Source organism: Lysobacter terrae (assembly GCF_054782215.1).
Map to the genome: position 1 here is coordinate 227848 of NZ_BAAGSX010000003.1, position 57671 is coordinate 285518.

Sequence of the window (57671 nt, forward strand, 5' to 3'; positions counted from 1 at the left end):
TCACGAAACGGAGCAGGTTCTGCACGAGCATGGTGCTGGTTTCAGCATAGTCCGCGATCTGCGTGCGGACGTCGTCGCCCTCGCGGCGGCTGCGCGCCAGGGCGAAGAAGAAGACCGCGACGAAGGCCAGCAGCAGCACCGCGCCTTCCACGCGCGACAAGGTGCCGTCCGCGCCGAACCCAAGCACGGCCAGCGTGCCCAGCACGAGCACCAGCAGCAGCGGGCTCAACGCACGCCAGCGCACCACGATGGGCGCCGCAACGGCGGCCGCACCCAAGGTCAGGCCGATATTGGCGACGTTGCTGCCGACGGCGTTGCCGAGAGCGAGCTCGTCCTGCCCGTGCAGGATGGCGACCAGGTTCACCACCAGCTCCGGCAACGACGTCGCGAAGGCCACCAGCACCAGGCCAGTGGTGAATGCCGACAGTCCCAGGCGCTGCGCCAGGCCCGCGGCGCCTTTCACCAGCGAATCACCTCCCAGCGCGAGCAGCACCAGGCCCAGCAGGAACAAGCCGATGGCGGTCAGCATTGCGGCACCCCTCCGAAGATTGCGGCGATCTTACCTTCTGCCCGAGCCGCACTATCAAGCGCAGCCTTCGACGTAGTCCACCTGCGGCGCCGTGCCCACGCGCCATCTCGTGACCTGGCCCGATCCGTCGGTTTCGAACACCAGCACGCCGTTGCCGCCCGCAGGATCCTTCACGCGCAGGTATTTGCCGGTTTCGTCGTACTTGTGCGGGAGCTCTTGCACGTTCGGATAGCGCTTGCGGATCTCGGCGATCGTCATGCCGACCTGGCCGCCACCGGGCGCCGCAATCGCCGGCGCATGCACGTCGATACGCACGAAGCGGTCGCCTTCCATCATGAAGGCCACCGGTCCACCTTCCGGCACGGGTTGCAGGTAGTAGCAGCCGCCGGGTTCGTCGGCTGCGCCACTCATGTCCTTGCCCCAGGCCATCCGCACTTCTTCTTGCGTAGCGCCGAACTTCGCCGGGCCGAAGCCGGCGAAGCCGATCGTGCCGGGTGCAGGCATGGGCCCGGTGGCTTGCGCGGGCGCGGGTGACGCAACCGGCGCGCTGGGTGACGGCGCGGCATCGCTCCCGGCCGAAGCCGTTGCCGGCGCCGGCGTAGCGGGCGCCGCAGCCGATGGCGTGTCGTTGCGAGCTTCGTCGCGATGTTCGGTCTGGCCGGTGCACGCGGCCACGCTCAGGGCCAGCAACACGGTGGGAAGGTGCATGCGCATCGTGAGGACTCCTGTGAGGTCGGCGAAGTCTGCCGCAGTGCGGTGCCGCCACGGTAACCGCCGCCCTGTCATAGCAGCTTCACGGTGGGTCCCTAGGCTGCGGCGTCCAGGGGGAATCACCATGGCGCTCAGCAAGACCGAACGCGCGCGTGCCGCGCTGCAGGCCCAGGCCGCGGCCGGCCTCAGCCTGGCCCAGCGTCGCGTGCTGATCCTGTGCGATGGGCGGCGCAACCGCGACGATCTCGTCGCCCTGCTCGGCGCGGACGCGCTGTCGATGGTCGATCGCCTGCTCGCGGATGGTTATCTGTCTTTGGACGGCGGCAGCAAAACACCGGCGCGTCTGGTGACTTCCGCCGGGCAGCCCGTGCCGGCGCCTGCACCTTCCGTCGCCCCTGCTGCAGCACCTGCGCCCCCTGTTGCACCGCAAGCGCCACCACGCGCGGCGTCGCGGCGTTCGCTGGCGGCCAGCAAGATGTACATGATCGACATGCTGCAACTGCAGCGCGATCCCGAATCGGTTTCGCTGCGCGCGGAAATCCAGACCAGCCCCAGCGAGGACGAGCTGATCTACCGGATGATGAAAGGCCTGCGCCATCTGCAGGCTGTCGCCGCGGCGAGCTATGCGCGCCGGGTCGGCGACCGCTTGGCGGAGATCCTGCCCGAGCCGCACCTGCCGCGCCTGGACCAGGCGCACGCCGCTTGGCTCGAATCCACGTCCGCCGTGGCGTAAACCGCCACGGCGCGAACCGTCACTTCGCGACGAAGTTCTTCTTCAGTCCCGCCCAGCACGCCTGGTAATCGCGCTGGCGGTGTGCCGCTTCGATCGCCTGCCGCGTCGGCCGGATCACCGCACGCGCCTCGAACATGAAGGCCATGGTCTCGGTGATGACGTCGGGCTTGGACAGATCGGCCGCGCTCGCCTTTTCGAACGTCGCCGCATCCGGCCCATGGCCGGTCATGGAGTTGTGCAGCGAGCAGCCACCGGGCGCGAAGCCTTCGGCCTTGGCGTCGTACACACCGTGGATCAGGCCCATGAATTCGCTGGCGATGTTGCGGTGGAACCACGGCGGACGGAACGTGTCCTGCGCCACCAGCCAGCGCGGCGGGAAGATCACGAAGTCCATGTTGCTGGTGCCGGCGGTATCGCTCGGCGAATGCAGCACGAGGAAGATCGACGGATCGGGATGGTCGTAGCTGATCGAACCGATCGTGTTGAAGCGGCGCAGGTCGTACTTGTACGGCGCGTAGTTGCCGTGCCAGCCGACGATATCCAGTGGCGAATGGCCGATCGGCGCGCGCCACAGATGGCCCTGGAATTTGGCGATCAACTCGAAGTCGCCCTCGACGTCTTCGTACGCCGCGTTGGGCGTGAGGAAGTCGCGCGGGTTGGCCAGCCCGTTGGAACCGATCGGCCCCAGGTCGGGCAACTGCAGCATCGCACCGAAGTTCTCGCAGACGTAGCCGCGCGCCTCGCCGTCCGGCAGCTCGACGCAGAAGCGCACGCCGCGCGGAATCACGGCGATTTCGTGCGGCTCGACTTCGAGCACGCCCAGTTCGGTGGCGATGTGCAGGCGACCCAGCTGCGGCACGATCAGCAACTCGCCGTCGGCGTCGTAGAAGAAGCGGCCCTGCATCGACTTGTTGGCCGCATACAGATGCACGCCGATGCCGTGCTGCCCGGCCGGCGAACCGTTGCCGGCCATGGTGAACAGACCGTCGACGAAATCCACCGGCGCCCGCGGCAGCGGCAACGGGCTCCAGCGCAGCTGATCCGGCGTCACCGGCTCGCTGCCGAAATCGTTGTGGAAGTGCGAATGCAGGTACGGCGCAAAGCTGCCATGCATCGCTGCGGGACGGATGCGATACAGCCAGCTGCGGCGATTGTGCGAACGCGGCGCGGTGAAGGCCGTGCCGCTCACCTGCTCCGCATACAGGCCGTGGGCGACGCGCTGCGGCGAGTTGCGCCCTTCCGGCAGCGTCCCGGCGACCGCCTCGGTCGCGAATTCGTTGCCGAAACCGGATTGGTAGCCGTTCGATTTCATAGGTTTACAGCACGCCGCGGCGCATCTGGTCGCGCTCGATGCTCTCGAACAGCGCCTGGAAGTTACCCTCGCCGAAGCCTTCGTTGCCCTTGCGCTGGATGATCTCGAAGAAGATCGGGCCGATCGCGTTCTGGGTGAAGATCTGCAGCAGCTTGCGCTGCTTGGTCTCCGGGTCGGCGTCGATCAGGATCTTGTTCTTCGCCAGGCGCGGCACGTCTTCGCCATGGTTGGGCACGCGCTGATCGATCACGTCGAAGTAGGTGTCCGGCGTGTCGAGGAATTCCACGCCCTGCGCGCGCATCGCTTCCACCGTCTCGTAGATGTTGTCGGTGAAGCAGGCGATGTGCTGGATGCCCTCGCCCTTGTAGGCGTCCAGGTATTCGTTGATCTGCGACTTGGGATCGCTGGACTCGTTGAGCGGGATGCGGACGATGCCGTCCGGCGCGGTCATCGCCTTCGACACCAGGCCGGTCTTGGCGCCCTTGATGTCGAAGTAGCGGATCTCGCGGAAGTTGAACAGGCGCTCGTAGTAGTCCGACCACTTCTGCATGTTGCCGAAGAAGAGGTTGTGGGTGAGGTGGTCGATGAAGGTCAGACCGAAGCCGGCCGGATTCTGGTCGGCGCCCTGCACCGGCAGGTAGTCCTCGTACATCGAGCCCTTATCGCCGTACTTGTCGACCAGGTACAGCATGCAATCGCCGATGCCCTTCACCACCGGCGCGTCGACGGCCTTGGTGTCGGCCAGATCGGCAATGGCTTCGCCGCCGTTATTGACGACGGTGTCGAAGACCACATCCACCGGCTTCTGGAAGCGGATCGCGAAGCCGCACGCGCTCGGACCGTGCTTGCGCGCGAACTGCGCGGCGAAGCTCTTGGGGTCTTCGTTCACCAGGAAGTTCACGCCGCCCTGGCGATACACCGTGATCGGGCGCGTCTTGTGATGCAGTACCGCGGTGAAGCCCATCTTGCGGAAGTAGTCGTGCAGCAGCTCGCCCTGGCCTTCGGGCGCGGCGAATTCGACGAACTCGAAGCCGTTGATGCCGAGGGGATTCTCGAAGGTGGTGACTTGCATTCCGAGGTTAGGCTGGGCGTTCATGGCATTGTTCTCAGGTAGCGGCACGGCCATGCCCCTGGCGGGGCAAGAGGCTATAGTTTCACATGAAACCATAAGCAGGTATAGCAGTAAATGAACTCGCGCGCTGAATCACACGCTGAACTGGATCTCGAGCATTTTCTTCCTTACCGGCTTTCGGTGCTGTCGAACCGGATCAGCGGCGCCATTGCCCGGGTCTACTCGGACCGATTCGGCCTGGCGGTGACCGAGTGGCGGATCATGGCCGTCCTGGGCCGTTACCCCGGCCTCTCGGCGAACCAGGTTGCGCAACGCACGGCCATGGACAAGGTCGCCGTGAGCCGTGGGGTCGCCCGCCTGCTGGAAGCCGGGCGCATCGAACGCGAGACCCACGACGATGACCGCCGGCGCTCGGTCCTGCGCCTGTCCGAGCCGGGCTACGCGATCTACGACCAGGTGGCCCCGCTGGCCCTGGCCTTCGAACGACGGCTTTTAGGCGACCTCAACGAGTCGGAACGGGCCGTGCTGTTCCGCCTGCTCGACCGGCTGGACGAACTGGAAATCCGCGCCGAGTCGACCGAGGACGTCCGCTGATGGCCGTCGGCGGTTCCCGGCCCGGCGCTCCTCTCAATCCGGTGGTGCAACAGTTGTTCGCCCTGGCGCAAGGCGCCATGCAGCAGGGCGACCTCGCAAGCGCGGAGCAGTTGTGCGCCAGCGTGCTGGCCAACGAGCCGGCTCACGCCGGTGCGCTCCACTTCATGACCCTGCGTGCGCTGGGCGGCAATGATCCCAAACGCGCACTCGACCTCACCGCGCGCGCCTTGGAACACGCGTCGACGCCCACACTGCATTACCTGCACGGCCTCGCACTCGAAGCCATGGCCGACCCGGGCGCCGCGCGCAACGCATTTGCGCGCGCCGTCGAACTGGATCCGGAATGGCTTCCGGCCTTGCTCTGGCAGGCGGCACAGGAAGAGGCTTTGGGCATGCACGCCGCCAGCGTCGCTACTTCGCTGCGCGCGTTGCGCGTCGCCGAGCGCGGCGGAATGCTGGCAGCGCCGGAGAGTCTGCCCGCGGAGATCCGCAACCGTCTCTCCCGCGCCTTCGCCCTTACCGACGCACAACGGGATTCGCAGGTCGAAGCCGCGCTCGCGCCCATTCGCGAACGTCATGGCAGTCAGGCGATCGCACGCATCGAACACGCGCTGGAAACCAGCGCGGGACGCCGTCCGTTCGACTGGCCGCATCCCCTGCAACGTCCGACGTTCCTGCTGATACCGGATCTCGCGCCACGCCCGTGGTTCGAGCGCGAGGAGTTCCCGTTCCTTGCCGACATCGAGCGCCACACGGACGCGATCCGCGAAGAACTGCTGGGCGTGATGGCGGATGAAGCACGGCTGTCGCCGTATATCGACATGTCGTCCGACGCACCGACCGCGGCCGTGTGGAAGGACCTCAATCGTTCGGCGCGTTGGAGTTCCTTCCACCTGTATCGCCACGGCGAACAGATCGAAGAGCATGCCCGGCGCTGCCCGCGCACGATGGAGGCGCTGGCTTCGATCCCGCTGATGCAGATCCCCGAGCATTCGCCCGAGGCGCTGTTCTCGATCCTCAAGGCAGGCACGCATATTCCGCCCCACACGGGCGTCATCAACGGCCGCCTGACCGTGCACCTGCCGCTGGTCGTCCCGCCTGCCTGCGGCGCGTTGCGCGCAGGTGAGGAAGCACGCGGCTGGGAAGAAGGGCGCTGCCTGGTGTTCGACGATTCCTTCGTGCACGAAGCCTGGAACGACTCGCCGCAGGATCGGGCCGTGCTGATCTTCGACGTTTGGGATCCGCGCCTGAGCGCGGCCGAACGCGAGGCGCTTTCCGCCTCCATCGCGGCGCTCGGGCAATTCAATCGCACTTACGGCGACGCCGACCCTACCCGGGAGACCTAGTAGGCGCACCAAGAAAAACGGCGGCCAATGGCCGCCGTTTTCGTATCCGATGTTGCGTGGATCGCTGGCTTACTTCACACCGTGCATCAGGCGGTTGACCAACGGCGCCACCAGGAACAGCAGGACGCCGGCGATGAGCAGTATCCAGAAGCCCTTGGTGTAGGCGATCAGCGCGCTGCCGGTGGTCATGCCGCCTTCGCCGCTGGCTTCGCCGGCGAAGATGCCGGCCAGGTTGTTGCCGATCGCGATCGACAGGAACCACGCACCCATCGCGAAACCACCCAGCTTCGGCGGCGCCAGCTTGGTGGTCATCGACAAGCCGATCGGCGACAGGCACAGCTCGCCCACCGACTGGATCACGTAGACCATGAAGAGCGTCCAGAACGGGATCTTGCCCGTGTCCGGCGCGATCAGGTGGGTGAGCGCGTACATCAGCAGCAGGAACGCGAGGCCGTTGAAGATCAGGCCCAGGCTGAACTTGCGCGGGATGGTCGGATTCGCATGGCGCATCTTGATCCAGATCCACGCGATGATCGGTGCCAGCACGATGATGGCCACCGAGTTCACCGACTGGAACCAGGACACCGGGAACTTGTCTTCGCCCGCGAGCATGTTGAACAGGCCATGCATGCCGATGTCGCGGTCGATGATCTTCTCGGCGAGGAAGTTGAAGGAACTGCCCGCCTGCTCGAAGTAGCACCAGAAGAACACGTTGAACGCGAGGATGATCAACATCGCGATCACCTTGTCGCGCGCCACGGTGCCTTCGCGAACGCCCTCGGCGAACAGCATGATCGCCGGGCCGATCAGCAGCGCGACCAGGATGACCTGCAGGATCTTGGCATTGATCGTCAGCAGGAAGTAGAACGACGGGATGCCGATGGCCACACCGAGCGCGAGCACGATCAGCACGTTGCGCAGGCCGGTCTGGTGATCGCTCGGAATGCCGATGCCCTGCAGCTGACGGCGCCCGAACCAGAACCACACCAGGCTCAGGATCATGCCCACGCCGGAAGCGATGAACACCACCTTGTAGGCCGGCATGTCGTTGATGCCGAACACCTTCTTCGCCAGGTACTGGGTGATCAACGGGGCCAGCAGTGCGCCCAGGTTGATGCCCATGTAGAAGATGGTGAAGCCCGAGTCGCGGCGTTCGTCGCCCTGGCGGTAGAGCTTGCCGACAAGGGTAGAGATGATCGGCTTGAACAGGCCGTTGCCCACGATGATCGTGGCCAGCCCGAGCTTGAACAGCGTCTGGCTCGGCAGCGCGAGCATGAACAGTCCGGTCGCCATGATCATGGCGCCCAGCAGGATCGAACGCTGGTGGCCGATCAGCTTGTCGGCCACGTAGCCGCCGAAGATCGCGCCCGCATACACCAGGGCGAGGTAGGCGCCATAGAGTTCGCTGGCCGGTTTCTCACCCGTGCCCTGGCCGTTATAGAACTGCGCCACCACGTAGAGCACCATCGCCCAGCGGATGCCGTAGAACGCGAAGCGCTCCCAGAACTCGGCCATGAAGAGCATCCACAGTGGCTTGGGATGTCCCATCACCTGCTTGAATTCCGGGATTGGAGCGCCCGGTGTTGTCGTGCTTGCGGCACCGCTCATGCGGTTTCCCCTGTCGTTTGATTCAGAAAAAAGCCCGGGCTAGCGCACGGGACGGGCGAGGATTACCGACGGCAGCGGCGGCCGTCAAACTCAAAATTGCTGTTGCGCCGCAGCAAAACGCCGTTTTTGGCGGTCGAGGCCGGCGCCGGGAGATACCGCCAAATTCGGTTTGGCGGCCGACGCGGGCTCAGGCGGGCGGCGGCGGGGCGCCGTAGCCGCTCCCAGGGCCGATCGAGGTACGGACTTCGAACAGCTCGGGGAAAAAGGTCAGCTCCAGCGCCTGCTTGAGGAAGCCGACGCCCGAAGAGCCGCCCGTACCGCGCTTGAAGCCGATGATGCGCAGCACCGTGCGCATGTGGCGGAAGCGCCACAGCTGGAACTGCGTCTCCACGTCGACCAGGTCTTCGCACAGCGCGTACTCGCGCCAATACGTGTCGGTGTCCTCGTAGATGCGCTCGAACACCGGCACCAGCGCCGGATCGGACATGTGCGGCTTCGACCAGTCGCGCTCGCGCTGCGTCGCCGGGACGGCATGGCCCCAGCGCGCCAGGTAGATCAGGAATTCGTCGTACAGGCTCGGCGCATCCAGCACTTCCTGCAGCGTGGCCTGCCCGGCTTCGTCGTGCGCGAACACCTTGAGCATCTGCGCGTTCTTGTTGCCCAGCAGGAATTCGATGGTGCGGTACTGCAACGACTGGAAGCCGGAGGACGGACCCAGCACGTCGCGGAACTCCATGTATTCCGACGGCGTCAGCGTCTCCAGCACCGACCACATATTGGTCAGCTGGTCGAGCACGCGCTTGCAGCGCGCCAGCACCTTGCGGCACTGCCAGACCTGGTCTGCGCGCAGATAGGCGGTGGCCGCGCGCAGCTCGTGGATCATCAGCTTCATCCACAGCTCGGAGACCTGGTGCTGGATGATGAAAAGCTGCTCGTCGTGGTGCGCCGGGCTGGACAGCGGGTGCTGGGACGACAGCAGCCGGTCCAGCTGCAGGTAGCCGCCGTAGGTGATCCGGCCGGCCAGGTCGGTGTGGATGCCGGTTTCCAGGTCGCGCTGGTTCTTGTCGACGGTCATGGATAGAGCCTTTACGGGGTGCAAAGGGTACCGCATCGCCCTCGCTGGCCGCCCCATGTGTGCACCGCGTCATACGTCTGCAACCCATCCGTGGATAATCGCCCCGCGCCATTGCGTCTGCATCGGCGAGCACGCGCCAACCCCTTGGGCCGGGAAGGCGTACTTCACCCAGGGGGAATTCGTTAATGAAATCACATGCACGCGGCATCGCCGCGCGGGCTGTGGGGCTGTGTGTGCTGAGCCTTGCGGGCGTCGCGCACGCGGACTGCATCAGCCTCGGCAGCGGTCCGGCCTATGCGCAGGACTTCAACACGCTGGCGGCCAGCGGCACTTCCACCGCCCTGCCCTCCGGCTGGGCCCTGCGCGAAACCGGCACCAACGGCAACGGCGTCTACACCGCCGGCACCGGCAGCAGCAACGCCGGCGACAGCTACAGCTTCGGCGCTTCCGCGGCCGCGGAACGCGCGCTCGGCGGCGTCCGCAGCGGCAGCCTGGTGGCTTCGATGGGCGCCTGCTTCAGCAACAACACCGGCGCCGCGATCAGCGCGCTGGATATCGCTTACACCGGTGAAGAGTGGCGCCTGGGCACGCTCGCCCGCGGCAGCGACCGCCTCGACTTCCAATACAGCCTCAACGCGACCAGCCTCGCCAACGGCACCTGGATCGACTTCGACGCGCTCGACTTCGCCACGCCCAATCTGAGCGGCGCCAGCGTCGGCGCGCGCGACGGCAACGACGCGGCGTTCCGCACGGCGCTGTCGGCGACGCTCGACACCGTGTCGATTCCGGCCGGCGCCACGATCTGGATCCGCTGGAACGATGTGGACGTCTCGGGCGCGGACGACGGCCTGGCCATCGATGATTTCACCCTGGCGGTGCATGGCCAGGCCGGCGGCGCGCCGGTGCTCGACGTGGGCGATACCAGCGCCGACGAAGGCGATGCCGGCACGACACCGCTGTTCTTCAGCTTCAGCCTGAGCAAGCCCGCGGGCGCGGCCGGCGTGGTCGTCGCCTACACGACGCACGACGGCAGCGCGACGGCCGGCAGCGACTACGTCGCCACCACCGCCACCGCGACCATTCCGGCCGGCGAAACCTCAATGATCGTCTCGGTCGATGCGCTGGGCGATACCGCGCAGGAAGGCGACGAAACCCTGACGCTCGACATCGTCAGCGTCACCGGCGCCGACATCGGCGACGGCCAGGGCCTGGGCACGATCCGCAACGACGATTTCGTCGTCACGGCGATCCACGACATCCAGGGCAACGGTGCGACCTCGCCTCTCGCCGGCCAGTTCGTCACCCTCACCGGCGTCGTCACCGGCCGCAAGGGCAACGGCTTCTTCGTGCAGGCCAGCGATGCCGAAGCGGACACCGATCCGCAGACCTCGGAAGGCGTCTTCGTCTTCACCGGCGGCACGCCGTCGTCGGCCGCCACGGTCGGCAATCGCGTGCGCGTGCGCGGCACCGTGTTCGAATTCGTGCCGCCCTCCGACCCGGCCCAGCGTCCGCTGACCGAAATCGGCGGCAGCCCGACGGTCGCGCTGCTCTCCGCCGGCCAGGCCCTGCCCGCGCCGGTCGTGATCACCGCCGAGATGACCACGCCGAACGGCGGCTTCGACCAGCTCGAAGCGTTCGAAAGCATGCGCGTCACCGCGGCCAGCCTGACCACGATCGCGCCGACCGAAGGCAACGCCACGCCGTACAACGCGACCGGCAGCGTCAACGGCATCACCCAGGCCGTCGTCACCGGCGTGGCGCGTCCGTTCCGCGAAGCGGGCATGGACGTGCGCGATGCGATTCCGGGCGGCGCGGGTGCGCAGCCGATCCCGCGCTGGGACGGCAACCCGGAAATCCTCACCATCGACAGCGACACGCTCGGCGGTGCGGCTTATCAGCTCAACCTGCCCTCGGGCAGCGTGATCGAAGGCCTGACCGGTCCGCTCGACTACGGCTTCCGCCGCTACACGCTGCATCGCGATCCGGCCGTGGCGATCAACGTGATCCCGGGCCCGGGTCCGCGCGCCGCGCGCATGCCGGCCGGCAACGAGTTCACCATCGCCGGGTACAACCTCGAGCGCTTCTTCGACAACATCAACGACGCCAACGTCGACGACAGCGTGGCCACTGCGGCGGCCTACCAGAAGCGTCTGCAGAAGGCCTCGCTGGGCATCCGCGATTATCTGCACTCGCCCGACGTGCTGGTCGCGATCGAAATCGAGAAACTGGACGTGTTGCAGGCACTGGCCGAGCGCATCAACGCCGATGCCGTCGCCACCGGCGAAGCCGATCCGCAGTACGTCGCCTACCTGGTGGAAGGCAACGACGTCGGCGGCATCGACACCGGCATGCTGGTGAAGACCGCTACGGTCGGCGCCGGCGTCCCGCGCGTGGAAGTGGTTGCGCTGAACCAGATCGGCAAGGACACGACCTGGGAACAGCCCGACGGCACCCCGGGCATCCTCAACGATCGTCCGCCGCTCGCGCTCGACGCGGTGGTGCATTACGCCGATGGCCGCGCGTTCCCGATCACGGTGATCGGCGTGCATCAGCGTTCGCTGATCAGCTCGGACGAAGACAGCGCCAGTGGCGACCGCGTGCGCAAGAAGCGCCAGCGCCAGGCGGAGTTCCTCGCCGACTACATCCAGCAGCGCCAGCTCGCTTCACCGCAGACGCGCATCGTCACCCTGGGCGACTTCAACGCGTTCGCCTTCAACGACGGCCTGGCCGACACCATGGGCGTCGTCAGCGGCACGCCGACGCCGGACGCGCAGACCGTGGTGCCGGGCGACGGCGCCGACCTGGTCGATCCGGACCTGGTGAACCTGGGCGAACTCGCACCGCCCTCGGAGCGCTACTCGTTCGTCTTCGACGGCAACGCGCAGACGCTCGACCATGTGCTGGTGAACGAGGAACTGATCGTCACCACGCGCACGGCCGCGATCGATCACGCGCGCATCAATGCGGACTTCACCGAAACCAACCGCAGCGACGCGACCACGCCGACGCGCACCGCCGACCATGATCCGGTGGTCGCGTACTTCGATCCGCGTGCGATCGCCGACCTCGCCATCACGGCCTCGGCGGACAACGCCGCGGTGCCGGTCGAAGGCACGATCGCGTTCTCCTCGACCGTGCACAACAACGGTCCGGAAGCGGCGGAATCGGTGGGTGTGGGCTTCGCCCTCGACGCGGTGCTGCCGACGATGGCCGTGACCGCACCGGCGGGCTGGAGCTGCGATACCGCGCAGGTCGACGCCGGCCGCACTTCGGTCGCGTGCCACGCCTCGACGCTGGCCAAGGACGCCGACGCGGCGTTCGCGATCACCGCGACCGCCACGCCGGAAACCGCGCACGCGACTATCGCGCTGGCTGCGGCGGTGGACGCGCTCTCGCTCGACCCGCAGGCGGACAACGACCAGGCCTCGGCCTCGCTCGATGTCGTCGCGCGCGTCGACCTGTCCGTCGCCATCGCCGGTCCGGAGAAGAAGCTGCACACCGGCGACCTCGCACCGATCGCCATCGACCTGCGCAACGCCGGTCCGTACACCGCGATGCACGCCACCTTGACCCTGCACGGCGACGCGCCGGCCGCCAATGTGGCGATCGCCGCGCCGGCCGGCTGGAGCTGCACGGTGTCGCCGGTCGACAGCGACAACTTCGAGGCGGTGTGCGCCGCGGCCGCGCTGCTCGCGGTCGATGCGAAGCCGCACTTCGACGTTCAGGTAAAGGTGCCGTGGCGCTCCAACGCCACGCAGTTCCTCACGCTGACCGCGACCGCGGGTTCGGATTCGATCGAAACCGCGCCAGCCGACGACAGCGGGACCTACCGGAACCGCATCGTCGGTATCGGCGGCCGCTGACGCAGGCGCTGCGAAAAGGCAAGTGCAGAAAGCGCGGCTCCGGCCGCGCTTTCTGTTTATGGCGCCGTACATCCGGCCCCGTCTTGCCGCATTGCGCAACGGGCTGTTTACACGCGCCGGGTATCATCCGACGGCTAAACATCGTGAGCCGGCCAAGGACCAGCGAATGACGATCGCCGCCACCTATCAGATCGAATACCTGCAATACCTCGGAGCCGACGGCAAGCTCGTCGCCGAGCTGCCGCCCGCCTTCCGCGACCCCAAGGCCCTGCTGCCACTGTTCAAGCAGATGCTGTTCGTGCGCGTGTTCGACACCAAGGCGATCGCCCTGCAACGCACCGGCAAGCTCGGCACTTATGCCTCCAGCCTGGGCCACGAAGCGACCCACGTCGGCATCGGCGCCTCGCTGCGGCCGGAAGACGTGTTCGCGCCGAGCTATCGCGAATACGGCGCGCAGTTCATGCGCGGGGTAATGCCGCGCGAAGTCCTGCTGTATTGGGGCGGCGACGAACGCGGCAACGACTTCTCCGGGCCCAAGCACGACTATCCGTGGTGCGTGCCGATTTCGACGCAGTGCCTGATGGCCGCGGGCGCGGCGCTGTCGTTCAAGCTGCGCAAGCAGGACCGCATCGCGGTGGCCTGCTGCGGCGACGGCGGCTCCTCGAAGACCGACTTCTACGCCGCGCTGAACTCCGCCGGCGCCTACACCGCACCGCTGGTGCTGTGCGTGGTGAACAACGGCTGGGCGATCTCGGTGCCGCGTTCGGCGCAGACCGGCGCGGCGACGCTGGCACAGAAGGGCCTGGCCGGCGGGCTGTACTGCCTGCAGGTCGACGGCAACGATCTGTTCGCGGTGATGGAAGGCATGCGCCGCGCCACCGAGCGCGCGCGCAACGGCGAAGGCGGCAGCGTGATCGAATTCCTCACCTACCGCCTGCACGACCACACTACCGCCGACGACGCACGCCGCTACCGCGCCGACGAGGAAGTGAAGGCCGCCTGGACACGCGATCCGCTGCCGCGCCTGCGCACCTTCCTCATCGCCCAGGGCGTGTGGAGCGAGGACGAAGAAAAAGCCTGGGCCGACGAATGCGGCAAGCGCGTCGACGAGGAGATCAACGCCTACCTCAACACGCCGGTGCAACCGGTCGAGGCGATGTTCGATTACCTCTACGCCGATCCGCCGCCGGACCTGCTGGAACAACGCGCGGCGGCGCTTGCGCTGGAGGGCCGCGCGTGAACAAGGCCGACACCATGCCCAAGATCGATACCGCTGCCGCCACGTCCACGCCCATCACGCTGATCGAAGCGATCACCCAGGCTTTGGCCTACGAGATGCGCAACGACGACGCGGTAGTCGTGCTCGGCGAAGACGTCGGCGTCAACGGCGGCGTGTTCCGCGCCACCGCCGGCCTGCAGCAGACCTTCGGCCCCGAGCGCGTGCTCGATACGCCGCTGGACGAAACCACCATCGCCGGCCTCACCGTCGGCATGGCCTCGCAAGGGATGAAGCCGGTCGCCGAATCGCAGTTCGACGGTTTCATGTACCCCATGGTCGACTTCATCGTCTGCCACGCCGCACGCATGCGCTACCGCACGCGCGGCCGCCTGCACTGCCCGATGGTGCTGCGCGTGCCGTGGGGTGGCGGCATCCGCGCACCGGAACATCACAGCGAGGCCAACGAAGCGATCTTCACCAACGTGCCCGGCCTGCGCGTGGTCATGCCGTCCTCGCCCGCGCGCGCCTACGGCTTGCTGCTGGCGGCGATCCGCGATCCCGATCCGGTGATCTTCTTCGAGCCCAAGCGCATCTACCGCCAGTACAAGGAACTCGTGCCCGACGACGGCGAGGCGCTGCCGCTGGACGTGTGCTACGTGCTGCGCGACGGTACCGACGTGACCCTGGTGACCTGGGGCGCGCAGGTGAAGGAGACGCTCGAGGCCGCCGAGAAGCTCGCCGCCGAAGGCATCAGCGCCGAAGTCATCGACGTGGCCACGCTGCGTCCGCTCGACTTCGCGACGATCGCCGAATCGGTGAGCCGCACCGGCCGCTGCGTGATCGTGCACGAAGCGCCCAAGACCGCGGGCTTCGGTGCGGAAATCGCCGCGCGCCTGGCGGAGGAATCGATGTACGACCTGCTCGCGCCGGTCGAACGCGTCACCGGCTACGACACGCATATCCCGCTGTTCCGGCTGGAGATGAAGTACCTGCCGAGCGTGGATCGGATCGTGACGGCCGCCAAGCGCACGCTGGCTGCAGGCTGAGCATGACGCCCTCGGCGATCAACTTCGCGGAAAAGCTCGGCCGTTTCGCCGAGCATTGGTCGCCGCGGGTGGTCGCCGAGATGAACGACTACCAATTCAAACTGGTCAAGATCCAGGGCGAATTCGTCTGGCATTCGCACGCGGATACCGACGAGACCTTCATCGTGATCGCCGGCACCTTGCGCATGGGTTTCCGCGAGCGCGAAGTGGTGTTGCAGCAGGGCGAGATGATCGTCGCCCCGCGCGGCGTCGAGCACTGCCCCCGCGCCGATGGCGAATGCCATGTACTGCTCGTGGAACCGCGCGGCGTGGTCAACACCGGCGAGGCCGGCGGCGAGCTCACCGCCAGGAACGACGTATGGGTGTGAACGCATGACTCCCACGCGCGCCCGCGTCTTCCGCGACTACCGCACGCAATACACGCGGCCGATCCATTTCGCCTGCGGCGACATCGTAAGCCTGGGCGAACACGACACGCAGTGGCCGGCCTTCGCCTGGACCACGACGGCCGACGGCAACGCCGGCTGGGCCCCGCACGCGTGGCTAAAACCGCTGGGCGATGGCCGCGCCGAAGCCTTGCGCGATTATTCTGCCGAGGAGCTCGAGGCGGACGCCGGCGACGAGCTCACGCTGCACGACGAACTCGGCGGCTGGTGGTGGGCCGAGAACATGGATGGTCGCTGCGGCTGGGTGCCGGACGAACATCTGCAATCGATCGAAACCGAACGAGAGACATCCGCATGAGCGACACGAAGACCTTCCTGCTTCCCGATCTCGGCGAAGGCCTGCCCGACGCGACCATCGTCGAGTGGTACGTGAAGGTGGGCGACACCATCCGCCTGGACGACAACCTGGTCTCGATGGAAACCGCCAAGGCGGTGGTCGATGTGCCCTCGCCCGTGTCGGGCAAGGTGCTCAAGCTCGCCGGCGGTGCGGGCGACGTGATCGTCACCGGCAAGATGCTGGCGGAATTCGAAATCGACCCGAGCCTGCCGCAGCGCGCGGAAGGCCAGGACACGGGTCATCACCACGGTGGGCACGAACCCGCCGCGCCGGCGAAAGCGCGGGAACCGGAGACCAAAACCGAAGCCGTGCGCGAAGACAGCGGCACCGTGGTTGGCGCGATGCAGAGTTCCGATGCCGTGCGCGCGGAAGCCGCGGTCGCCGTGGGCGGCGTCAAGGCGATGCCCGCGGTACGTGCGCAGGCGCGCAAGCTCGGCGTCGACATCGCGCGCGTGCGCGCCACCGGCGCGGATGGCGTGGTGACGATGGACGACGTGAAGCGCGCGGCCGCGGACGGTTCGGCGAAGATCGGCGCCGCGGCTCCGGCCGCCCGCGCCGCAGCGCCCGCCCCTGCCGCTGCGCCTGCGGCGCCGGCGGCGCGAAGCACGCTCTCGCAAGCGGGTAAGCCCATGCGTACGCAGCCCCCGGGTGCAGCCGCCACCGGCCAGCCCGAACAGCTCAAGGGCGTGCGTCGCAACATGGCGCGGGTGATGGCCGACGCGCACAGCAAGGTCGTGCCGACCACGCTGGTGGACGATGCCGACCTGCACGCCTGGATCGGCAAGCAGGACATCACGGCGCGCCTGGTGCGCGCGATCGTGACCGCGTGCAAGACGGTGCCGGCGCTCAACGCCTGGTTCGACGGCGAGAACCTCACTCGCACGCTGCATCCGCACGTCGATATCGGCATCGCCGTCGATACCGACGACGGATTGTTCGTGCCCGCGCTGCGCAACGCCGACATGCTCGACGGCGGCGGCGTGCGCACGGCGATCCAGCGGCTGCGCGCGCAGGTCGAAGACCGCAGCATCCCGCCGGCAGAGCTGAGCGGCTACACCATCTCGCTGTCCAACTTCGGCATGTTCGCGGGCCGCTACGCAACGCCGGTGGTGGTGCCGCCATGCGTGACGATCATCGGCGCCGGCAAGCTGTCGTACGATGTCGTCGCCGTGATCGGCGGTATCGAAGTGCATCGCCGCATGCCGATTTCGCTGACCTTCGACCACCGCGCCTGCACCGGCGGCGAAGCGGCGCGCTTCCTCAAGGCGCTGCTGGACGATATGTCGTTGCCGAACTGAGGTGCCTCATGGCCCACCGTAGCCGACTCGCCGGTTTCATCATCGACTGCAACACCGGCGACCTCGACGCCGCCGCCGACTTTTGGAGCCAGGCGCTCGGGGTAAGCATCGCCGACCGCGACGCGGGCGACGAAACCGCGCAATACCAGCAGTTCGGCGACACGCCCGGCGATCTGCACATCGAAGTGCAGAAAGTGGATCATCCCTCGCGCGTGCACCTGGACATCGAGGCCGACGACATCGACGCCGAAGCAGCCCGACTCGAACAGCTGGGCGCGAAGAAGATCGCCTTCATCAAGCGCTGGTGGGTGATGGAAGCGCCGACCGGCCACCGCTTCTGCGTGGTGCGGATGAAGCATCCGGAACAGGGCGCGCCGCCGAAGGAATGGGCCTAGGGCGAGTCGATGCTCGTGAATAGCGGCGTGTCGTCGATGACGACACGGTCGCGGCCACCGGCCTTGGCGCGATAGAGCGCCTGGTCGGCACGATCGAAGGTCTGATCGGGCCGATCGCGCATCGGGTCGCCCGCCGCGATGCCGATCGATACCGTGATCGCGAACGGCAACGGCGCCCGCGACACCTGCTCGCGGATGCGGTAGGCCACTTCCGCGGCGCCGTCCAAGGCCGTGCCGGGCAGATACACCAGAATTTCCTCGCCGCCGAAACGGACCGCCATGTCGCTCTTGCGTATGGACGCGGTCACGGCATCCGCGATCGCGCGCAGGGCGTGGTCGCCCGCGAGGTGGCCATGCATGTCGTTGACCAGCTTGAAGTGGTCGATGTCGAGCAGCAGCAGGCAGTAGGCGACGCGTTCCGACGGATCGCGCTTGAGCGTCTCCTGCAGCATTTCCTCCATCGCCGCACGATTGAGCAGGCCGGTCAGCGGATCGCGGGTGGCGGTCCGCAGGAGCTCCTCATGGCGGCGCTGCAGTTCGGCGCGCGCCTGCTCGGCGGATTGCGCCGCAGCTTCGCGCGCACTCAGCAACTGCCCCTGTTCGAGCATGAACCGGCGCAGTTCGAACAAGTGCTGGGTCTGCCGCGCGAGCAACTCCAGCCCTTCCACTTGTGCAGCGGTGAGCTGGTGCGGTTCGACGTCGGCGACGCTCAGCGTGCCCAGCGGATAGCCATCGGGACTTAAAAGCGGCACGCCGGCATAGAAGCGCGGCGGCTTCCCGCTCAGGCGGCGACGCTTGGCGGCGGGAATCGGATCGATGTCGAGGTCGGCGATGACCAGGGTGCGATGCGGCTGATCGATGGCGTGATTGCACAGCGACAGTTCGCGCGGCACCTGCGACTGGTCGACGCCGATCTGCGCCTTGAACCACACCCGATCGCGGTCGATCAGGGAAATGGATGCCGCGGTCACGCCGCACAGCATCACCGCCAGGCGCACGATGTCGTCGAACGCCTGCTCGGGGCCGCTGTCGAGGATGGCATACGCGTCCAGCGCCGCCTGCCGTGCGGCCTCCCTGTCGTCTGCCTGCACCGGTGCATTGAGAACCATGGCGCATCACGATTGCGCTGCGGACGGGATGCGTCAAGTCGTCCCCCGCCCTGCCCCGCGATTTCGACCCGCGGCTTTCACCGGCGATTTATGCAACGCCCCTCCCCGAACGGGGGTGAGCGACCTAGGCCTCTTCCAGCAATTGCGCGAGCGCTTCGACGACCTCGGTCAGTTCGGTCGCCTCGTGCAGGTGTCCGAACAGCGCCTCGCCCAGGAACAGCGAACCGGCCTCGGCGTGGCGCAGCGCCGAGCCGCCCTCCTGCTTGAGGCGCGCGATCAGCTGCCCTGCGTCCTTCGGCGAAGCGAAGCCGACGCTCTGCACGAGCACGCGTTCGCCGTCGACGAACTTGAAATAGAAGCGACCGTCGGCTTCGCGGTATTGCTTGAACGTCGGCAGTGCGGCCTTTTCCTTCTTCGCGGCGCTTGGCGCGGATGCGCCGCTGGAGAGATCGCGCAGGCCCACCGCTTCGCGCAGGCGCGCCAGCAACGGGGTTGCGTGGCGTGCGCGCAGGCGCGCGGCGCCTTCGCGCAGGGTCGCCTCGATATCGGCGGGCTTCGCCATCAGCGTCTCGTATTGCTCGCGCATCGGCGCGACTTCGGCATCGATCCGTTCGAACAGCTTCTGCTTGGCATCGCCCCAGCCGATGCCTTCCGCGTAGGCCTGGCGCATCGCCGCGGTTTCTTCCGCGGAGGCGAAGGCCTGGTACAACTGGAAGACGTTGGAGTTTTCGGTGTCCTTCGCTTCGCCGGGCGCGCGCGAATCGGTGACGATGCCGGCGATCAGCTTGCGCAGCTGCTCGCGCGGCACGAACAGCGGGATGGTGTTGTCGTAACTCTTGCTCATCTTGCGGCCATCCAGGCCTGGCAGCGTCGCGACGTGCTCCTCGATCACCACTTCCGGCAAGGTGAAGTGCTCGCCATAGAGATGATTGAAGCGCTGGCCGAAGTCGCGCGCCATCTCGATGTGTTGCACCTGGTCGCGACCGACCGGCACCTTGTGCGCGTTGAACAGCAGGATGTCCGCGGACATCAGCACCGGATACATAAACAAGCCGGCGGTGATCGCCGCATCGTCGTCGACGCCTTCGGCGCGGTTCTTGTCGACCGAAGCCTTGTAGGCATGGGCGCGGTTGAGAATGCCCTTGCTCGCGACGCAGCTCAGGAACCAGGTCAGCTCGGGAATCTCGGGGATGTCGCTCTGGCGATAGAACCACACCGACTTCGGATCGAGTCCGCAGGCCAGCCACGTGGCGGCGATTTCCAGGGTCGAACGTTGCACGCGCGCCGGGTCGGTGATTTTGACCAGGGCGTGGTAGTCGGCGAGGAAGTAGTAGCTCTCCACCTGCGGATCGCGGCTGGCGGCGATCGCCGGCCGGATCGCGCCGACATAGTTGCCCAGATGGGGAGTACCGGAGGTGGTGATGCCGGTGAGGACACGGGTGCGGGACATGCGGAGCGGGTTCGTGTAGCGGAACGGCAGTTTAACCGCTGATATCCGCGGCGCCGGATGGAACGGCGCGGAAACCCCGTTCGCGCCGCCGCGGCGTTTGCCCGGCTACCACACCCGGAGACCGCGCCATGTTCCGCCGCCTCGCCACTGCCGCCCTGTGCTTCGCCCTCGTCGCCTGCACCTCGGTGCAGGCCCGCCCCCTGGTCGATGTCGGCGTCGTCGACCGCGACCGCGGCGACTGGCTCACCTCCATCCGCCATCGCGGGCAGGACTGGATCGAGGGCGAACCCGGCCATCGTTACGCCGTGCGCCTCACCAACACTACCGGTGGCCGCGTCCTGGTCGTGCTGTCGATCGACGGGGTCAATGCGGTGACCGGCCAGACCGCGCATCCCTCGCAGGCCGGCTATGTGCTGGAGCCTTGGGAAAGCGCGGAAATAAACGGCTGGCGCAAATCGCTCGACGACGTCGCGCAATTCGTCTTCACCGACCTGCCGGACAGTTATGCCGCACGCACGGGGCGTCCCGACAACGTCGGCGTGATCGGCATCGCCGTGTTCGAAGAGGCGCGACCGGTCTACTACGAACGTCCCTACGAACCGGGCCCGATCTGGCGTCGTGACGCTTCCGCCGCCCGCGATCGCGCGCAGGCGGCCAAGGCGGCCGATGCCGCGGCGCCGGCCGCCGAAGCCCGCGCAGAGCGCGAAGCCGCTGCGCAGACGCTGGGCACCGGCCACGGCGAACGCGAATGGGCGCCGGCATCGCGCACCGGCTTCGAGCGCGCCACGCGTGCGCCGGCGCAGGTGACGCAGTTGCGCTACGACGATTACCGCACCCTGGTCGCACGCGGCGTGCTGCCGCGCCGACCGGACTATCGTTGGCAGGCGGTGGAGCCGGACGCGTTTCCTGGCGGATTCGTTGCGGATCCTCCGCGTTGAGTTCGAACGACGCTGTCATGGGCGCAGACAAGGAAACGGGCCGCTTGCGGCCCGTTTCCATCCGTCTCATTTCGTCTCTGCTGCCTTAAGGGCTAGAGACCCGCGTGTATCAATGCAGCGACCGGACGAAGTCGTTGACTTCACGTTCCGCGCGTTCGCGGTCCCAGCCATAGCGTTCCTGCAACTTGCCTGCCAGGTATTCCGTATTGCCTTCCCTGATATCGAATACGTCGTCGGTCAGGTCGCCCCAACGCGCCTGGATCTGACCCTTCAGCTGCGTCCACTTTCCCTGGATGACGTCTTTGTTCATTGCCTGATTCCTCGTGGGGAGATTGCGCATCGCGAAGGCGATGCCCGGACAGCTTGCAAGCGGCCATGTTCGGCAGAGATCACGGTCGCGTTAGCGGCCGGTTCTGCATGCGGATGAATCGGCAAAACCGCGGGCCACGCATGGCTTGCAGCGCGCGGCCACAAAAAAGGCCGGATTGCTCCGGCCTTTTTTGCATACCTGTATCGGCATGTCTCGTCGCCGCGATCAGCACTTGGCGTCCTTGCAGTCCTCGGCCTTGTCTTCGACTTTCTCACCGACCTTCTGTACGTCCTTGCCGGCACCGGCCATGGTGTTGCACGCAGTCAGGAAACCGGACGAGAACGCGACCAGCAGCAGCAGGGAAATCAGACGCTTCATAGCTTGTCTCCTTCGGATGTCGGGGAATTCGACCGTGGGACTTGGCCCTCGCCTCGTCCGCACCCGCATCTAACGCGGGGAGGCATGAACTTCCTGTGCAGAAGTGCCCGCTGGAATCGGAGCTGTTCAGCTTCCGGAAGGCTGCCAAAACCGCCCCGCAAAAGAAAAAGGCCGGGATCGCTCCGGCCTTTCAGGACACGCCCGCTGGCTCAGCGGCTGGCCTTGTCTTCGACCTTCTCACCCAGCTTCTTCACGTCCTTGCCCAGGCCTTCCATGGTGTTGCAGGCCGACAGGACGGTCATCGAGAACAGGGCCAGCAGGGCCATGGCCATCACACGCTTCATTCGATTTCTCCCAACAGGAAATATGGATGCGGACGAGCCGCGCGCTGCGAATGGTGTGATGGCCGGATGAAGGGCGCAAGAGTCCCCACACGCGGCCCCGGGCCTCCGTTCAGGCGCTCAGTCGCGCATCAGCGTCGACTTGCCGAACAGGCTTTCCACCAGGTCCACGGCGACTTCCGCGGTGAGGTTGCGCGTGTCGATGACCGGATTGAGTTCCATGATGTCCAGCGATGCCAGGCGTCCGCTGTCGGCGATCATTTCCATCACCAGCTGCGCCTCGCGATAACTAGGACCGCCTGGCACCGTCGTGCCCACGCCGGGCGCGATCGAGGGATCGAGGAAGTCGACGTCGAAGCTGACGTGCAGATGGGTGTTTTCATCGAGGCCGTCGAGCGCCTCCTCCATCGCGCGCTTCATGCCGACCTCGTCGATGTAGCGCATGTCGTACACGTCGAGGCCGTGCTCCTTCACCAGCCGCTTCTCGCCTTCGTCGACGGAGCGGATGCCGATCTGGCGGATCACCTCCGGGTCGATCGCGGGCGCGGATCCGCCCAGATGCGTGAGCTCTCGCGGGCCGAGTCCGCACAGGCAGGCCACCGGCATGCCATGGACATTGCCGGAAGGCGTGACGTCGCTGGTATTGAAGTCGGCATGCGCGTCGAGCCACAACACACGCAGCTTCTTGCCGGTCTCGCGGCAGTACTGCGCCACCGCGGTGATCGAACCCAGGCCCAGGCAGTGATCGCCACCGAGCAGGACCGGCATGCGGCCGCCGCGCAGTTCGGCGAGTACGGCGTCCATCACCGCGTGGTTCCAGGCGGTGACTTCGGGCAGATGGCGGTAGCCCTCGGTGGGCGGCTGCCACGGATTGCGCGGGCCATCGAGATTGCCGCGGTCGACGACATCGATACCGCGCGCGGCCAGCGCCTGATGCAGCCCGGCGATGCGCAGCGCCTCCGGACCCATGCGCGCTCCCAGATGGCCAGCGCCGATGTCGGTCGGTGCCCCGATCAGGGAAACAGGAGGAAAAGTTCGGCTCATGCACCCGGTCCGTCTGGTGCCGGCTGTCAGAATCGAACTGACGACCTACCGCTTACAAGGCGGTTGCTCTACCAACTGAGCTAAGCCGGCGTGGCTGTTACGGCCCGCAGGGCCGAGGCGCGCATTCTAGCTTGCCGCGCCGCGACTTCGGTCGGCGGCTCGGGCTCGGAGAATCGGCGGGTTCGGAGAATCGGAATGGGATCAGCGCGCCGCCGGACAGTCGATGCGCCGGTGCTGGGCCGCCGACACCAGCGCCTGGGCGCGGCGCGCGTCGAAGCTGGCATCGGCGATCGCATCGAGCCAGAACGCACGCTCCGCTCCGCCCAACGCCTCCGCCTGCGCCGCGAAACCGGCCGCGTTGAGGGCGTCGGCACGCTTCTTCGCCGCCTGCTCGCCGGCATAGCGGCCCAGTGCGATCGAATTGGCTTCGGCGCCTTCGCGCACGACCAGGAAATCGCTGAAGCCCGCGGCGGCGATACGGTCGGCGATGGCCTGCGCCTGTTCCAGCGATGGCAACGGCGGCAAGTACACACGCCAGCCACGCGCCGTCGACGCCGCCGCGGCCTGCTCGCGCAGCGTCAGCGACTGCACGAGCGCTTGCAGCCGGGTTGAAGCCGCGGTGCCCGCATCACGGGTCGCGAACGGACCGAAGCTGTAGCACTCCCGCGTCGGCGCCGCCTGCGCAGTCGCCGGTGGCGGCTCGGCGGGCGGGGTAGTCGCAGCCGGCGCGGCAGCCGCGAGAGGCGCGGGAGGCGCAACGGCGGCGCGCTCGCTCACCAGTTGCAGGCGCGCGATGCCTGGCGACGCAGGCGTGGCCGCCCGCGCCGGCGCAGGATCATGCGCGATCCACCATGCGGCGGCACCGGCGTTGAGAATCAGCAGGAGAACGATGAGCGCGCGTACGAGCATGGATCGATTCTAGGGGGAAGCTTCTATCCCGTGGAATCGACGCCGGCCCAAATCGCCAATCCGTCGAGCACCAGGGTCGGCACCTGCGTCGCGTTCGGCAGTCGTGCGGCCAGGCCCTCGACGCCACCGCCGTGCAGGAGCAGTCGCGGCGTCACGCCCAGTTGGTGTTGAGCGGCGGCGACGCTGGCCTCGATCAAAGCGAGGGCGGCGCCTTCGCAACCGGACGCCAGCGCATCCTCGGTATCGGCGGCGAAGTCGACGTTGTCGCCGCCCGCCACGGGAAGATGGGGCGCGCGCTCGTGCAGCGCTTCACGCATCAGCGTCGGCGACGGCGCGATGCGCCCGCCCAGGTGTTGTCCGTTCGCGTCGATCAGATCGACCGTCAGCGCTGTCCCGACGCCGCACAGCACGACAGGCTCCTTGCAGCGCGCATGCGCACCGAGCATCGCCAGGAATCGATCGACGCCCAACTTGCCCGGCTGCGCATAAGCGATGCGCAGGCCCGCGAACGTCGGTTGCGTGCGGGCGAGCGAGATCCGTCGCGTGTGGCGCGTCAGCGCCTCCAGCAGCGCGACGCGCAGGGCCTCATTGGCGACACTGGCGACGTGGGCGGCATCGAAGCGCGCGGGCAGTGACTGGGCCAGCGCGGCCGGCAGGTCGGCTTCGCGATGCGGCAGCACGACGACGTCGCCGATGCGCCCATCGATGAGGGGCGCGCACTTCAGCCGGGTGTTGCCGAGGTCGAACAGCCACACGCTCATGCCGCGGCTACCCGGCGGATGCTGACTTCACCGGCATACACGCGCTGCTCGCGGCCGTCTTCCAGGCGCAAACGCAAGGCGCCGTCATCGGCCACCCCGAGCGCCGTGCCCGCCTGGGTGGCGCTCGCCGAATGCAGCAACACGGCTTCGCCGGCCAGCGCATCGAGCGCGGCATAGCGCGGCAGGAACGGAGCGAGGCCTTCGGCATCGAACAGATCGAGCGCCGGCAACAGGCGGCCGAGGACGGCGGCGGCGAGCACGTTGCGATCGGGCAGCGCTTGTGAGGCCTGGCGTGAGAGGTCGGCCAGATCGCACCACGGTTGATCGATAGCGGAGGCAGCGCCCGCAGGCATGCGCACGTTGAGCCCCAATCCGATGACCGCCCGGGCGGGACCGGCGTGCTCGCCGCTGCCTTCGATCAGCAGGCCACCGAGTTTGCGCAGTCCCCCGGATTCCAGCACGACCACATCGTTCGGCCATTTCAGGCGGACCGCGTCGAAGCCGAGCGACTGCAACGCCTCCGCCGCCGCCACGCCCGCGACGAGGCTCAATCCGCCCAGGCGGGCCAGTCCGCCGCCGAAGCCGCGGGCCAGCGACAGGTACAGATGCGCAGCCAGAGGCGAAGCCCAGACCCGGCCCCGGCGCCCCCGCCCACCGGTTTGCCGTTCGGCCAGGAGCACCTCGACGCCAGGCATCGCTGGCCGCCGCAGCAGCTCGCTATTGGTCGAATCGATGCTCCAGGCGACTTCCAGGCTCGCCAGTCCGGCGGCCACGTTCGGGGGAAGCCCCTGGCGGATCGCGCCCGGGTCGAGCAGATCGAGCGGCTGAGCCAGCGCATAGCCGCGGCCGGCCTGGGCGACGATGTCCACGCCGGCCTGGCGCAGGCTTTCGATCCGCTTCCACACCGCGGTCCGGCTCTGGCCCGCGGCCTTGGCCAGGGCGTCGCCACTGGCGGGGCCACGGATCAGCTGTTCGAGCAGGGCGCGATCGTCCATCCGCGGATTATGGCGGGAGCCGCCCGCTGCTGCAGCGCATCACGAGCCGCCCGACGAATGCAACTCCCTGGGCGATCCCGGTGGGTTATAGTCCGCCCGTTCCCGAGATCCGGGAGAGGACTTCCATGCGCCGCATAGCCGTCTGCCTGCTCATCGCCCTCACCAGCGCGAGCGTGGCCGCACGCGAAAGCAAGCTCAGCGACGCCGACGGCGGCAGTTGCCCGACGCGGACGCAGACGGCCGTGACGCGTTCGCCGGATCGCGACCCGGCGTCGATGGCGCTGCCGGTCAAGAAGACCAAGGCGGCCGCACCGGTCAGCACGGGTGGCGGTGGTGACGATGTCCGCCTGCCCTCGCCGCGCTGGCACCGGTTCCTTCCGGGCATGTTCCGCTAAGCCAGCTTCGTCACCTTGCTGCGCTGGCTATTCGGCCGCGGGCCGCAACCGATAGAACCCGATCTTTGGCGCGACATCCGCGCGGCATTGCCGTGGGCCGCGGCCCTGGACGCCGCGCGCGACACCCGGCTTGCGCAATTGACCGCACGCTTTCTGCACGAAAAGACCATCACCCCGATCGGCGACCTCGCGCTCGACGCACGTGATCGCGGCGTGCTGGCCGCCGCGTGCTGCCTGCCCTTGCTCGAGTTCGGCGAAACCGGCCTGCGCGGCTGGTCGCAGTTGATCGTTTATCCCGAAGCATTCCGGGTGAACCGCACGCACGTCGATGCCGCCGGCGTGCTGCACGAGTGGGAAGACCAGCTCATCGGCGAATCATGGGACATGGGGCCGCTGATCCTGTCCTGGGCCGACGTGGTCGCCGACTGCGAAGATCCACGCGCCGGGTTCTGCGTCGCGGTGCATGAAATGGCGCACAAGATCGACGTGCTCGACGGCGAACTGGATGGCACTCCGCCCTTGCCCGGCGCGTGGCAACGCGGCTGGGCACGCGATTTCCAACAGGCCTACGACGCGTTGGCGGAGGCCGTCGATGCGGAACGCGAAACCGCCATCGACGGCTATGCGGCCGAAGCGCCGGAAGAATTCTTCGCCGTCGTCAGCGAGTACCACTTCAGCGATCCGCACCTGCTACGCGCGGAAATGCCCAAGGTCGCCGCGCATCTCGAACGCTTCTACGGTCCGTCGCCGCTTGCCTGAGAAGTACGTTGCCTGAGCGGCGCTCACAACCCAGGCGGCAACCGCGCCTCGAACCTCGCGCCACCTAGTTCTTCCGAGGCCAGCACTTCCAAGGTGCCGCGATAGCTGCGCACCAGATCCTGCACGATCGCCAGGCCGATGCCATGACCCTGCACACGCTCGTCGCCGCGCACGCCGCGCTGCAGGATCAGCGCGACTTTTTCCGGCGGGATGCCGGGGCCGTCGTCGTCGACCGCCACCAGCAAGCCCGGACGCCGGTTCGGTTCCTGCTCGCCCGGCTGCACGGTCAACAGGACGCGCGAGCGCGCCCACTTGAAGGCGTTTTCCAGCAGATTGCCGAGCAGCTCCTGCAAGTCGCCAGGCTCACCGAAGAACTGCGTGCCAGGGGCGATGTCGAATTCGCACAGCACGCCCTTGCCCGCATACACCTTCTCCAGCCCCTTCACGATCTGCTCGGCATGCGGCTCGATCGCGATCGGCGCGGCGAACAGTTGATGGCCGGAGCGCGCAGCGCGCGCCAACTGGTACGAGACCATGTCGTTCATGCGCCGCAGTTGCACGTCGATTTCTTCGCGCAATTCCCCTTCTGGACCGGGATGATCCAGACGCGCGCGCAGCACCGCGAGCGGTGTCTTCAGGCTATGCGCGAGGTCGGCCAGCGTGTTGCGCTGACGATCGAGGTTCTCGCGCTCGCTTTCGATGAAGGCGTTGATGCTTTCCGTCAGCGGTTCGAGTTCGCGCGGATGGCGTTCGCTCATGCGCGAGGCCAGGCCGCGCTGGACGCGCTTGAGTTCGTGGATGACGTTGCGCAGCGGCCGCAGGCTCCAGCGCAGAATCACCGTCTGCAGCAGCATCAGGATCAGGCCGGCGCCGCCGAGGTAACGCCACAGCGCCGCGCGGAACACCGCCACCTGCTGGCTCAGCGCCGTGGTGTCCTCGAGGATATAGATCGTGTACGGAAACTCCGCGCGCGCGTCGCCCTCGGCGCTCCAGATGAAACCGCGACCGTAGCGGAACACCTCGGCCTTCGCGCCGCTGATCTGGGTCATCGGCAGCGGGCCTACGAAACTCTCTTCGTTGGGGTTCAACATCTGCGACGCCGGCAGCACCGGGCCCTGCGCCGAATGCGAATCCCAGTGCGCCTTGGGCAACACGACTTCGGCGTACAGGCCACTGCCGGGCCGTTCGAAGCGCGGATCGATCGGGTCGTACGGCTGGATGAATTCGCCATTGCGCGCGAAGTCGCTCTTGTCCGCGTACGCCAGCGCGTAGTTCTCCAGGCGCTGGCGCAGATTGTCCTTGGCCGTCTGCAGGAAGGCGCGGTCCAGCGCGTAGCCGGCCAGCGCGAGGAAGGCGATCAGGCCCAGGCTGGCCGCCAGCAGCTGGCGGATCTGCAATGAGCGCGGCTGCCGCCAGCTCATGGCATCGCACCATAGAAAAGAGGAGAGCTGGCGGCCGGGAGTGTCATCGGCCGCCAGCGTACAAAGAGCGCGCGTCGCTTGCGATCAGCGCTGTGCGGAAATCCGACGTGGTCGTCGGTCGCCGCGTCGCGCCGCGGACGCGCCTGGGTCAATCGCCGCTCCGCGGGATGGCGAAGCGGTAGCCGCGGCCACGCACCGTTTCGATCGGCTTGAGCGAACCGTCCGGATCGAGCTTCTTGCGCAGGCGGCCGATGAAGACCTCCAGCACGTTGGAATCGCGGTCGAAATCCTGCTGGTAGATATGCTCGGTGAGGTCGGCCTTCGAGACCAGCTCGCCGGCATGCATCATCAGGTACTCGAGCACCTTGTATTCGTAGCTGGTGAGGTCGACGTTGCCGCCGCCGACGCTGACCGTCTGCGCGGCCAGGTCCAGGGTCACCGGACCGCATTCGAGCGAGGGCTTGCTCCAGCCGGCGGCGCGGCGGACCAGGGCATTGATGCGCGCCAGCAGCTCCTCGACGTGGAAGGGCTTGACCAGGTAGTCGTCGGCGCCCTGCTTGAGGCCTTCGACCTTGTCCTGCCAGCTCGAACGGGCGGTCAGGATCAGCACCGGGAATTTCTTGCCCTCCTCGCGCAGGGCCTTGATCAGGTCCATGCCGGACATCTTGGGCAGGCCCAGGTCGATGATGCCGAGGTCGAACGGCACCTCGCGGCCCATGTACAGGCCTTCTTCGCCGTCCTGTGCGGCGTCGACGGCGAAGCCTTCGCGCTTCAGGCGCGCGGCCAGGGTTTCGCGCAGAGGGGCTTCGTCCTCGACCAGAAGAATGCGCATGGCGGACTCCTTCAGCAGTGCGGCCGTCATTGGCCGGGTGCATTCAGGTTAGTCGTTCAGGTTGTCGGCGGCGCGTGTAGAGGCGCCATGCACCCTGCCTGTGTTCAGTTTCGTGAATGCGGGGCGAACACGAGCAAACGACCGGCTCAGTCGTCGTTGTCGTCCTGGCGGGGACGCTGTTCGCGCTGGCCCTGGCCCTGCGGGTCGTCCATATAGACGCGGACCCGGCCGCTGGAGTCGATGACCTTGACCCGATTGACGTTACGGCCGTCGAACGGCACGCGCTCGGCGCTGAGCACCTGGCCGCCGGTACGCCGTTCGACGCGGCGGACGGCATCGGAAAGCGCGCGATGGTCCTCGCCCCGGTCGTGACGGTCCTCGAGGCGCCGGTCAGCGCGATCCTGGTCGCCGCCGTCGCGGCCCGCGTCGCGCCCCAAGCCAGCGCGGTCCAGCAGGCCGCCCAGGTTCTGGGCCGCAGCCGATCCGGCCGACACCCCCAGGGCAACGGCAAGCAGCAAGGACGCGAGGGAAAAAGCGGAACGGGACATGGCTCTCGAACGGGGCACTCGGTGGGGCGTGATGCCCGTGGACGAACGACGAGTCTGCATTCTTGGAACGAAGCAGTGAATCCGGTCTGAACTTTTTCTTCACAGCGCGGTCGTGGTTCAGCCCTCGGCACGCTGCGCTCAGAAGATCTCGCCCACGCAGCAGCGCAAAGACCCGCCTGCGGCCTCGATGGCGTCGAGCTGCACCGTCGCCACCTCGAAGCCGGCAGCACGAAGCAGCTCACGGTTCCCGGGGCTCAGTGCCCGCCCCGCTTCGGCACTCATCCAGACCCGATCGGAGCTCAGGGCGATGGCATTGCCAACGAAGGCCGCATGTTCGGCTTCGCTGCAGATCGCGACATGCGGCGCGTACAGCGAAGCAACGGCGGCCACCGTCCGCGCATCGGCGAACCCGCGCGGGCAGACGATGGCGGCGCGCCCGGCGAGCACGGCCAGCACCACGTTGGTGTGGTATTCGCCCGGCGCCAGATCGAACAGCAGGGTCGCCCGCAGGCCGAAGGCCTCGTGCAGCAGGCGCGCACCCTCTTCGTCGCAGCGCTCGGACAGTCCGCAGAAACCCAATCCCCGCGCGCGATCGATCACCAGCGCGCCGGTGAGCTCGCACGCATGCTCCTGCGTCGACAGGTCGATCTCGGCGTAATCGAGCACGCCGGCGAAAAAGCCCCGGATGTCGTCGCGCGCCGCCTCGCGCTGACGCACTTCGTGGCGCATGCGGCCGACGATGTAGCGCCCCGCGGCCGTCGCGAACACGTTGTTGGGAAACAGCGCATCCGGTGTATCGGCGCGCCCGGCGAAGCAGACCGTCGGCAGTACCGTCGAAAACGCCCGCTGCAGCTCGCGGTGCTGCGCGAAGGCGCGCGCGGCGTCGTAGTCGGCAGCGCCGGCCATGTAGCGGTTGTCCTGCGCCGATTGCTCGGCGAGCGCGAAACCCTCCGGCGCGACCAGGAATGCACCACGCGCGGTGGCCGGGCCGAAATCGGCGGCGCAGCCGCGCGCAAAGGTGAGGAAGGCGTCCGTATCGCGGGTCAGCATGGAACGAGGCCTCAGGCTTCAGCGGCGGCGAACGATTCGGTCAGCGCCAGGGCCTGTTCGACCAGCGACCAGTCCGCGCCGGGCTTGTGCGCGCCCTCGCTCAGCACCTGGCGGAACGCGCGGCCGCCGCGCTCGCCGGCGAACAACCCGAGGATGTGGCGGGTGATGTGTTTGAGAAACACGCCGCGTGCCAGCTGCTGCTCGACATAAGGGCGATAGGCGCGCAGCAATTCAGCGCGAGTGCGCACCGAGCCGCCGAACCAGGCCACGTCGAGCCGATGCAGCAGGTAGGGATCGTGATAGGCGGCGCGCCCCAGCATGGCGCCGTCGGCGTGCTCCAGATGCTGCGCGGCTTCGGCCGGGGTGGCGATCCCGCCATTGACGATCACCTGCAGCTGCGGGCGCTCCTGCTTCAAGCGGTACGCCCAGTCGTAACGCAGCGGCGGGACTTCGCGGTTTTCCTTGGGCGACAGGCCCTGCAGCCAGGCATTGCGCGCGTGGACGACGAACATGCGGCAGCCGGCGGCGGCGACGCTGTCGATGAAATGCAAGAAGCGATCCCAGTCGTGGTCGTCGTCCACGCCGAGCCGGCATTTCACGGTCACCGGGACGTCGCAGGCGGCGACCATCGCCGCCACGCTTGCGGCGACCAGCGCCGGTTCCCGCATCAGGCAGGCGCCGAATCGTCCCGCCTGGACCCGATCGGACGGGCAGCCGCAATTGAGGTTGATCTCGTCGAAACCCGCGTCGGCGCCGATTCGCGCCGCCTGCGCAAGCAATTCGGGCTCGCTCCCGCCCAATTGCAGGGCGACGGGATGCTCGCCGGGATCCATCGCCAGCAATTTCGCGCGGTCGCCGTGGATCACCGCATTGGCATGCACCATCTCGGTGTACAGACGCGCATGCGGTGCCAGCACGCGGTGGAACGCGCGGCAATGCGAATCCGTCCAGTCCATCATCGGCGCAACGGACAGGCGCAAAGAGGCCGAATAGCGCGACAAATCCCCACCCCTCGAGGATTTGTCCTGATCTCCATTGCGCGCGATTTCGGTCATCGGGAACTATCGTCAGCCGTGGGAAGGACGGCCTGATAGGTTACACCGCGCGAATCGCCTTCCCCGGAATGGCCTCCATTCCGAGTCGCAAAGGGAGCCGCACCGACCCGCGGCTCCCCAGCGTTTACCGGCGCTACAACGCGCCGACGACGTTCACGAACACGCCCTGGTGACGGTAGCTCAGGTCGGTGAGGTTCTCCGAGAAGTCGGTGAAGTTGTAGCCCACGCCGGCCTTCACGTGCTCGCCGAAGTAGCGGTACACGCCCAGCAGCATGCCGCTGCGGGATTCGTCGAGGTCCGGCAGTTGCAGCCTGCGGGCCTCCACCAGGCCTTCCCACTTGTCGAACACGCGCACGTCGGTGCGCACGATGAGCAACTGCGCGCGGTTGTCGAAGAACTCGGGGTTCTCGCGGTCCAGGCTCACCGACCCCAGGCGGTAGGCGTACTTGCCGCCCACCGACCACGACGGATTCAGCTCAAAGGTGGCATCCACCGAAGCGATGTGGCTCTTCTGGATGAATTGCGCCGCCGTGCCGTCGAGCGCCACCTGGTCCGTGGTGGGCACGTTGTAGAAGTACGTGTACTTAGCCAGCGCGTTCAAACGGTTGTTGAGCACCGGGCGGTAGCCGAAGCCGACCACGCCCTCGGTGAACTTGCCGTCGTAGAACTGGCCCTGCGAGCTGTCGCTCATCGAGTGGTCGAGCTTGCCGACCAGGCGCCAGTCGTCCGACATCTGCAACTTGAAGTTGTTGCGGAACAGCCAGGTGGTGCGTTCCACGTGCGTGGCATCGGCCTGTTCGCCGTCGTCATTACGGTATTCGATGCCGCTGGAGACCTGGGTCGAGCCGTTGCTGTAGGCCACGCGCACGCCGCCGGCGCGGCGATCGGTCTCGGCCGCCGTGTCGCTGTTCTGCAACGTGCCCAGCTCCGCGTTCGCACCCAGGGTCCAGTGATCGTCCAGGTTCAGCGACATGCCGGCGGCATGGGTGAGGCCATGGGACTCGTTGGCGTCCTGGTAGCGCTCTTCGGCATAGACGCTGCTGCTGTCCGCCAGCCGGTGCTTCACGCCCCAGACCAGGCTGCCGCGCTGGCCGCTCAGATTGGTGCCGTTGAGGATGTCGCCACGCTCGTTTTCCAGCGCGTAGTTGAGGTACAGGCTGGTCTTGTCGGACACCAGGTAGCTGGTGCCCAGCCGTCCGCCCGGGCCCAGGTCGCCGGCCGAAGCCTCCGCTTCCACGCGCAGCTTCTCGCCGATGCGCATCGCGGCACCGGCGCCCAGCCGGTTGTTGTCCTGGCGGTCGCCGTCCTTCGACAGGGTCCCCTGCGCGAAGCCCCAGGCGTTCCATTTACCGGCGGGGTCGTAACCCACGTGCACCACCGCATCGGTGCGCTGGCCCTGTTCCTGGGTCAGCGGCACCACTGCGCGCAGGTCTTCACGTTTGTCGTTGCGCACGCCGCTGGCCACACTCCAGCGATCGTTGAGCTGGTATTTGACGTTCACCTCGGCCGCTTCCAGCGTGAGGCCCGCGTCCTGTTCGCGGTGGTCGGCCTTGCCGATGACGCTGAGCTTGTCGCCGATTGGCAGATCCAGCGTGCCGCCGTAGTACGTGCGATCCGACAGCGTGCCCAGGCCCGGTGCCGAGTAACCGGCATCCTGCGCCTGCGTGTACAGGGTGACCCGGCCCTTGCCCCGCTTGAAGACGTCGCCGATGCCCAGGCTGAAGTCGGCGCGGTAGCCGCTGGCCGACGCATCGTTGAACGCCGACGGATCGGTACCGGCGAAGCCGAAGCCGCCGTCATACGAGTACTGCGAATTCGACGCCATGCCCGTGGTGCGGCCACTCTGCAACTTCAGCCAGGTCGCGTCGCTCTTGCGCAGCGTGAGGTCCATGCCGAGCACGCTGTTGTCATCGGCATCGCCGCTGCTGCGGCTGCCGGTGACGCCCAGGCCGATGTGGTCGTTGATCCACATGTGCGCCTGGCCGCCGGTGGTCAGCGTGTCGATCTCGTCGAAGCCGGGGGTGTACTCGTAACGCGCCACCAGCCAGGCCTCCGACCCGGACAGACCGCCGCTGCGCACCAGCATGTTGTCGCCGCCGGTGGACGACAGCGGTTCGGACAGCAGCACACGCCCCTGCAGGTAATCGATGTCGTAGTCCAGGCCCGGGCGCAACTCGACCGTGCCGGTAACCAGCTGCGAGTCCTTGTCGCGCATTTCGATGCGCAAGCGCTCCGAACCGTTGAGGATGTCCTGGTTGTGCAGGTAGAACAGCGAGCCACCGGTGCCGCGGAACTCGTCGCGACCGCCGATCGTGCCGGGTTCGGCCGCGAATCCGCTGACGACCGCGCGGCGTTCGCCGAACGCGGTGGTCGCATCCGCCTTCCACTCCGCGTCGGCACCGTAGAGCCCGCGATCGACCTGGGCCAGTTCATTGCCCGCGTAGTCGGTCTTGAAGTTGCCCCACATCGCGAAGTCGTCGCCACGCTCCGCGCGCAGATAGAACTTGCCCAGCGTCGGCGCCATCTCTTCGACGATGCCGTCATCGCCAAAGGTCGGATAGTGGTAGTCCGGATCGATGCGGCGGAACAGCGCGTCCGGAGCCTTGTCGAGGAAGTTGCCGAAGAGGTCCTTCACCGGACCCTCGCGCGTATCGGCGCTGGCGGTCACGCGCCAGCCGTTGCCGAACTTCTGCGTGCCGAAGAAGGCCAGTCGCCCGTCGAAGTTGGAGCTGCGTTCGAAGCCCGTGTTCTCGCCCTGCAAGAGATCGGCGGGACCGGTGGTCTTCGTCTTCGACGCGGTCAGATCGGCGATGCCGACCAGGAAACGGTCGCGGTCGCGCATTTCCAGATCGCGCAGGTAGAGATTGCCGTTGCCTTCCGCATCGAGCACCGACACCTCCACGGTGTGCAGGCCTTCGGGAAGGATTTCCTCGGCGATGAAATCGCCCTTGGCGTCCACCGGCACCGGTCGGCCGGCCACCCAAACGCTGTGCCCCGCCGGGATGCCGCTGCCGCGCACCGCGATGGTGTTGCCGCCAATGCGGATGTTGCGCTTGGCGATATGGCTCTCGCCGTAGCCGGCCAGCGGCGGTGCGCCTTCGGCCGCTGCCGTCGCCGGGACGTCCGCAACGCTGCCATCGGTCTTCGCATTGACCAGCCACAACGGACGCGGGCTGGTCTCGTCGAATCGACCCTGCTCGTCATAGACGCGCAGCACGTACTGCAATTCACGCCCGGCGGACGGAATATCGGTCACCGACGGCTGCCACTCGGCTTCGCCGTTCGCGTCTAGCACCACTGCGGCCAGCGGCGGCGCCTGCACGGACTGCCCCTTCTCTTGAATGTGCACTTCGGCGCGGTGGATGAAGCTGCCGTAGTTCGAATACATCCGGAAGCGCACGGGTTCGTCGACCAGCGCCACCTGCGGCGCGGCGGATACCGACAGGCGCGGCTGGGCCTTGAGGTCGTCGAACTGGAAACGGATGCCCGCATCGTCCAGCGCGACGTCGGTGCAGCGCTGCACGTCGGCGGAGCTGCGGCCCGGATCGTCGATGGGTTCGCCGTTCACCGAGATGTGCATGGGGTTGAGGCCGAAGGCGTTGCGCGGCGTCAGTTCGCGGGTCAGGCGGGTGATGTCCACGCCTTCGTAGTCGTCGCGCAACACGGGCTCGTCGTACACCACCTGCACTTCGATGTAGGAATCCGCGCCCTGGATGAAGCCGTCGTTCGGCACGTCTGCGGCCTGCACGAAACCGTGGCCCTCGTGCTCGACCTGTTCCGGACCGAGCTGCATCAGGCTGCGGATGGTGTCCATCGCGCGGCGCGCGCGCGCCGTCGACAGGCCGATGTCGTCCTCGTACACGGAAGCGGTGCGGCGATCCAGGCGCGCGTTGCCGGTGTAGCCGATAAAGCGCAGGCGCACGTTGTCGCGATCCTGGATTTCGGCCATCGCACTGTGAAGACGGTCGGTGAGGCCGGGCGGAGTGACGATGTCGCTACCGTCCATCGTCAGCACCGGAAGGGGACCGCCCGTGGGTTGGTAGACGCGGGTGACGATCTCGTTGTCCGCTTCCGCCGGGCACATCTGCGCCTCTTCCGGCAATTCGCGTAACGGGTCGTCGTACCAGAACTGCACCTCGATGCGGCGGTTGAGCTCGCGACCCTGCGGGGTGTCGTTCGCGCCGATGACCGCCGTGGCGCCGCGACCGTCGCTCTGCACCGCCGCGGCCGGCAGGTTCAAGGCTTGTTGCACCGCGAGCGCGGCACGCTGCGCGCGCGCCTTGGACAACGCCACCGCATCACCGTAGATGCGCGCGTTGCGATCCGACAAGTTCTGGTCATCGGTATAGCCGATGAACTTGGCCGTCACGTTCTGCTTGCCTTCCAGGTTGGCGAAACCCTTGCGCACCTGTTCGATGAACGCCGGCGAGACTTCCACGCCCTCTTCGCCGTAATGCAATGCGGAAACCAGGTTGTTCACCCGCGTGCGACGCGCCTGCCCTTCCTGGAAACGCATCAGGCACAGCTCCTGTACGCGGCAGACCTTGATCTGGCGAAGCTCCTCCCTGACGACTACTTCCTGCGCCTTCGTGGCGGCTTTGGGCTCGTCGTACCAGACCTCCACTTCCACGCGACGGTTGCGGGCGCGGCCCGCATCGGTTGCATTGCTCGCCACCGGCTTGGTATCGCCCAGGCCTTCGAAGGCGATCGCCTCCGGCGGCAGGGTGAGTGCACGTTGCAGCAACTCCGCCACTTCGCCGGCGCGTTCGTTCGACAGGCCCTGGTTGTCGCCATAGCGCGCGGTCAGTTCGGGCGACAGGCGCTGGTTGTCGGCATGGCCGATCAGATGCAGGCGCACGTTGGCCTTGTCGCGCACCGATTCCATCGCGCGGCGGATTTTCTCGACGTCGCCTTTGCGCAGGGCGATCGCGCCCGAGTCGAAGTACAGCGGCGCAATGATGCCGCCCAACTTCACCGTTTCCATCACCTGGCCATCGACCTGCTGCTTCTCCACGCGGTCGCCGCGCTCGGTCTGCAGCACGCTGGGATCGCGCGCCAGCGGATGGAACGTCTGGTCGCCGGGCAACTGGCGTTCGACGGATTCGCCGATCACCGCATCTTTTGTGGTTGGCTCGCCGGCGCCCTCATCTTCAGCGTCTTGCTCTTCGGCACCCTGCTCCTCAACGTCCTGCTCCGCGACGTCTTGAGCCTCGGCTTCCTGACTCTCTCCTTGATCGTCGGCAGTCTGTTCGTGAGCGGCTTGCTCCTGACCAACTTGTTCCTGATCGGTCTGATCCTCGGTGGTCTGGTCCTGGACGGCCTGACCCGGCATCGTCTGTGCCACCGCCGTGGCCGTGATCAGGCTCAACGCCAGCAGTGCCAATCGCATGCGGTTCGTCAACATGTTCTTCTTCAGCATGGTGTTCACTTGCGCGCCCCCTGGTTACCCGTCGGGGCGCTGTTCGCAGGCCGCTCCACCGGCGCACCGCGGCGCCAGAAGGTCTGTTGTTCCACCGTGAGCTCGTAATCCCCGCCGGCGGTCGGCCAGGCTTCGACGACCTTCGCCTTGATCGCCGCCAGGCGGGCTTCGACCAGGTCCGGGGTTTCCAGGTCGGCCAGGTACGACAGGCGCAATACCGACCGTTCCTCCACCAGTGCATCGATCAGCGTCTGCAGGCGCGGCTGCCATTGGCGGCGCAGCTGCGTGCCATCGCGTTCGAAGATCTCGTCGCTGAGGTCGAGGCTTACTACGCGGAAGACCGACGCACCGAAGTCGATGCTCAGCGCCTTGCCGCGCGTGGCACGCGCGATGACGGTCTGTCGGGTGGACAGACGATAGCCACTGGGCAACGTGCGATCGTCGAGCTTCAGCACGAAGTTGCTGCCGCGGTCTTCGTTCGGCACCACCGCACAGGTCATGTGGTAACGACCGTGCTTGTCGGTGGTGGCCGCCAGGCCGCGCGCACTCACCACGCGTACGCCGCCGAGGCCGCCTTCGCCCTGGTCCTGATGACCATTGCGATTGGCGTCGTCGAACACCTTGCCGATGATGTCGGTGCAGTCGAAGGTCGGATCCGGCACCACGCGCACAGTGGCGGTGGCCTCACCGGACAGCGGACGATCGGTAAGTCCGTTCCACACGCGTGCGTGGTTCACGAACTCGCCCTCACCCACGCCTGCGCCTACGGCCAGCAACAGCGTGATCACGTGCTCATCGGCGGTACCGAAGGCGACACCGCTCCACGTCAGCTGGCGCCCGTTCTGCACCGGCTCCGTCGGCACGTTGTCGATGCGCGCCGATCCCGGCACGTAGCGGAAGCCCGCCGGGTAGGAGTCGACGGCGCGCACATCGCGCAGCTGCAGGCCCGAGAGGTTGCGCAGCGTGATCGTGTACGGCACCAGCTGACCGCGCACGACGTTCTTCATCGGCGTGGTCTTGCTGATGGCCAGCGCTTCGCCGAGATCGAGATCCATCGGGATGTGGTTGTTGAAGATCTGGCTGCTGCCCGGGACGGACGTGTCGTCCAGTCGCAGGTGCAGGTAGTACGTGGTGCCAGCCGAGCGCGCCGGCACCGAGGTCGACGGCGCCAGTTCGGACGGCTGCGCCTCGCAGCGTTCGGTCGTGCCGGGGATGGCATCGCTCACGCCGGCCGGGCAACCGGGCACGGAGAACGCCGCGGTGTTCGCATCCGAAGTCGGCGGAATCAGCGCCGAAGCACCGGCCAGGAAGTCCGCGGAAGGCGGTGCGGCTTCGACCACGTAGCCGCTACTGGAGGGGCATGCTGGGTCGGCGAAGTTCAGGTCGAAGCGATAGAAGCCGCCTTGCTGCGTGACCTGGCCCTGCTGCGCCGGATCGGCGAAACAGGAGGCAGGCAGCGAGCCACCGGCCGCATCGAGCATGCGCACGTGCGCACCCGCGATGGCGCCACGGTTCATCGACTCATAGACCACGCCGTTGGGCTCGATCGGCAGATTCAAGTTCAGCAGGTTGCTGCCGGCCTGCACGGTGATGGCATGGATGCGCTGCAGATCGTTGCTGAATATCGAGTGCGCATAGCCGAGCTTGGCCGTGGTCGCGGTCGCGCCCGGCGCGGTGAAGCGCACTTCCAGCGCATCGGACGTGCCTTCGTTCGGCGCCACGCCCGCAACCTGCCAATCGCCATTGGCGTCGGTGCTGGTGCTGCGTTCGAGCCTGGTGTTGCGATACAGCTGGACGTTCCAGCCCGCGAGCACGCGCTCGCCCGCATCCGCCGTCTTGTTGAAGTTGGCGTCATGCCAGGCGTGGCCACTGAGCACGCCGACACCGACCCTGCCACCGACATCGAATGCGACGCTCGCGCTCGCAGTCTGCGACGGATCGTTCCAGTTCACCACGCCCGTGTTGGTCACGCGCGTGCCGGTTGCGAGTCCGGAGGCGATGGTGGCGCGGAAGCGCAGCGTCGCCGATGCCCCTGGCGCAAGATCGCCATGGCTGCCGGCGTAATCGGCGGTGATGGCCTGACCCAACACCGAGATGCCGGCAGTGCTGCCATTGAGCATGGCCGAACCGTTGACGTAGGTGAGCTGGCCCGACGCGGTCGCGTTGAGATCGTCCACGATGCGAACGAGCGTGGCCGGCACCGGTGCGATGTTGCGCACGATGACCACGTATTCCACTTCGGCACCCGGGAGCGCGGCACCGCCGCCGACCACGGCCACCTGCTTGTTGATGGTCAGCATCTGCGAACCGCCCACGACCACGACGGTCGGTTCGGGGCCCGTGGCCGGATTGCCGTCGCCATCGGTCAGCAGTCGCGGCACTTCCACGCTTGCGACCGTCGCCTGGTTCGAGATCACCGTGCCGCTGGCGGTACCCGCATTGACCTGCAGGTCGAACTGCACCACGGCGACCTGGCCGGGGTTCAGCGTGCCGACGTTGATGCCGGCGATCAGCGGCGAAACACCGCCATCGGGCCGACCGACGGGCTGGCCGTTCAGGGTGAGCGAGTTGGCAACCCAGCTCGTGTGCTGCGGCACGTCGTCGCGCAGCGTCACCTGAGTCGCAGGGGCCTTGCCGTTGTTGTAGATGCGGATGGTGTAACGCAGCGTGTCGAGCGAATCGACCACGCCCGGCGTACCGTTGTCGATGCGCAGGACCACCGCCTTCTCGGCATACATCAGCGGTGCGTTGCCGACGACGTCGCGGGTCGGGTCGTTGACGATCGGCGTGCGCGGATCGTCCGAGGGCACTTCGCTGATCACGTCATTACCCGTGGCAAAGGCCTGGTTGGCGATGACGGTGCCGTCCACCGCGTTCGGATCGACGATGACGTTGAAGGTGATCGTGACGACGTTGGCCGCGGGATTGGCGGGGTTGTCGGCGCGGACCACGCCCGCGGTCGTCTCGGCCGGCGACTTGATCGCAATGCCGTTGATCAGCGGCGAACCGTTGGCGCCGTCGGCCACCGCCACGCCGTTGAGCGCGGTGCTGCCCGCCATGTAAGTGGTGTTGGCCGGCACCAGGTCGCGCAGGACCACGCCATGGGCATGATCGGTACCGACGTTGCGCACCGTGATCGTGTAGCGCAGCGTATCGCCGGCCATCAGCACGTTCGGGTCCGCACCCAGGTAGGCCGAGGTCTTTTCGATCACCAGCTGCGGCGCCGATTCGATCGGCAGGCGGGTCGGATCCTCGTCGCCGGCGACATCCGGATTGGCCGCGCCATTGACGCTCGGGTCGTCACTGAGTGCGAGCAGCGTGGCGCCGAACTGCGCATGGGCCTGGTTGAGGACGACGGTGCCGTTGGCGATCACCGGCACCAGCTGCACGCGATATTCGATGACCGCGGTTTCGGATCCGGAACCCGCGGCGCCGAGCGTGAGGTTGCCGATGTCGATCCGGCCGGTGCCCTTTGCACCGCCGGTGGCGTTGGTGTTGTTCACCGCGCCGGCCGGCAGCGTGCCGACCAGGGCCAACGTGCCCGGCACGAACTTCGCCGGATCGTTCAGTGCATCGACTTCGTCGACCAGCGAGATGCCGGCGGCACTGACGCTACTGAGATTGGTGAGTTGCAGGCGGTATTGCACCACGTCGCCCGGATGCGCAGGCGCCTGGGTGACCACCGTCTTGGTGAAGTTGAGGCGCGGCGGATCGGTGAGCAGCGAGTGCGTCGCGGGACCGGCGCAATAGTCGTTGGGCGCAGTCACCGTCGGGCAGCCGGCGCCGTTGCGCTCGTACGTGCTGTTGCCGGCGAGGCCGGTCCAGTCCACGACCACGCTATTGGCGAGGGTCGTCAGCGCCGCGACGCCGGTCTGCACACGCACGTCGTAACTGACCTGCACTGCAGTGCCCGTCGTCACGTTGATAGCGGCATTGCCCGCGGCCGTGCTCCAGGTGAGCACGTACGGATTGCCCGCACTGCCATCACCCGTGATCTGCGGCGCGCCAATGGTATTGCCGGCGCCGGTGACGATCGGGTTGCCGACGTATTGAAGGCCGGAGGCAAGCGTGTCGACCAGGCGCACGTCGAAAGCATCCGACGCATTCGCATCGGCGGCCGCCGTCAGCGTTACGGTGTAGCGCACGACATCACCGCCCTTTGCGCCGGTCTTGTCGCCGGTCTTGGCCACGGCCACCGTCGGCTCGACGATGGTGAACATGGCCGGAGCACTGCTGAGCGGCGCCACGGCAGCGCCACCCGCGCTGACCGCGTAGGTATAGGAAGCGGTGTTGCTGACCTGCACGCCCTGCTGGGCGGACTGGATGTTGCGCACGCGGGCGTGCAGCTCGATCGTCGCCTGCTGGTTCGCTGGAATCTGCGGAATGACCACGCTCATCTGCGTAGGCGTGCTGCCTGCCGTCGTGGCACCGGCGACACCGGTCACGGTCGCGCCCACGAACTCGAGGTTCGCATCGAGCATGTCGGTGACGGCGACATCGAACAGCGCGATGCTGCTCGGCGCACTCGGCACCGTGATGGTGTAGACCACATCCTCGCCGATCGTGGCCCTGCCCGTCGCCGGAGACTTCAGCACCTTGGAGGGGCGCGCGCCGGGCGTGGTCACCGTGGTCGAGGCCGGATTCGTGACGTAGTCGTTGAGCTGTCCGAGGCCATCGGCACCTGTGCGCTCCACGGCACTGGCGCCGTCGATGCCGGTCCAGCGCGCGACCGCGGTATTGGTGAGATCCTGATCGGCGAGCACCGACCCGAGCACGCGAACGTCGTAGGAAACCTGGATCGATTCGCCCTCGGCGATATCGATGTCGGCGTTGCCGTTGCCCAGACTCCACACCAGCGTCTGCGGAGCGCCGGCACTGCCATCGCCGGTAACGACCGGCGCGCCGATCGTATTGCCGGTGCCGGTGACGACTGGATTGCCGGCGTATTGGAGGCCCGCGCTGAGCGCGTCGTTGAGCGATAGATCGAACGCACCCGAAGCGTCGGTCCCACTCGCCGCCGTCAGCGTGACGGTGTAGCGGATGACGTCGCCGGCGGCCGCGATGGATCGATCCGCCACCTTGGCGATCGTTACGGTCGGTTCGACGACGTTGAAGACCACCGGGTTCGTCGCGAGCGCCGGTTCGCGGGCGCCCCCGGCGGTTTCGGCGTAGGTGAAGGACGCCGTGTTGCTCACGTCGAGGCCCTGCTGGGCACCGAGCACGTTACGCACGCGCACGCGCACATCGACGAAGGCCTGCTGGCCCGCGATGATCCGGTCGATCGCGATATTCACCTGCGATGCGGTGCTCGAATTCACCACGCCCGCGCCATTGACGACGCCACCCACGGTCACCGTCGCACTGACGTACTCGAGATTGGCATTCAACGCGTCCGTGACTTGCACGTCGTACATCGGCGAATTGCGCGCCACGCCGGGCACGGCGATCCGATAGACGAGTTCCTCGCCGATGGTCGCCTCGCCATTGGTCGGCGACACGAGCGTCTTCGTGGGCGGACTGGGCGGCGCGGCGATGCGTACGCGAGTGGGGTCCTCGTCGTCTACGCTGGGATTGGGATCGGCCTGGCCGTTGACGGTCGGGTCGTCGCTGTCGGCGAGGAACGCTTCGGTGCTGCCGAGCAGCTTGGCCTGGTTCACGACCCAGTGGCCATTGGCGAGCGTGGAGAGCAACGTGACGTTGAATTCGGCGCGTACTTCACTGCCCGCCGGCACGTCCAGACCACGAATGTCGATCAAGCCCGTGGTCGCATTGCTGTTGTTGATGGCACCCGCAGGCAATGAGGTGAACACGAGCGAGCCGGCAACGAAGTCCGGCGGCAGCTGGTCATGGAAAATGACGTCGTTGAATGCGGAATCCGTCGCCTGCAGACGCAGCGTGTAATGCAATACCTCGCCGGGTATCGCGGTCCTGGCCGGATCCTCGCCGCTGGTGACGTTGCGGACGGTCTTCTCGTAGAAGTAGCCCGACAGCAGCACGGCGAGCGAGTGCGCGTCCTGATGGTCGTCGACACCCACCGTACCGTCGGTGAGCACGCGATTCACTTCGACGCGTGCGGAGTTGCTGCTGCGGTCGTTGTACCAGCGCGTCGCGCCAGCAACGTTGGTGAGCGTTGTGCCGTTCTTGCTGTTGGCATCCAGCTTGGTGCGGTACTGCAGCACCAGATGCTGTCCTGGCGCGATCGGTCCCGCCGCATCGAGCAAGGTCAGGCTCAGCTCGCAGGTGGGCGCGGCGGTATAGGACCGCGTGTAGTGCACGCCCTCGGTCAATGCCGTGCCGCCCAGCTGGACGCTGGTGATCTGCGGCGTCATGTCGCACATGCCGCCGTTTGGCCCATCGGGCAAGCGGTCCAGCAATGTGACGTTCCATGCGTCGAACTGGCCCGCGTTCGCGGCATCGACCGTGAAATCGCCCCATTCGCCGAGATTCAGCGTCGATCCACCCAGCACCGCAGAACCGGTCTTGTTGACGATCAGGTTCGGGCCCGCGATCACCGCGGGATTGGACACGCCGTTCTCGCCAGGCAGCGGGGTATAGAACGTGCCGTCGATGAGACGGCCGAACTGCCAGATGGCAGTGTTGACGAATGACTTCCCGAGGGTATTCACCGCCGGGTTGTCGTCGAGCACGGCCGTGATGTCGATCGCCAGCCGACCGCCCTTGGGCAGAACGAAGCCGGGCGGAAAATGGAATTCGATCAGTCCGTTCGGATTGACGACGATGTTCGGATTCACCGCCGCACCCAGCGTCTGGCACGACAGATCGGTGCACCAGCGCACACTGGGCGTGCCCACCAGGCTGAGATCGACGCCCGTGCCGGGAATCACGGTGGGAAGTTGCACCGGAGGGGTGCTCGGATCGCCGTCATCCAGCCCGTTGAGGTAGACGGTGACCGGATCAGGACCGATGTTGTCGTAGAGCGTGATCCCGTGCAGATCGTTCTGGGACGCGCCGTTGAGTACTACGGTGCCGGAGGACGGGTCGATCAGGACCGGAATCAGCAACCGGTAGGTGAAAGGCACGCCCACGGCCGCATACGCCGGGCCTTTCTTGTTGATCGATTCGACCGGCACCAGGAAGTTCTGGCAGTTCGCTCTGACGTCGTTCAATGAGCCATTGACGAACCAGATGTGGTGCTGGTGCACGGCGTCGCACGAAATGTTGCCGAGGGTGAAGTCGACGTTGTCGAACACCACCAACCAACGCTTGTTGTTCTGGCCGGGCGATGTATAGAAGCTGATGTTGCTGTTTAGCGGATTGGGCTGCTGGAAATTCCGGATGACGCAGTTGCCGTCGATGTTGATATTGCTGGGGGCCGGATTGACCACGTTGCCGTCGATAACGCCGCCGTAGTCGGCAACGCAATCCACTGCGAACGCACCAAACGAAGTGCCGAGCAGCACCAAGAAGGCGCACAACTGGACGAGAATCCAGCGCTTGCCTGCTCCTGCTTTGCGTGCGAACCCCAGACTCATACACCCTTACTCCATTCGCGTGCGACGCAAGCCACCGACGGACCAAGGGAATGCCTGCGCATCGGGCGCAGATTCCGGCGGTCCCGCTGCCATGGGGCGCGTTGCGCGCCCGATAGGCCGGTGACTTTGCGTCGCCACCTTTCGGTGGGTTTGCCTTTGTCGTATTGCTGTTTTTGCTTCGAAACGCGCGCTGCGACGTTCGTCTTCAGCCAGAGGGCAGGAAGTTCATCGGATACACGATCGTCACCGCCGGCACGTCCTTCGCGCCGAAGTCGAAGCCCTTTACGCGTTCCACGATGCCGGCGGTCAGATCCGGCGCCTCCATTTCCGAGGACTGCACCTGCACCATCGACACGCTGCCGTCCGGCTGGATGGTCAGACGCAGGATGACCTTGCCTTGCAACGTCGAATCACGACGAAGCTCGCGCTGGTACAACCGGTACAGCGCCGACTTGTAGCGGTCGAAGACGATCTGGATCTCCTCACCGGAGCGCCCCCCGCCCTTGGCGCCGCCACCGACCGATTTGGACTTGTCCGCGGATGCGATTGCGCTGATGCCACTCGAGGCCCTGGTCAGCGCGGTGCCCTTGATGGCTCCGCGCTCGCCACCGCCACTGCCGAAGCTGCGGCTCTGCGCGGACAGGTTGATGCCGCCACTGCTGCCCGGCGCATTGCTGGTCAGCATGGAGCGCTCCGCACGCGCGGCGCCCGTGTCGGCGCTGAGCTTCGCGGACTTGCCCAGTTCGGCGACGGCAGGCAGATCGTCCACAGCAGCCAGGCTGTCCTTGAACGCGAGGATGCCTTGCGGCTTCGATGCCTGCGGCTGCTTCGGCACGGGTTGCGGCTCGACCTTCGCGGTCGGCTTCGTCGGCCTGGGTTCGACCTTTTTCACCACCGGCTTGGTGAGCTCCGGCGGTGGCGGCGGTGCCTGCTCCAGTTTCTTGGCCTCGGGAATCACGGTGACCACGCGTTCCGGCAACTTTTCCGGCGCAGGCCCGGCTTGCTGCGGAGCATGGATGAAGGGGAACACGATCGCGATCACCAGCCAGACGCACAGCGCGATGATCAATCCCTTGCGCGAACGCTGATCCTCCTCGCCATGCGTCCACAGCATGAGGTGCGGGCGCGCCCGCTCCGTCTCGAGTTCGCGCTCGACGATCCACTCGTTCTGCAGGCGCTCGAGTTCTTCCTGATGCTCGAAGGCTTCGTCCTCGAGCAGGAAGAGTTGCTCGTTCTGCTCGCCGATCCGCTCCACCAGGTCGCGACGGCGCGCTTCGATTTCGTCGATGCTGGCACGCACGGACTCGGTACGGTCACGCGCACGCGCGAGGTGCTCGGCCCATTCGCCCTGTGCATCATGGCCGCCTGGGCCAGCGCCACCGGCCTGGTCCAGTTGCTCCAGCGCGTGGCACGCCTGTTCGAGCAATTTGTGCCGGGCGCGCTCCGCTGCGAAAGTTTCGAGTTCTGCATCGACGGCGGCGAGCTCGTGCGCAAGCTCGTCGAGTCGCGCACGCGTCTGCGCGATCCGCTCGTCGAGCGGACCGGCGGCATTCGCGTCCTGGGTAGTTTCGAGTTCCATGGCGTTGGTATCGGTCACGTTGTTCTGCCTCAGCCGCCAGCGGGGGCGCTGCCGCCCTTCTCGAGCACGGCGAGCGACAACTTGTCGTAGGCGGCCGCCGTGCAGGTCGTCATCACCTTGCGGATCACCTCGTACGGCAGGCTCTTGTCGGCCAGCACGGTGATTTCGCGGTGGGCAAGCGCAGCCTGTTGCGCGGCGCCGGTCTTGCCGGTCAACGGGCGCGACAGGTACTCGCGCAACGGCTCGATCAGCGCGGCCTTGGGATCGCGGACCTGGTCCATCGTGGCAATCACTTCACCCTGCACGAGCAGCATGTCCTGGGTGATCGTTACCACCACGGTTTCGGCCGGCTTTGCCTCGGCGGTGGAGATCGGCACCTCCACACCCTTGGCGTTCTGGACCACCTCGACCTCGGTCGAGTAGATCAGCAGGAACGCCACCATCACCGACATGATGTCGATCATCGGGATCAGGTTGAGTTCGGCATCCGCTTGCTTCCTGCGCGCGCCACGGAACGGGTTCAGCGACATCCTCATGGTGCGTCTCCCACGGCGACCTTCGGGAACATTGAAATGCGACCGTTCTCATCGGGCGCACCGGTGAAGCCATGGCTGTTGGCAGTCGCCAGATCCGTGCTTCGGACCGCATCCATCACCTGCACCAGATGGTCGTACGCCACATCCGGGGCCATCAGCACCGAAGCCGTGTCGACTTCCACGTGCTGGCCCTTGAGATCGGCGGCGAGGAGCGACAACTTCTGGAGCGGATAAGCCCCTTTCTCCACGGGCAACACGGCGATCGTGTCTTGACCGTTGGTCAGCTCCAGCCCTTCCTTGCGCACTATCACTTCGAGGCGGAAGGTGGGCTCGCTGGGTGCGCTGGCGGCCGCACTCGGCAGATCGAGCTGGATGATCGAAATGCGCGAGAACACCGCCGTCATCAGCAGGAAGGTGACCATCACGCTGAAGATGTCGATCATCGGCACGAGCATCAGCTCGACCGGCTTGGCCGGTGGCTTGCGGCGGGGCATCAGGGCCATGGCGTGTCTCCTGTCCTGGGCCTCAGGCGGCCCGGATGTTCTGGACGGAGGCCTGCTCCGCGTTGCGAGTCGTACGCAGCGAAAGGACGTTCAGGTACTTGATCGCCGCCATTTCCAGGCTCTCGACCAGGCTCTGCGTCCGCGAGGTCAGGAACGCGTGCATGAACAGCAGCGGCACCGCGGTACCCAGGCCGAACGCCGTGCAGTTCATCGCTTCGGAGATGCTGGCCGACAGCAGGTTGGCCTTCTCCGCCGGATTGGCCATCGCCACGGCACTGAACGCGCCGATGAGGCCGGAGACGGTGCCGAGCAGGCCGACCAGGGTCGCGAGGTTCGCGAAGGTGCCTAGGTAATGCGTGCGCTTTTCGAGACGCGGCACGATTTCCATGATGCCTTCCTGCATCGCCTTCTCGACGTCGTCACGGCGACGTACCGCGCCCTGCATCGCCAGACCGGCGCCCAGCAAGCGTCCGAGCGGGGTGTTGTCGTCGCTGACGACCTTGCGGGCCTTGTCGAAGTCGCCCTTGCTGAGCGACGGCTCGACTTCCGCCCACATGCGCTTGGTCTGCGCCTGCGCCCGATTGAGGGTCACGAAGCGTTCGATGGCGATCGCCAGGCCGACTAGGCCGATGAGCAGGATCGGCAACATCATCTTGCCGCCGGCGGCGAAGAACTGCGCTACTGAATGAATCAAACCCATGGCACTGCCCTCACTGGAAATTCATTGGTGAATCGGTGGGAAAAAGTTGTTGGAACGTCGTGTTCACTTGTCGTCGGATTCGTCATCCGGCGCGGTGCCCTGCGCTTCGGATTTGAGCCCGTAGTACGCGAGCTCGCGCATGAACACGTCTTTGTCGACGGGTTGCGTGGCGTCGTCGAGCAGCCGAGAAATGCCCGGCGCATCGCCCAACTGCGAGCTCTTCCACGGCACGATGACCAGCTCCTTCGGCGCCTCGTCGTTGCCGACGATGGACATGCCGGACAGCACCATGCTGTCGTTCGCCTTGCCCGCCGGCTTCTTCGCGCCGGACTGGGTGGCTTGGGCTTCGGTCTTCTTCGCGTCCTGCGACACCGGCCCGGCGGCGAACACCGCCACTGGCGCCAGCAACAGGCACATGCACAAGGTTGCGCGCAGCATCACTTGCCTCCCTTTTCGACCCGCGAACGGGCGTTGGCGATCCAGCCCGCCACCTGCTTGTCGCCAGGCACGACCTGCTGGTAGATGAGGTAGTTCTCCAATGCGCAGGACGGATCCGCGAGGTACATGTCGCAGAGCACGGCGAGGTTGAGCCTCGCGAAATGGAAACCCGGCGCGGCGGCGAGCGATTTCTCATAGGAACTGCGCGCGTCGCTCAACTTGCCGAGGCGGCGCTGCACCAGACCCAATTCATTCCAGGCGACCGGATGCTGTGGTTGCAGTTCGAGCGCCTGCTTCAGGCTCGCTTCGGCCTTGTCCAGCTCGTCGGTTTTCGCGTAGGCGATGCCGAGGTCGACATACGCGGCGGTAAGTTTGGGCTGCTTCGTCACCACGGCCTGCATCAGCGCGATGCCCTCTGCATAGCGTTCCTGCGCAAGCAGGCCGGCCGCGCGGGCGTAGTCCGCACGCGTCGCGCCGTCGACCTTGGCGGTCTCCACGATGGTGAAGCCGGTGGCGGTGGTGTGCACGCCAGGCCCGTCCTTGCGCGCCGCCATGGCCGTCGCGGCGAAGTAGACCAGCGATATCGCGGCCAGGCGCGCGGTGTGGCGGACCGCACCTCGATAAGTCGGGTTAATGCGCATCGGCATTGGCCTCTCCGTTGGTGGCCGGGGCGGCGGGCGCGGCTGCGCTTCCGACGTCGCTGGCTTCAACTGGCTGTGCGGGTTTGGTTTCGGGGACCGGGGGCGGAGTGGGCTGGATGTATTCGTATCGCTCCGGCGAGCTGAGGTAGCCGGTGCTCATCTCGGTGCGCGCATAGCGGGCCGGAGACAATTGCGCCAGGCGCGCCAGGCTCTTCTCGATCCACGGTGCGTGGATACCGGCCTGCATCAGCTCGAGGTTCTTCTTGTGCAGGTCGATGGCCTTTTCCTCGAAGGGGAAAGCCATCTCGTCCAGCTGGTCGTTGTAGTCCTGCAGCTCCGCACCCTTGAGGCCGGCCGGTCGTTCGGACTGGTTGAGCGACTGGCTGAAACTGGCGTACACCTCGGCCATGTAGTAGGTGGCGGCGGCCGTGACATCGGGAACCTCGTAAGGCACCAATGCGTTGAAGCCCTTGATCGCCGCCGACATGGCCTTCTGCTTGGCGGCCATGCTCTTCTCGAACGGCTGCTTGAGCTCGATCGAAACGAAACCGGTGTACAGCGGCTCCGTCAGCACCAATGCGGCGCGACCGGCGAGCGTGCGCGTGCGACTGCTGCGCGCGGCGCCGGCACTGGCATCGGCCTGCACGATCTTCTGCAGTTCGGCGCGGTAGCGTGCGTCGTCGCCACGCGCCTTGTGGATATCCGCCATGCGGTTGCGCGTTTCCACCGCATCCTCGACCGGCTTCGGGAACTCGCCGACGTAGCGCGTGTAAACCGCGAGCGCACGATCGAAGTTCTTCGCGTCTTCATGCAACTGACCGGCCGTCAGCAATGCCTCCGCGCGCAGCTTCGGATCGGTGGCGCCGTCGGCGACATGCTCGTACTCGCCCGCCGCGCTTGCCAGATCGCCGGCTTGGCGCAGGGCATTGGCGATCTGCTGCGTCGCGTCCTTCACCAGCTCGTGAGTGGGATTGTCGCGACGGAATTCGTCCAGCACCGTGGCCGCACCCTTCCAGTCCTGCAGCCGCACCAGCGCCGCACCTGCGTCGTATTGGGCACCGGCGCGGATCTTCGAGGTCGGCGCCGCATCCTTGATGCGCAGGAAGTGATTCGCGGCGGCACGGTAATCGCCGGCGGTGTTGGCCGCCTCGCCCTGTTTGTAGATCGAAGCCGCGAGGTTCTCGACCAGGTCGGCACGACCCGCGTCACTGGCCGGTGTCATCGCCAGGACCTGCACGTAGGCCTGCTCTGCCACCTGGTAGTCCGCCAGTTCGAACGACGAATGCGCCACCACGGTCCAGGCCGCACGCTTCAACTCCTGCGTCGTGGCCGGGAACTTCTCCAGCAGCTTGCGTCCGGCATTGCGTGCGGCGGCGTAGTCCTTCAGGTCGTAGAGGTCCTGCGCGGCGGCCACCAGCACGGTGGGCGCCTGCTCGTGTTGCGGGAAGGTGTCGGCGAAACGCAGCGAACTGGCGACGGTGGCGCGCCTGCTCTCCTCCAGCTCGGCCGCGGCCACCACCTTGAGATTCTCGCGGTGCGCGAAGATCGCCGCATAACCTGCGGCTGCAGCCTTCTCGTGCGCCGGGTAGTCGTAGGCGGTGCGCTCGTACTGCGTCGCTGCCAGGCGGAAGTTGCCGTTCTCGCGCAACAGGTCCGCGAACTGGTAGTTCGCCGCCGGCGCCGCCGGATCATCATGGAACGAATCGAGGAATTCGCCGTACCAGCGCGAGGCTTCGGCGAAGCTCTGCTGTTTCTCGGCAGCTTGCTTCGGATCCTGGTAGCGCGCGTGGTAGTAGTTCGCCAGGTCCATCAGGTTGGACTTGAGCGCAGCCACCACGTCTGGCCGCTTGCTGATGGACTGGTGCTTCCAGTATTCGGATTTCAGCCCGTAATTGGCCGCGAAACCACGCTTGGCCTCGACCACGAGCAGCGGGAATCCGCCGGTCTCGTAGATGCCGATGGTGCGCAGGCTGAAGTCCGGAGACGACGCGTGGAACGGGTAGAGCGCGACGAAATCCGTGAACACCTTTGCGGCGTCCTGGTAACGCTGCTTGGAGAGGTAGAACTCGCCCAGGTAGCGATATGCACGGTCTTCGTAGGGGCGATGGCCGAACTCGGCGAAGTACTCGCCGATGACTTCCGGTCCACCGAGATTGGAGAAGGACAGCGCGGTGACCTGGAAGGTGTCCTCGACGCGGCGATCTTCCGCCGCCGTGTGCTTCGCGTCGAAATCGAAGCCCTTGGACACCTTGTTATCGAGCAGCGCGAAGTAGCGATGCAACGCTTCTTCGAACTGGTCCTGCTTGTAGAACGACCAGCCCAGCTTGAACAGCGAAAGCTCGTAGTACTCGGAGGCCGGGCCCTTCGCCACGACGCTCTGGTAGGCGTTCTCGGCATCGCGGTACTTGCGCAGGACGAAGAACCGCTCGCCGCGACGGAACTGCACTTCGTCGGCGAGCGCGGAGTCCGGGTCGCTCTTGACCAGCTGTTCCATCACGGCCATCGCTTCATCGACGCGTCCAAGCTCGTCGTAGGCGCGGGCCTTCTGGTAGAGCACCTGGTCGCGGTAAGCGTAGTTCGGGAACTCGGCGAGCAGCTTGTCGTACAACTGGATCGCTTCGAGCGGGCCCGCCTCCGTTGCTGCGACACCGGACGTGGCCGTGGTAGCGATGGCCTGCCCCGTCGCCGCGCGCTGCTCGGCCTGCCGCTCGATGTCGGCAGGCGCAGTGGCGCCGGCGGTGGCCTTGCCGGTGGCATGGGAAGCCGCCGCGATCTTCGTGACTGCTTCGGGCGCGGCCAGCTGCACGGGTTTCGCATCCGCGGCGGGCGCAGTCGCTGCGACACCTGCAGCCGAAGGCGCGCGGTCGACCACGATTTCGGTCGTGCCGCGTACGCCGTACTCCTTTTCCAGCTGCAAGTCGGCCAGACGACGCATCGCCTCAGGCGTACGCTCGCCGGCCGGCGTTTCCTCCAGGAACTGGCGATAGCCCACCATCGCCTTTTCCAGGCCCTGGTCGACGCGCACATCCGTGGTGTCCGGCTCAACCCGGTGCAACGAGGCCAACGTGCCGGCGCGTTCGGTATGCGCGCAAGCAGCCAGCAGCACCAGCTGCACCGCGATTACGCTCTGGCGAAGCCGAAACTTCATTTGCCCTCCCCGGCCGGCGCGCCCGGTGCTTCCGATGCTTCCTTTGCGGCCGGTGCGTTCGGTGACGCCGGAGCACCTTGCGCCTGGCTGGCGCGGTCATAGCTGTCCGCAACGGCATAGCGCGCCTGGGTCTGATAGCCCTTCAGGCGTTCGGTGCGCGCGGTCAGCTCGGCGATGGCCACCTCTTCGATCAGCGAGCCCTGCTGCTTCTGCAGCTGGTTCACGCGCTCCAACGAATCGCGAACGCGGTTGCGCAGGTCCAGGATGCCGTCGTCGTAACCGGTGTATGCGTGGACGCTCGCCTGCCGCGCGCGCACGAAGGACTGGTAATGGACCTGCAGCGCCTGGATGTCGGTATCCAACAGCGCCAGATCGTCATGCGCCTGGGTCAGGCGATCGGCGTACTCGGTCCGCAACGTCCAGTTGATCGCGCCCCGCAGGCGTTCGGTACGCGCCACGAATTCGTCGCGCTGTGCTTGCGAAAGATGCGCAATGGCCGCTTCCGTCGCGCGGATGTGTTCAAGCAGGATGCGTTCGTCGGCGGTGGCGAGCAGTTCCGGTCGCGGCTTGGTCAGCTGGTCGTTGAGCCGTCGCGCCAGGTTCTCGCGCTGTTCCAGCCGCAGCTTGTATTGCGAATCCAGCTCGCGGAACTGCGCGTCGATCTGGGGCAACAACGGCTCGTAATAGGCGCGGCGCTGCGCGATCAGATCGTCGAAAGCGTCGAAGCCCGACTGCCAGGCTTCCATCTTGCGGCGCAGGTCGTCGAGATCGAGGTAATTCTGCAGCGCCGTCTGAAAGTCGTGCGACGCCATCAGCGTGGTCAGGTAGAAGGTTTCGGGCGCTTCCTCCCGATCGCGGAGCTTCACCACCCACAAAGCGTCCTGGCGGATTTCCTCACGCACCAACGCCTTGAGGAAGTCGCCCTCGCGCACGCTGCGCGTGGAGAAGTCCAGCATCTCCAACTCTTCGCCGAAGGACTTCAGCGCTTCGTCATACAGCACTGCGGCGCGGCCATGCAGGTTCAGCTTGCCGTAGGCATACGGCAGGGCCAGCTTCGCTTCCTGCACGGCGCTGTCGGTCGAGTCGCGCGCGGCGAGAAGTTTCCATGGCACCAGTGCACGCTGGTAGTTTCCGGCCAGCGCATCGGCCCAACCGGCACTCAGCAGCGCCTGGTTGGAATACGGTCCGTCGAGGCTGACCCGATCGAAATAGCGTTGCGCATTGCCGAAATCGTTGGACTCGAGCATCAAACGCCCGAGCACCATGTTGGCCTTGTCGCGGATCGCGACGACCGCCGCCGGATCTTTGCGATTCGGCTCGCCGGCCTTCGCCAACTGCTGCAGGCCTTCGCTCGTCTTGCCGTCCTGCAACAGTGCGATGCCGTAGTTGTAGCCGGCAAAACCCACGAGCCCCTTCGCATCCAGCTCCCGCTTCAACACGGTTGCCGCTTCGGCGGGCTGGCCCATGGCGAGGTAAGTGTTGGCGCGCAGGAACTCGATCTCGTCGCGGATTTCCTCGGGAACGTCTCCGTGGATTCGCTCCAGCGCCTGCATCGCATCCTGTGGCTGGTCTTTCTGGAAGTGGATGCGCGCCAGGCGGAAAGCCGCCTCATTGCGCACCTCATCAGGTACGTCCGCTTCCAGCACGGCCTTGATCGCGCGCCCGGCGCGGTGGTGCATGCGGTAATTCAGTTCGAAGTCGCCGACCGAAAACTCTGCCTGCCCGATCAGCGGATACAGCGAATCCAGGGTCTCCTCGTCCACGCGCTTGTGCTGCGCCAACTCCGTATCGAGCCGTTGCAAGGCTTCGAACCAGCGACCTTGATAGGCGTTGTACAACGCCTCGCCGAAGTACAGATCCTGCACGACAGCCGGATCCTTGTCGGCGGCCGCACAGGGATGAACCCCCGGCAGCACGACCAGTGCAAGTCCCAGCGAAAGGGTGGACACGCGGCGCATCGGGTCTTACCAGTCCGCCACGCTGATGGAATCACCGGACACGGTCACGCCGAGCAGCTTGGGCTTGATCTCCTTGGCAAACGTGGCCGTCTGGCTGCGGCTGTACTGCTCGCCGTTGGCAAGCTTGCCGCTCACCGTCACCACGATCTGGTGCTGTCCGCTGGCGATGTTGCCGGTGTACAGACGCTGCACGCCGCCCTTCTGCAGGGCTTCGAGCTCCTTGAAGCTGTAGATGTAGTGCGTCGCAGGTTGCTCATCGACCTGCACGTCCACGGAATCCAGGCGCAACGTGTCGCCCTTGGCCAACTGCACGAACACCGCCAGATGGGTCTCGGACGGATACAGCAGCTTCTCCTCGAGCTGGTTGAGCTCGGCGGAGATGGAGAGGACGTCGGTTTTGACCTCCTGCACCTGCTCGTCCAGGCCCTTCATTTGCTCGCGATAAGCGCTCTGGGCCCATGCCTGCGCGCAGATCCCCAGCAGCAGAAACGGTACGACTGCCCACGAAAAAGCCTTCTTCATGCAATCCGCCTCAGAGTCCCCCGGCCACGGCTTCGCATCACCATGCGGCCTGCAAGGCAGGCTGCGGCGATCCCGCTCGTGGAGCTTTTTGTTTCCCCTCAACCCCGGCGACTTCGAGCAATCCTTCGATTGCTCTTTTCCCAATTCAGCCGGTGGAAAGTGTGCGCATTAGATCAGCGGCCAAATCCGGCGCAGTGAGATCGTCATTGCAGAATGTGTACGCAACGCGGCAGTAACTGACGAATTTTTGTCAGATGGCAACGCATCTCTCAGCAGAAGTGTGATGTTGATCTTCGAATGGCACCGCGCTGAGCGGAAGCGCGCGGCGAGGCGGGCGATGTCCACCGTGGTCGCCAGCAGGTTGTCGGCGCGTGTCTCGGTTACGAAAGGCGACTGCGCGATCGCCCGGGTCCGGACGTGACCGCCGCGACGCCCGGGTTGCGTTCATGGAATTGTTGGGGGAGCAGCCAACCACGGTGGCATTCCACCGTTCACCGCGCCGAGGCACGGCAGAAATGATCGATTTGCAGTCTTTTCGCTCGCGACGTGGTGTCACGCTCGCATTGGCACTGTTTTTGACCGCATTGACGGTCTCCGCCGCGATCTTCATGGCGGCCAACACCCCCACGCGCGAGCGCGACATGGCCGCCGCCGTGGCTGCCGCGAGCGGCGACCCGCTCATTCTCGCCGCGGTGCAGACGCGCGCGAACCAGAATCGGGTGATGCAAGGCGATGCGCAGGCCGTGGCGGCATTCCAGACCGAGCTCCCGGTCGGCGCGCTTACCGCACTCCCGGCCACAGGCGATCCTGTCAAAGGCACGTTCTCGCCGGTCGTCGACTGGCCCCTGGTCGGCATCCATGCCGTGCTCACGCCCGATGGCCGCGTGCTCACGTACGGAACCAGCGCAGCGGGCTTTCGCACCGGCTACTACATCTACGACGTCTGGGACCCGCAACTGGGCCTGGGCAGCAACTCGCACACCACATTGCCCAACGCGACGCAGGTGGACATCTTCTGCAATGCGCAGTTGCTGCTGCCCAGCGGCAGCATCGAGATGTGGGGCGGCGACGTGGTCAATCTCACCACGGGCCGGGCGACGCTGAACCCCAACGACGATTCCAACGTCTTCAATCCGTTGGACAACAGTCTGGCGCGCACGGGCAAGATGTTCCGCAAGCGCTGGTACGCGACGGCGACCACGCTGCCCGATGGCGAGGTCTACATCCAGGGCGGCACCGGCGGCGAGGACTTTCCCGAAGTCCGCACCAGCACCGGCACCTTCCGCCTGCTCTCCGGGGCACCGACGACCTATCTGGGCGGCCTGTATCCGCGCAACTTCCTCGCCCCGGACGGCAACATCTTCGGCACGCGTTACGAAGAGATGTACCGCGTCGATCCCGACGGCACCGGAACGATCACCAAGGCGGGCCGCTTCCTCAGCGGCAACATGGGCGCCAGTTCGACGGCGGTGATGTTCAAGCCGGGCAAGATCCTGCAGGTCGGCGGCGGTTACGACACGAATTTCGCCAGCCCGCTCGCCCATGTCATCGACATCAACGGCAACAGCAACGTTCCGACCATCACTCAGGTCGCCTCGCCGATCTATCGTCGCCATTGGGGCAATAGCACGGTGTTGCCGGACGGACGCGTCTTCCTGTCCGGCGGCAGCGTGGCGGACAACGATCCGGTCAACGGCGTCGACTACATCACCGAAATCTACAATCCGGACACCAATACCTGGACCGAAGCCGCGACGGCGCAACGCATGCGCCTGTACCACTCGTCGGCATTGCTGCTGCCCGATGCGACGGTATTGACGGTGGGCGGCGGCGCCAATGGCCCGCAGCTCAATCTCAACGCAGAGATCTACTACCCACCGTACCTGTTCGATGCCAACGGTGCGCCCGCGCCGAGACCGATCATTGCCACGGTGCCGATGACGGTCAATCCCGGCCAGACGATTCCGATCTCGACGCCCAATGCGTCCGATATCGCCCGCGTGACCCTGGTCAAGACCGGCTCGGTCACGCATTCCTTCGACATGGACCAGCGCTTCCTGGAATTGCCCTTCACGGTTTCGGACAACACGCTGCAGGCCAGCCTGCCTGGCAATGCGTTCCGCACGCCGCCGGGCTACTACATGGTGTTCATCATCAACGGCGACGGCGTTCCGTCCGAAGCCGGGATACTGCGCATCAACGCAAGCAATCCCGCTCGCCTTACTGTCAACAAGATCGTGATAAACAACGATGGCGGCAGCAGGGTCGCCGCCAATTTCAGCTTCTCCATCAACGGCGACGCCCCCATTCCGTTCGAAGCGGACGGCAGCAATGTCATCAATCTTCCTCCGGGCAACTACTCGATTACCGAGCCGAACCCCAGCGACTATGCGGCCAGCTACTCGAATTGCAGCGACATCGTCCTGACCGCCGGCGGCACCGCGACCTGCACGATCACCAATAACGACATCGCCGGCTTCATGGTGACCACCAGCGCCACCAAGCCCGGTTATCTCCCGGGAGAAACGGTGACGCTGACGGCACGCGTCCTCAACATGGGCGTGCCGGTAAGCGGCGCGCGCGTGAACTTCGATGCGCTCAAGCCGAACGGCATCAACCACGTGCGCCTGACTGCCACCACGGACAGCAGCGGCAATGCGAGCGCATCGTTCGTTTCAGGGACGGGATCGAGCTCGATCGGCGCGTATCAACTGACGACCACCGCCACCAGCGGCACGCGCTCGGCCCAGGCCTTCGCCACGTTCTCCGTACAACCGCCGCTGCCGGCCACGCTGACGGTCCGCAAGGTGATGGTGAACGAGAACGGCGGCACCAAGGAACCTTCGGACTTCAGC

At 66.4% G+C, this 57671-nt stretch carries 45 protein-coding genes, 1 tRNA gene and 1 riboswitch (2 of these 47 only partly in view); of the genes, 14 read left to right on the top strand and 32 right to left on the bottom strand.

Going from position 1 to position 57671, the window contains the following annotated elements:
• Nucleotides 1-529: the 5' portion of a sodium:calcium antiporter gene (locus tag ACYVJ8_RS10285; protein WP_460712002.1), read on the bottom strand. The gene continues 494 nt to the left of window position 1, outside the view; only the first 529 of its 1023 coding nucleotides appear in the window; it begins with the start codon at nucleotides 527-529; its stop codon lies off the left edge, out of view.
• 54 nt (nucleotides 530-583) lie between these two features.
• On the bottom strand, nucleotides 584-1243 hold the full coding sequence (locus ACYVJ8_RS10290; RefSeq protein WP_460712004.1) for a lectin: 660 nt from the start codon (nucleotides 1241-1243) through the stop codon (nucleotides 584-586).
• A gap of 121 nt (nucleotides 1244-1364) precedes the next feature.
• Between ACYVJ8_RS10290 and ACYVJ8_RS10295 the strand changes: the two genes are divergently transcribed.
• The gene (locus ACYVJ8_RS10295; protein WP_460712006.1) at nucleotides 1365-1973 is read left to right on the top strand and encodes a hypothetical protein; all 609 of its coding nucleotides are present in this window, start codon (nucleotides 1365-1367) and stop codon (nucleotides 1971-1973) included.
• A gap of 19 nt (nucleotides 1974-1992) precedes the next feature.
• Here ACYVJ8_RS10295 and hmgA read toward each other — a convergent pair whose 3' ends face one another.
• Both hmgA and hppD read right to left on the bottom strand, forming a co-directional pair.
• Nucleotides 1993-3285 (bottom strand): homogentisate 1,2-dioxygenase, encoded by a 1293-nt coding sequence (gene hmgA, locus ACYVJ8_RS10300; protein ID WP_460712008.1) that lies wholly within the window; start codon nucleotides 3283-3285, stop codon nucleotides 1993-1995.
• Nucleotides 3286-3289: 4 nt separating this feature from the next.
• Nucleotides 3290-4381, bottom strand: a complete 1092-nt coding sequence (hppD, locus tag ACYVJ8_RS10305) for a 4-hydroxyphenylpyruvate dioxygenase (protein WP_460712010.1) — start codon at nucleotides 4379-4381, stop codon at nucleotides 3290-3292.
• 90 nt (nucleotides 4382-4471) lie between these two features.
• Between hppD and ACYVJ8_RS10310 the strand changes: the two genes are divergently transcribed.
• Nucleotides 4472-4951 carry a MarR family winged helix-turn-helix transcriptional regulator gene (locus tag ACYVJ8_RS10310; protein ID WP_460712012.1) on the top strand — a complete coding sequence of 160 codons (480 nt, stop codon included), beginning with the start codon at nucleotides 4472-4474 and terminating at the stop codon, nucleotides 4949-4951.
• Entirely contained in the window at nucleotides 4951-6297 is a 1347-nt protein-coding gene (locus ACYVJ8_RS10315) for an aspartyl/asparaginyl beta-hydroxylase domain-containing protein (RefSeq protein ID WP_460712014.1), read from the top strand. Before ACYVJ8_RS10310 ends, ACYVJ8_RS10315 begins: the two co-directional genes overlap by 1 nt.
• Nucleotides 6298-6366: 69 nt before the next feature.
• Here the strand turns inward: ACYVJ8_RS10315 and ACYVJ8_RS10320 are convergent, their stop codons facing one another.
• A complete protein-coding gene (locus ACYVJ8_RS10320; RefSeq protein ID WP_460712016.1) occupies nucleotides 6367-7905 on the bottom strand; it encodes a peptide MFS transporter in 1539 nt (512 codons plus the stop codon).
• A gap of 187 nt (nucleotides 7906-8092) precedes the next feature.
• Complete coding sequence (locus ACYVJ8_RS10325) at nucleotides 8093-8980, bottom strand: tryptophan 2,3-dioxygenase (RefSeq protein ID WP_460712018.1); 888 nt, start codon at nucleotides 8978-8980, stop codon at nucleotides 8093-8095.
• Between the two features lie 185 nt (nucleotides 8981-9165).
• Here ACYVJ8_RS10325 and ACYVJ8_RS10330 point away from each other — a divergent pair, with 185 nt between their 5' ends.
• The 7 genes from ACYVJ8_RS10330 (at nucleotide 9166) to ACYVJ8_RS10360 (ending at nucleotide 17584) form a co-directional block, all read left to right on the top strand.
• A complete protein-coding gene (locus ACYVJ8_RS10330) occupies nucleotides 9166-12843 on the top strand; it encodes a Calx-beta domain-containing protein (RefSeq protein ID WP_460712020.1) in 3678 nt (1225 codons plus the stop codon).
• 166 nt (nucleotides 12844-13009) lie between these two features.
• Nucleotides 13010-14083 (top strand): pyruvate dehydrogenase (acetyl-transferring) E1 component subunit alpha, encoded by a 1074-nt coding sequence (pdhA, locus tag ACYVJ8_RS10335; protein ID WP_460712022.1) that lies wholly within the window; start codon nucleotides 13010-13012, stop codon nucleotides 14081-14083.
• Nucleotides 14084-14097: 14 nt separating this feature from the next.
• Nucleotides 14098-15108: an alpha-ketoacid dehydrogenase subunit beta gene (locus ACYVJ8_RS10340; RefSeq protein WP_460712145.1), complete on the top strand. Its 1011-nt coding sequence runs from the start codon at nucleotides 14098-14100 to the stop codon at nucleotides 15106-15108.
• A 2-nt stretch (nucleotides 15109-15110) separates the two neighbouring features.
• The gene (locus ACYVJ8_RS10345) at nucleotides 15111-15476 is read left to right on the top strand and encodes a cupin domain-containing protein (RefSeq protein ID WP_460712024.1); all 366 of its coding nucleotides are present in this window, start codon (nucleotides 15111-15113) and stop codon (nucleotides 15474-15476) included.
• A 4-nt stretch (nucleotides 15477-15480) separates the two neighbouring features.
• A complete protein-coding gene (locus tag ACYVJ8_RS10350) occupies nucleotides 15481-15852 on the top strand; it encodes an SH3 domain-containing protein (RefSeq protein ID WP_460712026.1) in 372 nt (123 codons plus the stop codon).
• Nucleotides 15849-17189 carry a dihydrolipoamide acetyltransferase family protein gene (locus ACYVJ8_RS10355; RefSeq protein WP_460712028.1) on the top strand — a complete coding sequence of 447 codons (1341 nt, stop codon included), beginning with the start codon at nucleotides 15849-15851 and terminating at the stop codon, nucleotides 17187-17189. Before ACYVJ8_RS10350 ends, ACYVJ8_RS10355 begins: the two co-directional genes overlap by 4 nt.
• 8 nt (nucleotides 17190-17197) lie before the next feature.
• Nucleotides 17198-17584 (top strand): VOC family protein, encoded by a 387-nt coding sequence (locus tag ACYVJ8_RS10360; RefSeq protein ID WP_460712030.1) that lies wholly within the window; start codon nucleotides 17198-17200, stop codon nucleotides 17582-17584.
• Here ACYVJ8_RS10360 and ACYVJ8_RS10365 read toward each other — a convergent pair.
• Entirely contained in the window at nucleotides 17581-18693 is a 1113-nt protein-coding gene (locus tag ACYVJ8_RS10365) for a GGDEF domain-containing protein (protein ID WP_460712033.1), read from the bottom strand. The genes ACYVJ8_RS10360 and ACYVJ8_RS10365 overlap by 4 nt on opposite strands.
• 124 nt (nucleotides 18694-18817) lie before the next feature.
• Nucleotides 18818-20143: a tryptophan--tRNA ligase gene (locus tag ACYVJ8_RS10370; RefSeq protein ID WP_460712035.1), complete on the bottom strand. Its 1326-nt coding sequence runs from the start codon at nucleotides 20141-20143 to the stop codon at nucleotides 18818-18820.
• 128 nt (nucleotides 20144-20271) lie between these two features.
• Between ACYVJ8_RS10370 and ACYVJ8_RS10375 the strand changes: the two genes are divergently transcribed.
• The gene (locus ACYVJ8_RS10375; protein WP_460712037.1) at nucleotides 20272-21081 is read left to right on the top strand and encodes a hypothetical protein; all 810 of its coding nucleotides are present in this window, start codon (nucleotides 20272-20274) and stop codon (nucleotides 21079-21081) included.
• 109 nt (nucleotides 21082-21190) lie between these two features.
• On the opposite strand, the gene ACYVJ8_RS10380 is transcribed toward ACYVJ8_RS10375, so the two are convergent.
• From ACYVJ8_RS10380 to birA, 8 genes are all read right to left on the bottom strand, one after another.
• Nucleotides 21191-21391 carry a CsbD family protein gene (locus ACYVJ8_RS10380; protein ID WP_460712039.1) on the bottom strand — a complete coding sequence of 67 codons (201 nt, stop codon included), beginning with the start codon at nucleotides 21389-21391 and terminating at the stop codon, nucleotides 21191-21193.
• 225 nt (nucleotides 21392-21616) lie between these two features.
• The gene (locus ACYVJ8_RS10385; protein ID WP_460712041.1) at nucleotides 21617-21769 is read right to left on the bottom strand and encodes an entericidin A/B family lipoprotein; all 153 of its coding nucleotides are present in this window, start codon (nucleotides 21767-21769) and stop codon (nucleotides 21617-21619) included.
• A gap of 209 nt (nucleotides 21770-21978) precedes the next feature.
• Nucleotides 21979-22113 carry an entericidin A/B family lipoprotein gene (locus ACYVJ8_RS10390; RefSeq protein WP_460712043.1) on the bottom strand — a complete coding sequence of 45 codons (135 nt, stop codon included), beginning with the start codon at nucleotides 22111-22113 and terminating at the stop codon, nucleotides 21979-21981.
• Nucleotides 22114-22230: 117 nt separating this feature from the next.
• Nucleotides 22231-23154: an arginase gene (gene rocF, locus ACYVJ8_RS10395; RefSeq protein WP_460712045.1), complete on the bottom strand. Its 924-nt coding sequence runs from the start codon at nucleotides 23152-23154 to the stop codon at nucleotides 22231-22233.
• A gap of 14 nt (nucleotides 23155-23168) precedes the next feature.
• Nucleotides 23169-23244: transfer RNA gene (locus ACYVJ8_RS10400), tRNA-Thr, on the bottom strand.
• A gap of 111 nt (nucleotides 23245-23355) precedes the next feature.
• Nucleotides 23356-24063, bottom strand: a complete 708-nt coding sequence (locus ACYVJ8_RS10405) for an SPOR domain-containing protein (RefSeq protein ID WP_460712047.1) — start codon at nucleotides 24061-24063, stop codon at nucleotides 23356-23358.
• 23 nt (nucleotides 24064-24086) lie between these two features.
• Complete coding sequence (locus ACYVJ8_RS10410) at nucleotides 24087-24824, bottom strand: type III pantothenate kinase (protein WP_460712049.1); 738 nt, start codon at nucleotides 24822-24824, stop codon at nucleotides 24087-24089.
• Nucleotides 24821-25819 (bottom strand): bifunctional biotin--[acetyl-CoA-carboxylase] ligase/biotin operon repressor BirA, encoded by a 999-nt coding sequence (gene birA, locus ACYVJ8_RS10415; RefSeq protein ID WP_460712051.1) that lies wholly within the window; start codon nucleotides 25817-25819, stop codon nucleotides 24821-24823. Before birA ends, ACYVJ8_RS10410 begins: the two co-directional genes overlap by 4 nt.
• Before the next feature lie 125 nt (nucleotides 25820-25944).
• On the opposite strand from birA, the gene ACYVJ8_RS10420 reads away from it, so the two are divergent.
• A complete protein-coding gene (locus tag ACYVJ8_RS10420; RefSeq protein ID WP_460712053.1) occupies nucleotides 25945-26214 on the top strand; it encodes a hypothetical protein in 270 nt (89 codons plus the stop codon).
• A 15-nt stretch (nucleotides 26215-26229) separates the two neighbouring features.
• Complete coding sequence (locus tag ACYVJ8_RS10425) at nucleotides 26230-26973, top strand: M90 family metallopeptidase (RefSeq protein WP_460712055.1); 744 nt, start codon at nucleotides 26230-26232, stop codon at nucleotides 26971-26973.
• Nucleotides 26974-26996: 23 nt separating this feature from the next.
• On the opposite strand, the gene ACYVJ8_RS10430 is transcribed toward ACYVJ8_RS10425, so the two are convergent.
• The 16 genes from ACYVJ8_RS10430 to ACYVJ8_RS10505 all read right to left on the bottom strand — a co-directional run bounded on the left by ACYVJ8_RS10430 (nucleotide 26997) and on the right by ACYVJ8_RS10505 (nucleotide 54816).
• A complete protein-coding gene (locus tag ACYVJ8_RS10430) occupies nucleotides 26997-28394 on the bottom strand; it encodes an ATP-binding protein (protein ID WP_460712057.1) in 1398 nt (465 codons plus the stop codon).
• A 148-nt stretch (nucleotides 28395-28542) separates the two neighbouring features.
• Entirely contained in the window at nucleotides 28543-29226 is a 684-nt protein-coding gene (locus ACYVJ8_RS10435; protein WP_460712059.1) for a response regulator transcription factor, read from the bottom strand.
• Nucleotides 29227-29372: 146 nt separating this feature from the next.
• Nucleotides 29373-29774, bottom strand: a complete 402-nt coding sequence (locus ACYVJ8_RS10440; protein WP_460712061.1) for a PepSY domain-containing protein — start codon at nucleotides 29772-29774, stop codon at nucleotides 29373-29375.
• A gap of 138 nt (nucleotides 29775-29912) precedes the next feature.
• Nucleotides 29913-30824 (bottom strand): arginine deiminase-related protein, encoded by a 912-nt coding sequence (locus tag ACYVJ8_RS10445; RefSeq protein ID WP_460712063.1) that lies wholly within the window; start codon nucleotides 30822-30824, stop codon nucleotides 29913-29915.
• A gap of 11 nt (nucleotides 30825-30835) precedes the next feature.
• Nucleotides 30836-31879: a tRNA dihydrouridine(20/20a) synthase DusA gene (gene dusA, locus ACYVJ8_RS10450; protein WP_460712065.1), complete on the bottom strand. Its 1044-nt coding sequence runs from the start codon at nucleotides 31877-31879 to the stop codon at nucleotides 30836-30838.
• 133 nt (nucleotides 31880-32012) lie between these two features.
• Nucleotides 32013-37298 carry an OmpA family protein gene (locus ACYVJ8_RS10455; RefSeq protein ID WP_460712147.1) on the bottom strand — a complete coding sequence of 1762 codons (5286 nt, stop codon included), beginning with the start codon at nucleotides 37296-37298 and terminating at the stop codon, nucleotides 32013-32015.
• 5 nt (nucleotides 37299-37303) lie between these two features.
• A complete protein-coding gene (locus ACYVJ8_RS10460) occupies nucleotides 37304-44791 on the bottom strand; it encodes an isopeptide-forming domain-containing fimbrial protein (protein WP_460712067.1) in 7488 nt (2495 codons plus the stop codon).
• Between the two features lie 73 nt (nucleotides 44792-44864).
• Nucleotides 44865-44956, bottom strand: a riboswitch (cyclic di-GMP riboswitch).
• Nucleotides 44957-44996: 40 nt separating this feature from the next.
• Entirely contained in the window at nucleotides 44997-46388 is a 1392-nt protein-coding gene (locus ACYVJ8_RS10465; protein ID WP_460712069.1) for an AgmX/PglI C-terminal domain-containing protein, read from the bottom strand.
• Between the two features lie 11 nt (nucleotides 46389-46399).
• Complete coding sequence (locus ACYVJ8_RS10470; protein WP_460712071.1) at nucleotides 46400-46906, bottom strand: ExbD/TolR family protein; 507 nt, start codon at nucleotides 46904-46906, stop codon at nucleotides 46400-46402.
• Nucleotides 46903-47409 (bottom strand): ExbD/TolR family protein, encoded by a 507-nt coding sequence (locus ACYVJ8_RS10475; RefSeq protein WP_460712073.1) that lies wholly within the window; start codon nucleotides 47407-47409, stop codon nucleotides 46903-46905. Before ACYVJ8_RS10475 ends, ACYVJ8_RS10470 begins: the two co-directional genes overlap by 4 nt.
• A gap of 22 nt (nucleotides 47410-47431) precedes the next feature.
• Nucleotides 47432-48109: a MotA/TolQ/ExbB proton channel family protein gene (locus tag ACYVJ8_RS10480; protein WP_460712075.1), complete on the bottom strand. Its 678-nt coding sequence runs from the start codon at nucleotides 48107-48109 to the stop codon at nucleotides 47432-47434.
• A 63-nt stretch (nucleotides 48110-48172) separates the two neighbouring features.
• On the bottom strand, nucleotides 48173-48547 hold the full coding sequence (locus tag ACYVJ8_RS10485) for a hypothetical protein (RefSeq protein WP_460712077.1): 375 nt from the start codon (nucleotides 48545-48547) through the stop codon (nucleotides 48173-48175).
• On the bottom strand, nucleotides 48547-49194 hold the full coding sequence (locus ACYVJ8_RS10490) for a tetratricopeptide repeat protein (RefSeq protein WP_460712079.1): 648 nt from the start codon (nucleotides 49192-49194) through the stop codon (nucleotides 48547-48549). The genes ACYVJ8_RS10485 and ACYVJ8_RS10490 overlap by 1 nt, the downstream gene beginning before the upstream one ends.
• Nucleotides 49178-52336, bottom strand: coding sequence for a tetratricopeptide repeat protein (locus ACYVJ8_RS10495; RefSeq protein ID WP_460712081.1), 3159 nt, complete (start codon nucleotides 52334-52336; stop codon nucleotides 49178-49180). Before ACYVJ8_RS10495 ends, ACYVJ8_RS10490 begins: the two co-directional genes overlap by 17 nt.
• Nucleotides 52333-54285: a hypothetical protein gene (locus ACYVJ8_RS10500; protein WP_460712083.1), complete on the bottom strand. Its 1953-nt coding sequence runs from the start codon at nucleotides 54283-54285 to the stop codon at nucleotides 52333-52335. Before ACYVJ8_RS10500 ends, ACYVJ8_RS10495 begins: the two co-directional genes overlap by 4 nt.
• A 15-nt stretch (nucleotides 54286-54300) precedes the next feature.
• Entirely contained in the window at nucleotides 54301-54816 is a 516-nt protein-coding gene (locus ACYVJ8_RS10505) for a hypothetical protein (protein WP_460712085.1), read from the bottom strand.
• 563 nt (nucleotides 54817-55379) lie between these two features.
• Here ACYVJ8_RS10505 and ACYVJ8_RS10510 point away from each other — a divergent pair.
• Nucleotides 55380-57671 carry the 5' portion of a galactose oxidase-like domain-containing protein gene (locus tag ACYVJ8_RS10510; RefSeq protein ID WP_460712087.1) on the top strand. It continues 1083 nt past the right edge of the window, so only the first 2292 of its 3375 coding nucleotides appear in the window; its start codon is at nucleotides 55380-55382; its stop codon lies beyond the right edge, outside the window.

Bases quoted from the DNA above. Each gene is read 5' to 3' on its own strand.
- ACYVJ8_RS10375 (WP_460712037.1), top strand. From the start codon at position 20,272: ATGTTCCGCCGCCTCGCCACTGCCGCCCTGTGCTTCGCCCTCGTCGCC.
- ACYVJ8_RS10495 (WP_460712081.1), bottom strand. From the start codon at position 52,336: ATGAAGTTTCGGCTTCGCCAGAGCGTAATCGCGGTGCAGCTGGTGCTG.
- ACYVJ8_RS10440 (WP_460712061.1), bottom strand. From the start codon at position 29,774: ATGTCCCGTTCCGCTTTTTCCCTCGCGTCCTTGCTGCTTGCCGTTGCC.
- ACYVJ8_RS10490 (WP_460712079.1), bottom strand. From the start codon at position 49,194: ATGCCGATGCGCATTAACCCGACTTATCGAGGTGCGGTCCGCCACACC.
- ACYVJ8_RS10445 (WP_460712063.1), bottom strand. From the start codon at position 30,824: ATGCTGACCCGCGATACGGACGCCTTCCTCACCTTTGCGCGCGGCTGC.
- ACYVJ8_RS10370 (WP_460712035.1), bottom strand. From the start codon at position 20,143: ATGTCCCGCACCCGTGTCCTCACCGGCATCACCACCTCCGGTACTCCC.
- ACYVJ8_RS10310 (WP_460712012.1), top strand. From the start codon at position 4,472: ATGAACTCGCGCGCTGAATCACACGCTGAACTGGATCTCGAGCATTTT.
- ACYVJ8_RS10480 (WP_460712075.1), bottom strand. From the start codon at position 48,109: ATGGGTTTGATTCATTCAGTAGCGCAGTTCTTCGCCGCCGGCGGCAAG.
- ACYVJ8_RS10315 (WP_460712014.1), top strand. From the start codon at position 4,951: ATGGCCGTCGGCGGTTCCCGGCCCGGCGCTCCTCTCAATCCGGTGGTG.
- ACYVJ8_RS10350 (WP_460712026.1), top strand. From the start codon at position 15,481: ATGACTCCCACGCGCGCCCGCGTCTTCCGCGACTACCGCACGCAATAC.
- ACYVJ8_RS10410 (WP_460712049.1), bottom strand. From the start codon at position 24,824: ATGAGCGTGTGGCTGTTCGACCTCGGCAACACCCGGCTGAAGTGCGCG.
- ACYVJ8_RS10295 (WP_460712006.1), top strand. From the start codon at position 1,365: ATGGCGCTCAGCAAGACCGAACGCGCGCGTGCCGCGCTGCAGGCCCAG.
- ACYVJ8_RS10360 (WP_460712030.1), top strand. From the start codon at position 17,198: ATGGCCCACCGTAGCCGACTCGCCGGTTTCATCATCGACTGCAACACC.
- pdhA (WP_460712022.1), top strand. From the start codon at position 13,010: ATGACGATCGCCGCCACCTATCAGATCGAATACCTGCAATACCTCGGA.
- ACYVJ8_RS10380 (WP_460712039.1), bottom strand. From the start codon at position 21,391: ATGAACAAAGACGTCATCCAGGGAAAGTGGACGCAGCTGAAGGGTCAG.
- hppD (WP_460712010.1), bottom strand. From the start codon at position 4,381: ATGAACGCCCAGCCTAACCTCGGAATGCAAGTCACCACCTTCGAGAAT.
- ACYVJ8_RS10345 (WP_460712024.1), top strand. From the start codon at position 15,111: ATGACGCCCTCGGCGATCAACTTCGCGGAAAAGCTCGGCCGTTTCGCC.
- ACYVJ8_RS10340 (WP_460712145.1), top strand. From the start codon at position 14,098: ATGCCCAAGATCGATACCGCTGCCGCCACGTCCACGCCCATCACGCTG.
- birA (WP_460712051.1), bottom strand. From the start codon at position 25,819: ATGGACGATCGCGCCCTGCTCGAACAGCTGATCCGTGGCCCCGCCAGT.
- ACYVJ8_RS10485 (WP_460712077.1), bottom strand. From the start codon at position 48,547: ATGCTGCGCGCAACCTTGTGCATGTGCCTGTTGCTGGCGCCAGTGGCG.
- ACYVJ8_RS10320 (WP_460712016.1), bottom strand. From the start codon at position 7,905: ATGAGCGGTGCCGCAAGCACGACAACACCGGGCGCTCCAATCCCGGAA.
- ACYVJ8_RS10330 (WP_460712020.1), top strand. From the start codon at position 9,166: ATGAAATCACATGCACGCGGCATCGCCGCGCGGGCTGTGGGGCTGTGT.
- ACYVJ8_RS10475 (WP_460712073.1), bottom strand. From the start codon at position 47,409: ATGGCCCTGATGCCCCGCCGCAAGCCACCGGCCAAGCCGGTCGAGCTG.
- ACYVJ8_RS10470 (WP_460712071.1), bottom strand. From the start codon at position 46,906: ATGAGGATGTCGCTGAACCCGTTCCGTGGCGCGCGCAGGAAGCAAGCG.
- ACYVJ8_RS10505 (WP_460712085.1), bottom strand. From the start codon at position 54,816: ATGAAGAAGGCTTTTTCGTGGGCAGTCGTACCGTTTCTGCTGCTGGGG.
- ACYVJ8_RS10290 (WP_460712004.1), bottom strand. From the start codon at position 1,243: ATGCGCATGCACCTTCCCACCGTGTTGCTGGCCCTGAGCGTGGCCGCG.
- ACYVJ8_RS10435 (WP_460712059.1), bottom strand. From the start codon at position 29,226: ATGCGCATTCTTCTGGTCGAGGACGAAGCCCCTCTGCGCGAAACCCTG.
- ACYVJ8_RS10325 (WP_460712018.1), bottom strand. From the start codon at position 8,980: ATGACCGTCGACAAGAACCAGCGCGACCTGGAAACCGGCATCCACACC.
- ACYVJ8_RS10420 (WP_460712053.1), top strand. From the start codon at position 25,945: ATGCGCCGCATAGCCGTCTGCCTGCTCATCGCCCTCACCAGCGCGAGC.
- ACYVJ8_RS10405 (WP_460712047.1), bottom strand. From the start codon at position 24,063: ATGCTCGTACGCGCGCTCATCGTTCTCCTGCTGATTCTCAACGCCGGT.
- ACYVJ8_RS10385 (WP_460712041.1), bottom strand. From the start codon at position 21,769: ATGAAGCGTCTGATTTCCCTGCTGCTGCTGGTCGCGTTCTCGTCCGGT.
- ACYVJ8_RS10365 (WP_460712033.1), bottom strand. From the start codon at position 18,693: ATGGTTCTCAATGCACCGGTGCAGGCAGACGACAGGGAGGCCGCACGG.
- ACYVJ8_RS10390 (WP_460712043.1), bottom strand. From the start codon at position 22,113: ATGAAGCGTGTGATGGCCATGGCCCTGCTGGCCCTGTTCTCGATGACC.
- ACYVJ8_RS10455 (WP_460712147.1), bottom strand. From the start codon at position 37,298: ATGCTGAAGAAGAACATGTTGACGAACCGCATGCGATTGGCACTGCTG.
- ACYVJ8_RS10355 (WP_460712028.1), top strand. From the start codon at position 15,849: ATGAGCGACACGAAGACCTTCCTGCTTCCCGATCTCGGCGAAGGCCTG.
- ACYVJ8_RS10460 (WP_460712067.1), bottom strand. From the start codon at position 44,791: ATGAGTCTGGGGTTCGCACGCAAAGCAGGAGCAGGCAAGCGCTGGATT.
- dusA (WP_460712065.1), bottom strand. From the start codon at position 31,879: ATGACCGAAATCGCGCGCAATGGAGATCAGGACAAATCCTCGAGGGGT.
- ACYVJ8_RS10430 (WP_460712057.1), bottom strand. From the start codon at position 28,394: ATGAGCTGGCGGCAGCCGCGCTCATTGCAGATCCGCCAGCTGCTGGCG.
- hmgA (WP_460712008.1), bottom strand. From the start codon at position 3,285: ATGAAATCGAACGGCTACCAATCCGGTTTCGGCAACGAATTCGCGACC.
- rocF (WP_460712045.1), bottom strand. From the start codon at position 23,154: ATGAGCCGAACTTTTCCTCCTGTTTCCCTGATCGGGGCACCGACCGAC.